The sequence below is a fragment of the Rhabdaerophilum sp. genome (assembly GCF_046092605.1).
Classification (GTDB): domain Bacteria; phylum Pseudomonadota; class Alphaproteobacteria; order Rhizobiales; family Beijerinckiaceae; genus Rhabdaerophilum.
On record NZ_JBJTDY010000114.1, the window covers coordinates 1 to 45539 of the forward strand.

Below are 45539 nucleotides of genomic sequence, written 5' to 3' on the forward strand. Positions count from 1 at the left end.
CCCTTGCAGGAGCCCTGATGCTCGCCGGATCGGGCGCGCTCCTTTCGAGCGGATGGCTCGTGCAAGCCTCCGATTCCGCGCAGCGCATCATGCCGGAACGGCCCGCGCCGATGGCCACGGGTGCCGTCGCGCCCCTGCAGCTGCCAGGTTTCCAGCGGCGCGGAAACCTGCTGACCGGCCTCCTGACAACCGAGGATGGCCGGCGGCTCCATCTGGTCATCGATGCGCGCTCCAACATGATCATCGGTGCGAAGCTTGTGGAGGCACAGGCCCCGGCCGCGCGCTGAGGCTTGCCGGCCCGCCGGCAATCGCGGCACAATCATGCTGCGGCTTCGAGCCGCGTTCCGCCGGACAGCCCGATGCATCAATTCCTGCCCGCTCCGGGCACGCTCGCCGAGCCGCCAGATGGCCAGCCCTTCCCGCCCCACGCGGTGATGCCCATCCTGACGCGGGATGGCTATGCGCTGCGCGCCGCCTTCTTCCCGCTGGCCGAGGGCATTGCGGCCAAGGGCACGATCCTGCTCCTGCAGGGTCGGGCGGAATTCATCGAGAAGTACCGTGAGGTGATCGGCGAACTGCTCGGGCGGGGTTTTGCGGTCGTGAGCTTTGATTGGCGCGGCCAGGGCGGCTCCGAACGTTTGCTGCGCAACAGCCTCGCCGGGCATGTCGAGGATTTCGAGGATTACCAGCTTGATCTCGAGGCGGTGATTGCGGCGATGAAGCTGCGTGACCTGCCGCAGCCCTGGTCGCTGCTGGCGCATTCCATGGGCGGCTGTCTGGCGCTGCACCACATCGCAAAGGGCAATTCCCCTTTCCGGCGCGCCGTGCTCACCTCCCCGCTGATCGCCGTTACAGGTCTCGGTGGCAGCATGGCGGGGCAGGTTGTTTCGCGCATGCTCTCCGCGCTGGGCTTCGCCATCTGGCGCATTCCGTTCGGGACGGATGTGCCACGCCTGCGAGGCCCCTTCGAAGGAAATCCCTTCACGCGCGATCCCTCGCGCTTTGGCACCGCGCGCGGCTGGCTGGAGGCGCATCCGCATCTCGGCATAGGGGACCCCACGATCGGCTGGGTTGCCGCCGCCTTCCACGCGCTCGACCGCTTCGGGGATGACGATTTCGGGTGCCTCAGCCGCACGCCGGTGCTGATGCTGCTCGCCGGGGCGGACACGGTCGTGCTGACCGCTTCGGCCGAGAAGCTGGCCCTGCGCCTGCGGCAAGCCAGCGCAATGGTGCTGCCCGGCTCGCGCCACGAGATCCTGATGGAGCAAGATGAGGTCCGCGCACTGTTCTGGACAGCTTTCGACGCCTTCGTGCCGGGCGAAGGACAACTAGAGCGCAAACCGATCTGATTGAATCAGATCCGGCGCTCACTCTTCTTGTTTTCGCATCCGCTTTTTCCGCCAACCGGTATCCACTTGGCGGGCGGATGCTCTAGAGCGCAAACCGATCTGATTGAATCAGATCTGGCGCTTACTCTTCTTGTTTTCGCATCCGCTTTTTCCGCCAAGCGGTATCCACTTGGCGGGCGGGTGCTCTAGAGCGCAAACCGATCTGATTGAATCAGATCTGGCGCTTACTCTTCTTGTTTTCGCATCCGCATTTTCCGCCAACCGGTATCCACTTGGCGGGCGGGTGCTCTAGGCTCAAACCTTGGAGAGATGCTCCATCGCCGCCGCATGCAACGCGGCCGAGCCGGCTGCCAGAATGCGACCCCCATCCTTCGCCGGGCTTCCATCCCAGGTGGTGACGACACCGCCCGCGCCCTCGATGATCGGGATCAGCGCAACGATGTCATAGGGCTTCAGGCCCGTCTCGATCACGAGATCGACCTGCCCGGCCGCGAGCATCGCATAGGCATAGCAATCGGTGCCGTAACGCGTGAGGCGCACGGCGCTTTCGATCGCGTCGTAGGCGCTGCGCTCCGGGCCCTTGAAGAGGCGCGGATCGGTCGTCATCAGCGTGGCATCGGCGAGGGCCTCGCAGTCGCGCACACGCAGTTCGCGGAGCCCGCGCGGGCCGTTGATGCGCGCGCTGCCGCCATCGCCAATGAACATCTCGCCTGTGTAAGGCTGGTGCATCACGCCCAGCACGGGCCGGTTGTTGCGCATGAGCCCGATCAGCGTGCCCCAAACCGGGAGGCCGCACAGGAAGGCCCGTGTGCCGTCTATGGGGTCGATCACCCAGACATGCTCGGCATCGAGTCGTTCGTCGTCGAATTCCTCGCCAAGGATCCCATGCATGGGGAAAGCCTCGATAATGCGACGGCGGATCACTGTTTCCGCCGCGCGATCGGCCTCGGTCACCGGGTCGAAGACCGCGCCCTTCGCGCGCCCCTTGTCCTGCACGGAAAGTGTGGTGCGGAAGAAGGGAAGGATGGCCTCGCCAGCTTGGCGAGCCAGACCCTCAATGAAGGCGTTGAGATCGACAGGACGCATGGGAAAGCTCTTCGGAAAGGGCGAATCGCGAAACGGTGACAGGAGCCATGGCAGAAACTGCGCATAAAACGAAGGCCGCGTTCACGAGGCTGTGAACACGGCCGAGCAAAAGGCCCCTGACTGAACCCTTGTATTTTTTTGCAGTGCAATATATGTTCAGATTGTCGCGGTTGACGTTGTCCCGCGACATGCCCTCCTTGGGCGTTTCCTCCCTAGACTTTCAGGCCGCTTCGTGCGGCCTTTTTTTTGCCTATCGCCCGTTTGCACCGCATTTTTTTCCTGCGACGGGTTTTTTCGCCCTTTGCGGGACTTTTTCTTTTCTGGCGCGGGCAACGAACCCGACGCCGATCGGCCCGATCTCTCCCCGCTTTTTGTTCCCGGACAGCATGAGCATTTGACGTCCTTTAAAGGACGGCGCTATTCAGCAGCCTTCTGATAAAAATGCAAGTCCGACGTGCGAAATTCGAATGCCTGCTCGGCGAAAAATTTCGCGAACATGTTCTCGAGCCGTCGCGCGAGCTCGGGGAAGCCGGAATGCGGCTCGAGACTGCGCTCATCCATGTAAAGGGCGCGATTGATTTCGATCTGGAAGGCGTCCCAGCCGAGATCGGGCCGCCCGTAGCATTCCGTGATGTAGCCCCCGGCATAGGGCTGGTTGCGCTCCACGCGGAAGCCCTCCTGCCGCGCCAGCGCCTCGAACAATGCCACCAGTTCCGGCCTGCAGGATGCACCGAAGCGATCGCCGATCACCAGATCGGGCATGAGGCCCGTGGTGCGCGAATTCGAAGGCATCGAATGGCAATCGATGAGGCAAGCCCGGCCAAACCGCGCATGCAGCTCTGCCAGGGCGCGATGCAGCCGGCCGTGATAAGGCAGGTAAAAGTTTTCGATGCGCGCCAAAGCCTCGTCGAGCGCGAGCTTGCCCGCATAGATCTCGACCTGATCGCCGATCACGCGCGGCACGGTGCCAAGCCCGCCGGCCACCCGCAGCGACCGCGTATTGGCCTCCACCGGCAGCGTGCCGGCAATGAGGCGTGGATCAAGCTCGAGGGGCTCGCGGTTGAGATCCACGAAGGATCGCGGCAGATGCGCGAACATGACCGTCGAGCCCATGGCGACGGCGCGCTCCACAAGGCGATTGACATAAAGATCGGATGCGCGCCGCATCTCCTGCCGCGAGAGCTGGCTGCGCGCAAGGAAGGCCTCGGGAAAAACCTCGCCGGAATGCGGCGAATTCAGCAGGACAGGCACAGCTTCCGATGCAGCCGGATGCAGCAGCGTGAAAGTCTCGCCTGTCTCGATCCGGGGCATGCTCATGCGGGAGGCGTGTTCCTTCTTGCGGCCGAAACGGAGTTCGCGTGCAACATTCGCGGAGCTATGATGGCGATTGCCATGTGAATCGTCCAGCGCCAGCACTGGCCTCGCAATTGCCATACACCACATGTTTACCACGCGGCCCTAACCATCCTGTCAGATTCCGAGACAGGTCAGACGAGATGAGCATGACCAAGATCCTCCTGGCCGAAGACGACAACGACATGCGGAAGTTCCTCGTCAGGGCGCTGCAGAATGCCGGCTTCGACGTCGCCTCCTTCGATAATGGCCGCTCGGCCTATCATCGCCTGCGCGAGGAGCCCTTCGAACTCCTCCTGACCGACATCGTGATGCCGGAGATGGATGGCATCGAGCTTGCCCGCCGCGCGACCGAACTCGATCCGGATATCAAGGTCATGTTCATCACCGGCTTTGCCGCCGTCGCGCTGAACCCGGAATCGAACGCGCCGAAGGATGCGCGCGTGCTCTCCAAGCCGTTCCACCTCAAGGACCTCGTGAACGAGGTGAAGCGGATGCTCGCGGCCTGACGGAATTCGTGGCTCGAAGCCCGGCTTTTTCCCTTGCCCTTTCAGGGAGAGCTGACTATAGAGCCGCTTCCCGTCCGACAGGGGTGTCCCTGGCGGGTCTTTGGGGCGCGTAGCTCAGCGGGAGAGCACTACATTGACACTGTAGGGGTCACAGGTTCAATCCCTGTCGCGCCCACCATTTTCGCCCGGCTCCGGTGGCGTTTCGCGGCCGAAGCAGGATGGTTCAAACGTTGGGCTCCGGCCCGGCTGGAGTTCAGACGATGAAGATCAGGAATTCGCTCAAGTCGCTGATGACGCGCCACCGCGACAACCAGATGGTTCGCCGCCGTGGTCGCGTCTACATCATCAACAAGACACAGAAGCGCTACAAGGCGCGCCAGGGCTAAGCCTCGGCGATCTGCCGCGCTTGTCGCGCGCGGGTCTTTATCTCCTCATCGGATTTCGCGAAAGGGCGCCTTCGAGCGCCCTTCTGGTGTTTGAAACCCGCGCTCTTGAGCAACGCTCCGATCAACTTCCCTTGACGGAAGCCGAGCACCGCTCCACGCTTGTCTTCATGATGATGCGCTTCGTCACCCTCGCGCTGATCGCCCTCCTCGGGATGGCCCCTCCTTCTGCCGCGCAGATGACGGGCGCGGAGTCGCCGGCCACGCGCAATGGCGACCGCGAGCGGCTCGACCGGCTCTTCGAACGCCTGCAGGCTGCTTCGACGGCCGACGCCGCCAGGGCGGTCGCCCAGCAGATCGAGCAGCGATTCGAAAAATCGGGCAGTGACACGGCCGATCTGCTGCTGCAACGCGCCAAGCAGGCGATCGAAACCCGGAACTACGACCTGGCGCTCGATCTTCTCGATTTCGTCACGACGCTGAAGCCGAACTGGTCGGAAGCCTATCATCGGCGCGCGATCGTGCATTTCCTCCTCAAGGACGAGGAAAGCGCGATGCGGGATATTCGCCAGAGCCTTGCCCATGAGCCTCGGCACTTCCATGCGCTCGCCGGGCTCGGGCAGCTCCTGCAGATGATGGGGAAGCGGAAGCAGGCCTATCAGATCTATCGCCGCGCGCAGGATGTCTATCCGCTTTTCCCCGATCTCGAGAAAATGCTGGAGAGGCTGAAGCTGGAAGCCGAAGGGCAGCCGATCTAGAGCATTTTCAAGCGAAGTGGGAACCGGTTCGCGTAAAGAAAATGCGATCAGACAAAGAGATAGAGCATCCGATCTCGTTCGATCAGACCGGAAAATGCTCCAGACCGCTCCTGCCTCATCTGCATCAGTCATCCGCACTCACGAAGGTAATGCGCAGCATGTTCGTCGCACCCGGCGTGCCGAAGGGAACGCCCGCAACAAGGATGATCCGCTGGCCGGGATTGGCGAATTCCTGCTCGCGCGCCGCGTGCGCGCCGGCATGGGCCATGTCGTCCACATCCTTCGGATCCTCGCCCACCACGGCATGCACGCCCCAGACCAGCGCGAGCCGGCGCGCGGTGTTGCGGGAGGTCGTGAGCGCGAGAATCGGCGGATAGGGACGCTCGCGGGCGATTCGCAGGGCGGTTGCGCCGGAGGCTGTCCAGGCCACAATGGCGCGCAGATCCAGCGTCTCGGCCACGGAGCGCGCGGCCGCCGCGATGGCATCCGCGCCCGTGGGCTCCGGGGGCGAGCGCTGCCCGGCGAGCAGCACCGGATAGTTCGGGTCCCTCTCCACCGCCTCGATGATCTTGTTCATCGTCTCGACGGCCTCGTAGACGAACTTGCCCGCCGCACTCTCGGCCGAGAGCATCACCGCATCCGCCCCTTCGAACACGGCGGTCGCGACATCCGACACCTCGGCACGCGTCGGCGTCGGGCTGACGATCATCGATTCGAGCATCTGGGTGGCGACGACCACCGGCTTGCCGAGCTTGCGCGCCATGCGGGTGATGCGCTTCTGCAGGCCGGGCACGACCTCCAGCGGCAGTTCCACGCCAAGATCGCCGCGCGCCACCATCAGCGCGTCGGAAAGCTCCATGATCTCCTCAAGCCGCTCGATGGCCTGCGGCTTCTCGAGCTTCGCCATCACCAGGGCACGTCCCCGGGCGATCTTCTTCACCTCGGCCACGTCTTCCGGGCGCTGCACGAAGGAGAGCGCGATCCAGTCCACTCCCGCTTCGAGCGCGGCGGCGAGATCGGATCGATCCTTCGGTGTGAGTGCGGAGGTCGGCAGGATGGTATCCGGCAGGCTCACGCCCTTCTTGTTGGAGATCGGCCCGGAGAATTCAACGCGGATCACCACTTTTTTCCGCGCGGCTTCGACCACGACGAAGATCAGCTTGCCGTCATCGATCAGCACGCGATGGCCGATGCGCAAGGATTCGAGGATTTCCGGATGCGGCAATTGCACGCGGGTGGCATCCCCCGGCGTCGGATCGCTGTCGAGCGTGAAAAGCTGGCCTTTTTCGAGCATGACCGGCGGGTTGGCAAAGGTGCCGACGCGCAGTTTCGGCCCCTGAAGATCGGCGAGAATGCCGATGGGGCGGCCGATTTCCGCCTCAAGCGCGCGAAGCTGCTTCACGCGTGATTCGAGCACCTCGTGGCTCGAATGGCTCATGTTGATCCGGAAGACATCCGCCCCGGCCTCGAAAAGGCGGCGAACGATGGCATCATCCTGGGAAGCGGGCCCCAGCGTGGCGAGAATTTTCGTGCGTCGGTTGCGTCTCATGGTTCCTTGAACCCGGCCCTCTTCATGTCCTGCCGAGGCAGATGAAGGGCCGACATGGAAGAACTGAGACCGGGAAAGGTCGCAGAGCCTCAGGGCCGGCCCGTGACGAGCCCGCCATCCCCCAGTTCCACCGTCCAGTCGCTTTGTTGCCCGGTATCGATCTCGATGAACCCGGCGCGCTCGAAACCTCGCGCATAGCAATCCAGCGGCCCACGGATCGAAAACTCGGTATCGCGGACACAGAGGATATTGGTCCCGCTCCAATCCCCCCCGCGATCATAATCCACGGCATGCAGATAGAAAAAGCGGGAATTGAGTTGTCCTCGAATAATTGTTTCGCAACGCCCCGGCTTGAGGTTGAACCAGCCCTCGGTGACCCAGACCGGGCCATCGAGGTAGCCGATCGCCACACCCACGCGGCCCGAAGTGGTGTTGCAAACGCGCAGATCGGCCTTTGCCGGCGCGGAAAGGCCCAGCATTCCCGCAAGACCGAGGCCCAACACCCCCATCATGCTTCGCAAGCGAACCGTCACGCGGGGCCCTCGCGCAGGATCACGCGCAAGTCATTCGCATTGGTGAAGGTCGGGCCCGGCACGTAGAGATCTCCCAGAGCGCGGAAGAAAGCGGATGAATCGTTATTCTCCAGCATCATGGCGGCATCAAGCCCGGCATCGTGCGCGCGCTGCAGCGTCGAGGCATCCAGAAAAGCCCCGGCGGGATCATCCGCGCGGCCGACGCCGCCATCCGTGCCATCGGTATCGGCCGCGAGCGCCGCGATTCCCGCCGCGCCCCGAAGACCGAGCGCGAGCGCCATCGCATATTCCTGGTTCGGCCCGCCCCGTCCCTTGCCCTTGATCGTGACGGTCAGCTCCCCGCCCGAGAGGAAGGCGAGATTCTCCCCCGGCGCGGCCTCGAGCGCGCGGCGGGCATGGGCGGCGGCGATCTCTCGCGCCTCGCCCTCGAGTGCATGGCCGAGATCAACGACGCGATAGCCAAGGGATTCGGCCTTTTTCCACGCGGCATGCCAGGCATCCGCGGGTTTGGCGGCGACGATCGCGCGGGAGCGAGCAAAGCAGGCATCGCCCGGCTTGGGCGATTCGCTTCCCGGATCATCCAGCACCGCAAGGATGCTCGCGGCGGGCCGGAGCCGGTGGCGCGCGACCACGGCCCGGGCCTGTTCCAGCGTGGAGGGATCGGGGATCGTCGGCCCCGAACCGATGAGGCTCAATTCATCACCCGGAACATCGGAGAGCGCGAGAGTCACGATCTCCGCGCCCTGCATCAGCGCCGCGAGCCGCCCGCCCTTCACGCGGCTGATATGCTTCCTCAGGGTGTTGATCTCACCGATGGGCACGCCGGCACGCAGCATCTGGCGGGTGAGATCCTGCTTCTCCGCCAGGGTGATCGCCCCCAGCGGTGCCACGAGATTGGCCGAGGCTCCCCCCGAAAGCAGGAAGATCACGAGATCATCGGGCGAGACAACCTGCGCCCGCCGCATCATCTCGGCGGAGGCGGAGAGGCCCGCCTCATCCGGCACCGGATGACCCGCTTCCATGGCATCGAGGATCGCGAGGGGGCGACCATAGCCATGCCGGGCAATCGCAAGGCCCGAAAGCCGATCCGGCCCGAGGCCCAGCGCGCGATAATGCGCCTCGGCCGTCTCCGCCATCGAGCCCGCCGCCTTGCCCGCCGCGAAAATCACCACGCGCTGCCCGGCTCGCGGCCGAGGCAGGTGCGGCGGCAGGAAGATCGAGGGCTTCACCGCGTCGATCGCGGCTTCGACAACCCTCCGGGCATCGGCTCGCAATCGGGCTGCCGTTTCGGAAGAAGGAGCAATCATCGGAGAGACCATCGGGGCAGGAATTTCGGTCGCAGCGAGCGATTTCGCCGTTGATCCCTTCTGCCCTTTGGTGGAGAAGGCCGCAACCACGAAGAGGATGCTTTCCCTTGCCGATCGCCCGCGAAGAGGCCGAAGCCTACGAGATCATTCCCGGCAGGGCAGATTGCGGCCTTCTCGTGCTCTGCGACCATGCCAGCGCGCATATCCCATCGGAATATGCCGATCTCGGCCTCTGTTCAAAACAGCTTTCGCGCCATATCGCCTATGAGATCGGCGCGGCCGATGCGAGCCGGCAGATCGCGGAGGAATTCGGCTGTCCGGCCGTGCTCAGCCGCTTTTCGCGCCTGTTGATCGATCCCAATCGCGGCGAGGATGATCCCACCCTCGTGATGCGCATCGCCGATGGCGCCGTGGTGCCCGGCAATGCCCGCATCGGTGATGAAGAGATCGGACGGCGCATCGCGCGGTTCTACCGGCCCTATGATGAAGCCATCGCCCGCGCGATCGCGGCGATGCGCGCCACGGGGAAGAACCCGGTCATCCTCTCCATGCATTCCTTCACGCCGGAGATGAAGGGCCGCAAGCGCCCCTGGCACGTCACGGTGATCTGGGATTTCGATCCGCGCCTGAACCGGGCGCTTCTCGATGCCCTTTCCCGCGAGCCTGATCTCGTGGTGGGCGATAACGAACCTTATCAGGGCGGCTATCGGGGCGATACGATGGATCGTCATGTCATCCGCGCCGGACTCGCCCATGCCCTGGTGGAGATTCGGCAGGATCTGATCGGAACCGGGGAGCAAGCCCGCGCCTGGGGCAAGCGCCTTTCGGGCGTGCTGCGACCCCTGCTCGCGAACCCCGATCTCCACGTTGCGCGCATCCATGGCAGCCACCCGGCGTGAAAAATCGAGACCGCGAGAAAGGCGGGGACAGCGACCATTGGGCGCTTGATCAGGCGCCGCGCATCCGGCACTTCCCTCACCAGACGTTCCGATCGAGAGAGAAGCACAATGGATGATATTTCAAGCGCCGGCGCCGGCCAGCTGAAGTCCATCATCGAGCGCATCGAGCGCCTCGAGGAGGAGAAGCGCAACATCGCCTCCGACATCAAGGACGTCTATGCCGAGGCCAAGGGCCAAGGTTATGATACCAAGATCCTTCGCAAGGTGATCTCGCTGCGGAAGAAGGAACCACATGAGCGGCAGGAGGAAGAGGCCCTGCTCGAGACCTACCTCAACGCGCTCGGGATGGCGTGAGGCCCAAGGCAATCTCCGATCCGGCCTTTGCCGGTTGATCAAGGAACATGCGCCAAACATCGAAACGAAAACGCGGGCCGATCCGCGAATAGCGGCTCAGCGCGGATTCTCGTCTCCCGCATGCGTGAAGCGGACCGAAATCGGCCGGATGAACCGTCCGGCGAAGTGCCCGTTGCCGATGGTTGCGGGCGTTGTCTTGCCAAGGCCCATCGCCACCACGCCGCGATTCACTTCGCGCTCCACGGGCGGTGGCGCGACATTCACGACATGCATGGGGCGCGCAAGGCGCGCAGATTGAGCCGCAATCAGCGCGGCAATATCGCCCCTGGCCGCGGCATCGACAGCATGCTTGACCGGAACGGGCGGTCTGACCGGCTCAGCCGGAGGCGCGGAGACAGGGCGCGCGCGAAGGGGAGGCAAAGCGAGGTCCGGCGCGGGCAAAAGCGAAGTCGCAGGCGGCGCGAGGCTTGCAACCTGCGCGGCAGGCGGGGAAGCGGGCGAAGCAACGGGCGGGATTTCCGCCAAGCCCAGCTTCGATGGCCGAATGGGCGGCAGCGGCAGATCGGCCGGAACAGGTCCATTGGCCGCGAGTGGCGCGATCTCGCCGAGACCAGGCGGGCGGATCGGGGGAAGCGGCAGGCCGGCGGCCTCGACGGGCCCGGCTTGAGCCGGAGCGGTGGCGGCCTGCGGCGGTGCGGCGGTGGCCGGCTCGCTGCCCGGCTGCGGCCGAAGCTCGGTCTGGCGCGGAATGGGCGGGGTGGCTGCGAAAGCCGTCACGGCACCGGGCTGAACGGAAGCCACCATGACATTGTCGCCGCTCTGAACAGGCGGCGGCGAGACGGCCGCGACGGCGACACGGGCGTTGCGGCCAGGCGCCGGCGCGCGTTCGAGCCCGCCATCATCCTCCTCGCCCGAACCGAAGAGCAGCGCCCAGAGCGATTGGCCGCGATTCGAAATCACGGTGGCGTAATCGAGCGCCGAACCGCCGCGCGCCTGCACTTCCGCGAGCGCGAGCTGGTAATTCGCAAGCGGAATGCCATCCGCCGGAATATGCACGGTCTTCCCATCCGGGAACAGCCGCTCGAGCTGATCGCGCGGCATGCGCGGCCATGAGCGCACCGTTCCGACATCGAGATGCACGAAGGCCGAGCCGGCCGCGGGATAATATCCCACACCACCCCGCTGCAGGCGCATGCCGATCTCGCGCACCTTCGCCATGGAGACGCCGGGGATATGGAAATCCATCGCGTTGCCGCGCATGTGATGGCTGTTCTTCGCCACGCCGCGCGACCGTCGCGCGAGCATCGCGTTGGTATTCGGCGAGCGATAGGCCGAGACGACCTTGACCGGCTCCGTCGCCCCGACCTCGCGATGGACATACCAGACGAGGTCGAACAACTGCGGTGCCATGGCGGTTTGTTCGTCGTTGCGCCAGTCGCGCAGGAAATGATTGAGCTGGGAAAGCGCGTTGCTGTCGAAGCTGCCATCGCGCCGGAAGGTCACGCGAAGGCGCTCCTCAGTATGCGTATGGACGAGTTCGATCGTGCGGGTATCGCCATTCGCGACCGCATCCTGCGTGCCGCGCGCGCCCAGCACCAGCGCACAGGCCGCGAGCGCCGCCGAAAGGCTGCGCCTGCCCGCTCCCATGGTCTGGCGCAGAGGTCCGGTCATTCCCCCAACCCTGTCCGTCTCATGCCGCACCACGCTGTCCTGCCGCCGAGGCAAGCTGAATGGCAGCAAGACATGAAGGGTAAACATGGCGGAAAAACGCCTGATGGTCCATGATATCACACAAGAATGACAAACCAGATCAGAGCGAGAATGCGCGACGGATGCGGGAATCATGCCCGTAAAGGTCCGGCTTGCGGACCAGGGCACCGTTCTCGTCGACCGACAATGTGAAATAGGCGAGATGCACCGGCACCGCTTCAGTGAGGCGGATCGTGCGCTCACCGCTGCCGATCATGGCTCGCAATTGCCGCTCGTTCAGACCCTGCCTTTTCATGAGCAGATGCTCCGCCAGCGCGAAAGGCTGATCGACGCGCACGCAGCCGGAGCTGAAGGCCCGGATTTCGCTGCGGAACAGGTGCCGGCCGGGCGTATCGTGCAGGTAGACCGCATGCGCGTTCGGGAACATGAACTTCACATGACCCAGCGCATTCCGCTCGCCCGGCGGCTGGCGTACGGAGATCGAGTTGCCATTCCGGATCACCTGGTAGCCCATGCGCGCGGCATAGGTCGGGTCGGCCGCGAGTTTCGGCAGCACATCCTTCCGAAGAATGGTGGGCGGAATGTGCCAGGACGGATTGACGACCAGAAACTCCAACTTGTCGGAGAAAACCGGTGTCTGCCGCTCGGGCTTGCCGACGATGATCCGCGTTTCGAAGACGCGCGCGCCCTCATCCATCATCTGGAGGCGGAATTCCGGGATGTTCACGAAGATATGGGTGCGCCCGAGTTCCGGCGGAAGCCAACGCCAGCGCTCCATATTGGCGATGAGCATGCCCACGAGATCATCCGGCGCATTCGCAGCCTTCTGTTCGCGGCTCACCGGCGCGTCGATATCCTGAAGCAGCGCACGGGTACGGGGCGTGATGCGGCCATCCGGCTTGAAGCCATTGGCACGCTGGAATTCCTTCACGGCTTCGGCAAGAGCGGCGTCATAGACGGGCTTTTCGCCCGCCGGCAGACCAAGGCGAAGGCGCAGATGTGGCACGCGCGCATCTTCCTGGCCGGGCACCAGCAACGTGCCATCCATGAAATTCGCCGGCAATTCGGCGCGAAGGACCTCGGGCTTCAACATGCTCGCCATGGCTTCAGGCTCGTGAGCGGGCTCGGCCCGCAACCGGGCGAGCGCCTGTTTCAGCGCGCGATAGCCCTCATGCTGCGGATTGTAGCCCGCGAGAGCATTCCGAACAGCCTCCGCCGTCTCGGCCCTGGCCGCGCGCTCCAGCACCTCCCCTGCCGGTGGCAGATAGAGTTCCGGCGTGAGCATCGCGGAAAGCTTCGCCGGTTCGAGGCGGCCACCGCGCGCATCCTGCGCATAGGCCACAGCCGCGAGGCTCAGCAGCAGGTCGATTTCCGCGCGCTTTTCTTCGGCGATCGGCGTGGCCCTGGTGAGGTCGGAGAGCGAAAGCGGCATGAGCGAGAGCAGACGGCTCGGATCAAGGCCATCTTCCGCGGCGGAGGAGAGTTGCGCGACCATGCCTGCAACCGGCTTGGCCAGGCCGCCATCGGGCTTGAGCCAAAGCGACTGCCAGTCGCGGGTCTCGTAGGCCGCGACGATCTGGTCAGTCACCGAAGGCTTGAGCTTGAGGCGCTGGCGATGCGGCTCGATCAGCGCCTTGGCGGCATCCGGCGCAATCGCCAGCCGGTAGGGCAGCGGCGCCAGCGGCTCGGCGCGCTGGGGCGGCTCGATCCTGAGCGAGGAAAGGTCGAATTCCGGCGGGGCCGGGCGCTCGATGATGATCGGACCGGCCTGCTGCTGAGGCACCGGGCTCGGCTCCTCCGGCAGGCGCTTCTCGCGTTCCAGGATCGAGAGGTCGAAAGCCGGCGGGGGTGGAGTCTCGATGATGATGCGATCAAGGCTCGCGATCGGAGCCGGCTCGGCAGGTGTCACGACCGCCGGCGGGAGGCTCGCGCGGCGCAGCATCTCGAGTTCGGCCGGCATGGCGGGCGGAGCAGGATCGGGCAGGCGCGGGAGAACCAGCACGTCCTCATTGGCGGGCCGATCGGTGCGAACCGCCACGGCGGGTGCGGCAGCTTGAACCAGGGTTTCGACTGTTGCGGCCGATCTGCCCTCGGCGCTCTGCTCCGGCGATGTCGCCAATGCGGTGGAGGCCAGCAGAAAGCCCGCGAGGAGGGTGCTGCATCCGCCGGCCCGGCTTGCCCAAATCATCCTGCCGCCAAGCTCCAGCATGCGCTTCGACTTCCGGGCCTCAAGCCCTCTGAAAAACGGGCCAATCATCGTTCGTCTCTACTCCCACGCGAGGCTGATTCCCGCAAGGGCGGCCAGTGGCGGATTCGGATGAGTGCAGTCCGGAAGGCGCGGCCGGTCCGTGCCATTCCGCATCTTCACGCGGCGCGGTTGTCGCCGTCGAGATCCTCGCCTTCCGGTTCTTCCGTCGTGATGCCCAGTTCCTTCAGCTTGCGATAGAGGGTCGAGCGGCCGATCCCGAGCTTGCGCGCGACCTTGGACATCTGCCCCCGGTAATGTTCGAGCGCGAAACGGATCGTCTCGCTTTCCACATCGCCCAACGGACGCACGTCGCCCATGGGATCGAGCAGCGTGAGCGCGGAGGGATCCTTGATCTCCACGCGCACGATCTCGCGCTCGGCCATCGGTGCCGGGGCGGGCGTGGCGGCAATTGTCGGAATACGCACCTCGTAACCGCTCACCACTTGCGCGACCTGTGGCATGTGATCGAGGGTGATCTCGTCACCCTCGCAGAGGATGACGGCGCGGAACATGGCATTTTCGAGCTGGCGCACGTTGCCGGGCCAGTGGAAGCTCTGCAGGAGCTGCATCGCCTCTGCCGAGATGCCGCGGATCGTCCGCCCTTCTTCGGCCGAGAAGCGCGCGATGAAGCGGCGCACCAAGGTGGGGATATCCTCACGGCGGTTGCGCAAGGGGGGAATGGCGATCGGAAAGACGTTGAGGCGATAGTAGAGATCCTCGCGAAACCTGCCCTGCCGCACGCAATCGAGCAGGTCCCGGTTCGATGCCGAGACGAGGCGGATATCGACCTTCATGGTCTTGCGCCCGCCGACCGGATCGACCTCGCCTTCCTGGATGGCGCGAAGCAGCTTCACCTGCGCATCGAGCGGAAGTTCGGAAACCTCATCGAGGAAAAGCGTGCCGCCCGAGGCTTCCACGAACTTGCCGAGATGCTTCTCGGTGGCACCCGTGAAGGCGCCCTTCTCGTGGCCGAAGAGGATGCTTTCCACGAGGTTCGCGGGGATTGCGCCGCAATTGACCGTGACGAAAGGCTTGCCGCGCCGGTCGCTGGCCCCTTGCAAGGCGCGAGCGAAGACTTCCTTGCCGACCCCGGATTCGCCTTCGAGGAGCACGGGAATGCCCGATTTCGCCGCGCGCTCTCCGAGCCGGATGGCCCGTGTCATATCCGGCGAGGAAGAGGCGAGATCAGAGAATTGAAGCGCCCCCGAACCACGCTTGGAGAGCCGGCGAACCTCGCCCTCCAGCGCATCCACGCGCAGGGCGTTCTTGATGGAGACCTGAAGGCGCTCGGCCCCCACCGGCTTCACCACGAAATCGGTCGCCCCGGCGCGCATCGCGCTGATCACGGCATCGATCGAGCCATGCGCGGTCTGCACGATCACCGGCGGGGCTTGTTCCATCGCCTTGAGCCGCGCGAGCACGGTCATGCCATCGAGTTCGGGCATCACGAGATCGAGCACCATCGCGTCGATCTTGGGCTTGGAGCGGTCGTTGAGGCGATCGAGTGCCTGCGCACCCCCCTCCACCGGCTCGGGCTGATAGCCGAAGCGGCGCACCATTTCGGTGAGCAGGCGACGCTGGACGGGATCGTCATCGACGATGAGGAGAGTGGCACTCATGAGCGGCGGAGTCACTTTCGCTTCAGCCCGCAACCGAAGGCGCAGCTGTTTCGTTCTGAGGCGAGTGTCGCGGAACGGCGTAAACAGGCTGTAAATCCCGCCGCGAAAGCAGGGCATGCATTGCAAAACGCACCCGCTTGCGCCATCTGGCTGGGAGCACGAAGAAACGCGGCCAGAAATTGGCGAAGCAAGCCGAAACTGCCTTTTTCCGGCAAAATGAAGGGGAAAGACATGCGGAACGGTGATGGTCGCCACAGGCCGGTCCATGCCAATGCTACCGGGGGCGGAGCTGAAAAAAAGCTTGGCGCCCTGCCCGAATGGCGTCTCTCGGACCTCTATCCCGGCATGGATTCGGCTCCCTACAAGGCCGATCTGGCGGAAGCGGAGCGCGAATCAGCAGCCTTCGCCGCGCGCTATCGCGGGCATCTGGCGAGCCTCGCCGGCGGGCCGGATGGCGGCAAGGCCCTGTTCGAGGCCGTGCGCGAATACGAGAAGATCGAGGACCGGCTGGGCCGCGTCATCTCCTATGCCGGCCTGATCTACGCGACCGACACAACCAATCCCGCGCATGGCAAATTCTACAGCGATGCGCAGGAGCGCGTGACCACAATCTCCTCCGACCTGCTGTTCTTCACGTTGGAGCTCAACCGCCTCGATGATGCGGTGGTGGACAAGCTCTGCCAGAGCGCTCCGCTCGACCATTACGCACCGTGGCTGAAGGACCTCAGGAAGGACAAGCCCTACCAGCTCGAGGATCGGATCGAGCAGGTCTTCCACGAGAAATCCGTCACCGGGCGCGGCGCCTGGAACCGCCTTTTTGACGAGACCATGGCCTCGCTGCGTTTCGAGGTGGATGGCGAGACGCTGACCCTCGAACCCACCCTGGGACGTTTGCAGGATGCGGATGGCAGGAAGCGGAAGAGCGCCGGCGAAGCGCTCGCGAAGACCCTGTCCGAGAACCTGCGGCTCTTCACGCTCATCACCAACACGCTGGCGAAGGACAAGGAGATTTCCGATCGCTGGCGTGGCTTCCAGGATGTCGCCGATAGCCGTCACCTCGCCAACCGCGTGGAGCGCGAGGTGGTGGATGCGATGGTTACGGCGATCGAGGCCGCGCATCCGCGGCTGTCCCACCGCTATTATGCGTTGAAGACCAAGTGGTTCGGGCAGAAGGCGCTGGAATTCTGGGATCGCAACGCGCCGCTCCCCAAGGTCGAGCAGCGCACGATTCCCTGGGAGGAGGCGCGCGACACGGTGCTGGATGCCTATGCCGGCTTCTCGCCGGAACTGGCGGGCATTGCGCGGCGCTTCTTCGACGAGGGCTGGATCGACGCGCCCGTGCGGCCAGGCAAGGCGCCGGGCGCCTTCGCGCACCCGACGGTGCCTTCCTCGCACCCTTACGTGATGGTCAATTACCTCGGCAAGCCGCGCGACGTGATGACCCTCGCCCATGAATTGGGCCACGGGGTGCATCAGGTGCTGGCCGGCCCGAATGGCGCGCTGATGGCGCCAACACCGCTGACGCTCGCGGAAACGGCCAGCGTCTTCGGCGAGATGCTGACCTTCCGGAAGATCCTTGCCGAGACGACCGGCACGGCCCAGTGCAAGGCGCTGCTCGCCTCGAAGGTCGAGGACATGATCAACACGGTCGTGCGGCAGGTGGCCTTCTATGCCTTCGAGCGCCGCGTGCACACCGAGCGCCGCACCGGCGAACTCACTACCGAGCAGTTGAACGGGATCTGGCTCGATGTGCAGGCGAAGAGCCTGGGTCCCTCCATCCATCTCGGGCCGGGCTATGAAGTGTTCTGGGCCTATATCCCCCACTTCATCCACTCGCCCTTCTACGTCTATGCCTATGCCTTCGGCGATTGCCTCGTGAACTCGCTCTATGGCGTCTACCAGAAGGCTGATCCTCGTTTCGTGGACCATTACTTCGCCCTTCTGAAGGCTGGTGGCACCAAGCATCACGGGGATTTGCTGGCCCCGTTCGGGCTCGATGCTCGCGACCCGGCCTTCTGGCAGATCGGCCTTGGCGTGATCGATTCCATGATCACCGAGCTCGAGGGCATGGAGGATTGATGGACGGACGGATGACAATTCCTGCATCCGTCCCCATCTCTGGACCGTAACGAGGGCACAGTCTCTCTGGAAACGGTCCCCGATGTCCGATACCGAACAGAACCGCTTTTCCGCGCGTGCCTCGCGCTATGCCCGGGTGGGCGCCAATGTCGGTGGGGTTGCCGCGCGGATCGCGGGTGGATTCCTCGTGGGCCGATCGTCGGATGGCGACCGTCGCAATGCCGCCGCGCTGACGGCGGCGCTGGGTGGCCTCAAGGGCCCGCTGATGAAGGTCGCGCAGCTGATCGCGACCATTCCCGAGGCGGTGCCGGCGGAATATGCCGAAGAGCTGCGCAAGCTGCAATCCGAGGCGCCGCCCATGGGCTGGGCCTTCGTGAAGCGGCGAATGACGACCGAACTCGGGGCCGATTGGGTGAACCGCTTAGGTTCGTTCGAGAAGGAACCGGCGGCCGCCGCGTCGCTCGGGCAGGTGCATCGCGCCACCACGCTCGATGGCCGGCGCATCGCCTGCAAGCTGCAATATCCGGATATGGAATCGGCCGTGGAGGCCGATCTCAGGCAGCTCGACCTGCTCTTCTCCATCCATCGCCGCATGTCGAATGTCATCGACACCCGCGAGATCAAGCAGGAAATCGCGGCCCGAATCCGTGAGGAACTGGATTACACGCGCGAGGCGAGGCATGCCCGGCTCTATCGCTCGATTTTTCCGAGTGATGATCTCGTGCGCGTGCCGAAGGTGGAGGACAGCCTCTCCACCCGGCGCCTGCTCTGCCTCGAATGGCTCGATGGCGAGAAGATGCTCGCCTTCAAGGGCGAGAGCGAAGAGGTGCGCAACCGCCTCGCGAAGGCGATGTTCCGCGCCTGGTGGCACCCCTTCGCGCAGGTCGGCATCATCCATGGCGATCCGCATCTGGGGAACTACACCGTGTTCCGGGATGCGGGCGGCGAGCCGGCGGGCATCAACCTGCTGGATTACGGCTGCATCCGCATCTTCCCGCCAGATTTTGTAGGCGGCGTGATCGATCTCTATCACGGGCTTCTCGCGGAGAATCGCGCCCAGATCGTCTCGGCCTACGAGACCTGGGGCTTCAAGAACCTCAAGAATGACCAGATCGACGTGCTCTCGCTCTGGGCGCGCTTCATCTTCGGCCCGCTGCTGGACGACCGTGTGCGAACCATCGCCGATGGCGTCTCGCCTGGCGAATATGGCCGCAGAGAAGCCTTTCAGGTGCATCAGGCGCTGAAGGAGAAGGGCCCGGTGACCATCCCGCGCGAATTCGTCTTCATGGATCGCGCGGCGATCGGCCTTGGCGGGGTGTTCCTGCATCTTGATGCACGGCTGAATTTCCACCGGCTTTTCAATGCCGAGATCGAGGCCTTCGCGGTCGCGCAGGTCGCGGCCCGGCAGCAGGCGAAATTGACGCAATTCGGCTTGCCCTGAAGGCACGCAGAAGATGTTGGCTGCATTGCGCGGAACCGGGCTTTGAGATAGAGGCGAGAAAAAGGTTCCTGCCGATCCGGAGAGACGATAACCATGGCCACCCATAACCACGACCACCAGCCCCCGGCGATGGATTACGCCGAGCACGAGAAGACCTACGCGCTTTTCGGCGAACTTATGAAGTGGGGAACGGCCGTCTCGGTCATTCTCGTCATGCTGGTCGGGTCGATCTGGGGCCCGCTGCCCTGGGCGTTCACGCTGCTCGTTTCGGCGCTCACCATCGGCGTCATCGCCAAGTTCTTCTGAGGTATCTCGCCTCGCGGAAAGTTCAGCCGCGCCACCCGAACGCGGCCCTTCCCGTCATCATCGCTCATCCCCGGGGAGACACGATGCGCATTGCCGTTCTCGATGAAACCAAGGCGGGGGAACCCCGCGTGGCGGTGACGCCCGACACGATCGGGAAACTCAAGGCCCTCGGCGCGGAAATCGCGATCGAGAAAGGCGCAGGCGCCGGTGCGGATATCCCCGATGCAGCGTTCGAGGCAGCCGGCGCAAGCATCGGCACCGCCGCCGCGACGCTCAAGGGTGCGCATATCCTGCTCTCGGTGCGCCGCCCCTCGGCGGATGTCGCCGGCAAGCTCGCCAAGGGCGCGCTCGTGATCGGCATGCTCGACCCTTACAGCGATGCAGAGGGCATGAAGGCCTTGGCCGAGAAGGGCGTGACCGCCTTCTCCATGGAGTTGATGCCACGCATCACCCGCGCGCAGGTGATGGACGTGCTTTCGTCGCAGGCGAACCTCGCCGGCTACCGCGCCGTGATCGATGCCTCATCGATTTTCGGACGCGCCTTTCCGATGATGATGACCGCCGCCGGCACGGTTCCGGCCGCGAAAGCCTTCATCATGGGCGCGGGCGTGGCGGGCCTTCAGGCCATCGCGACCGCCCGCCGTCTTGGCGCGGTGGTGACCGCGACGGATGTTCGCCCCGCCGCGAAGGAGCAGGTCGCCTCGCTCGGCGCGAAGTTCATCGCGGTCGAGGATGAGGAATTCAAGGCGGCCGAAACCGCCGCCGGCTACGCCAAGCCTATGTCCGCCGAATATCAGGCGAAGCAGGCGGCACTCGTGGCCGAGCATATCGCCAAGCAGGATATCGTGATCACCACGGCGCTCATTCCGGGCCGGCCCGCGCCGCGCCTCGTCAGTGCCGCGATGGTCGCCGCGATGAAGCCCGGCTCCGTCATCATTGACCTCGCGGTCGAGCGCGGCGGGAACGTGGAAGGTGCCGAGGCGGGCGAGATCGTCACGACGGCGAATGGCGTGAAGATCGTCGGCTACACCAACGTGCCGGGCCGGCTCGCGCCAACCGCTTCGTCGCTTTACGCGCGCAACCTTCTCGCCTTCCTCGAGACCCTCGTGGACAAGAAAGAGAAGAAGCTCGCCGTGAATTTCGAGGATGAGCTGGTGAAGGCCACGTGCCTGAGCCGCGACGGGGCGCTGGTGCACCCCATCTACGCGCCCAAGGCGTAAGAACGCGAACCGGCACAGGAAAGGGGCAAGCATGTCGAACCCAGCTCTGGAACAGGCAAAGGCCGCGCAAGTTGCCGCGGAAGCCGCGCTCGCCAAGGCGCAGGCCGCGCTCGCCGCCGCCGAGAAGATGGCCGATGCGGGCGGCGCTGCCGCCGCGGTCGCCACCGGCGGCCTGGTGGACCCCACGGTCTTCCGCTTCGCGATCTTCGTGCTCGCGATCTTCGTGGGCTATTACGTGGTCTGGTCGGTGACCCCGGCCTTGCACACCCCGCTGATGTCGGTGACCAACGCGATTTCCTCGGTGATCGTGGTGGGCGCGCTGCTCTCGGTCGGGGTGCCGCTTCTGGCGGATGGCGCGGGCTCGGCCCGGCTCTTCGGCTTCATTGCGCTCATCCTGGCGAGCGTGAACATCTTCGGCGGCTTCCTCGTCACGAGCCGCATGCTCGCCATGTACAAGAAGAAGGGCTGACGCCGATGAGCGCCAATATCGCCAACCTGCTCTATCTCGCCTCTGGCGTGCTCTTCATCCTCGCTCTGCGGGGCCTCTCGCATCCCTCCACCTCCCGCCAGGGCAACCTCTACGGCATGGCCGGCATGGGCATTGCCGCCGTGACGACGCTGATGCTCTCCCCGCCCTCCGGTTTCTCGGGCTGGGGCCTCGCGATCCTCGGTGTCGCGATCGGCGGCGGCATCGGCGCCTTCATGGCGAAGCGCGTGGAAATGACGAAGATGCCCCAGCTCGTGGCCTTCTTCCACGCGCTGGTGGGCCTTGCTGCCGTGTTCGTGGCGGCGGCCGCGCTCTATGCGCCGCAGGCCTTCGGCATCGGCGCGGTCGGCAAGATCAGCGGCGCGAGCCTCTTCGAGATGAGCCTCGGCGTCGCCATCGGCGCGCTCACTTTCACGGGCTCGGTCATCGCCTTCCTGAAGCTTGATGGTCGCATGAGCGGCAAGCCGATCATGCTGCCGCAGCGCCATGCCATCAATATCGCGCTCGCCACCATTCTCGTGGTGCTGATCGTGATCTTCATCGTCACCGAGAGCCACACCGTCTTCTGGCTCATCACCATCGTGGCCCTGGTGCTTGGCGTGCTGCTGATCATTCCGATTGGTGGCGCGGATATGCCGGTGGTCGTTTCGATGCTGAATTCCTATTCGGGCTGGGCGGCAGCGGGCATCGGCTTCACCCTTGGCAACCTCGCGCTCATCATCACCGGCGCGCTGGTGGGCTCGTCGGGTGCGATCCTCTCCTACATCATGTGCAAGGGCATGAACCGCAGCTTCATCTCGGTCATCCTCGGCGGCTTCGGCGGCGAGACGGCCGCGGCGAGCGGAGCCAAGGAAGAGCGTCCGGTGAAGCAGGGCTCGGCGGATGATGCCGGCTTCATCATGAAGAACGCCTCCAAGGTCATCATCGTGCCGGGCTACGGCATGGCGCAGGCGCAGGCGCAGCACGCTTTGCGCGAGATGGCCGATACGCTCAAGAAGGAAGGCGTTGAGGTGAAATACGCCATCCATCCGGTGGCGGGCCGCATGCCAGGCCACATGAACGTGCTGCTGGCGGAAGCGAATGTGCCCTATGACGAGGTCTTCGAACTCGAGGACATCAACAACGAATTCGCGCAGGCCGACGTGGCTTTCGTGATCGGCGCGAACGACGTGACGAACCCATCCGCGAAAACCGATCCGGCCTCGCCGATCTTCGGCATGCCGGTGCTCGATGTCGAGAAGGCGAAGACCGTGCTCTTCATCAAGCGCGGCATGGGCTCGGGTTATGCGGGGGTCGAGAACGAACTCTTCTTCCGCGACAACACGATGATGCTCTTCGGCGACGCCAAGAAGGTGACCGAGGAAGTGGTGAAGGCGCTGGCGCACTGACCCGCGACCGCATCACGAATCCATCAGCAGGCGCCGACGGGGCTTGATCGCCCCCGGCGCCTTCCCATTTCTGCGACCATGACCGAGCAACTCCTGAACGCCAGATCCGCAACTGCCCCGCTCTGGCGGCGCTCCCTGCGATTGCTCATCTGGGTATCTGTCGGCGCCTATCTCGGCGCGGCGGGCTACATGACGACTTTCCAGAGGAGCTTCCTCTACCATCCCGCCCCGGAATGGCAGGCGCCGGGCGATCACGGCCTTGCTGGCGCCGAGCGGATTGAAATCCCGGCGGCGGATGAAACCCGACTGGTGGGCTGGTGGCTGCCGCCGAGGCAGGATGACAAGCCGGTCTTCCTCTATTTCCAGGGCAATGCGAACGGGCTCGCCCGTCGCGCCGGCCGCTTCGGGCTGCTCGCGCAGGATGGCTCCGGCGTGCTTGCCCTGTCCTATCGCGGCTATGGCGGTTCGGGCGGCGCGCCCAGCGAGGCGGCTTTGCATGCCGATGCCCGGACGATCCTCGCGGAACTGTCGCGCCGCGTCGCGCCGACACGGATCGTGATCTTCGGCGAATCGCTCGGCACGGGCGTGGCCCTCCGGCTCGCGGCGGAAGCCCAGGTGCGTGGCGTGATCCTCGACAGTCCCTATCTCTCGGTGATGGAGCGGGCGCGCGCGAGCTATCCGTGGCTGCCGGTCTCGCTGCTGCTGGCGGACCAGTTCCGGTCAGACCAGCTCATCCGGCAGGTGGACGAACCGATCTTCATCTTCCACGGATCGGAGGACCGCGTGATCCCGGTCGAGGATTCAGCGAAACTCGCAGCACTCGGGAAGCCGGGTCAGATCACGCGCAAGGTCTATCCGGGCGAACCGCATGTCGTGCCGCTCGATCGCGGGCCGATGCCGGATATCCTGGGCTGGCTCGTGGCGAACCCCTGACGTTCAGAAACCTGTCATCCGCATGCCCTCGCGGGCGGTGCGGTTGTTGCCATCGATCGCCATGGCGCGCTGGAAGCTCTCGGCCGCGTCGGATTTCTTGCCCTGACGGCTGAGCGCCACGCCGCGCAAAGCCCAGCTCTCGGCATTGCGGTTGTCGATGTTCAGGGCCGCGTTGAAATCCTCCAGCGCATCATCGACCTTGCCGGTCGCAAGACGGCTCTGGCCGCGCGCCTGGAAGGGGGCCGCGACGTAAGGGTTGCGGTCGATCGCGCCATCGAAATCCGAGAGTGCGAAATTGTGCTGGCCCTGGCTCTGATAGGCGAGGCCGCGGCTGTGATAGGCCTCGGCGCCTTCTGGGTTCAGGCGGATGACCTCACCGAGATCGGCGATGGCCTGGCCGAGATTGCCCTGCGCACGCTTGAGGTTTCCGCGGGCGAGATAAGCCGGGTAGTAGCGCGCATCGGCCTCGATCGCGCGGTTGAAATCGGTCAGGGCCTCGGCATTGCGCCCGGCCTGGCGATGCGCGAGGCCACGATTGGTGTAGGCCGCCGCATATTCCGGATTGAGCTGGATGGCGCGGGAAAAATCAGCCACGGCCTCGCCGAACCGGCCGGAGCGGGCAAAGGCCACGCCACGGGTGTTATAGGCCTGCGGATCGTTGGGGTTGCGGCGGATCACATCGGTCAGAGAGCCGATATTCGCCTGCTGCGCCGGGGCATTGCTGGGATCGTCGATCTCCGCGACCGACGGCAGGTTGAGCGGGGTCACGGATTCGCACGCGCCAAGCCCGAGCGCCAGCACCAGGGGCACCGCAAAACGCCATGCCCGCTTTCCGCCTTGCGGCAGAGCCTCAGCCATCGTCCCGTTCATGCCGGTCTCCAACAACAAAAAAGCGTCCGTTCGATATCGGACGCCTTCCTTAACGCTCGATCACATTGTGACGCATTTCCCTCCCGATGGGAAGAAAACACCGTTCACCCGAGAAAGGACCGCCACCGGGAAGCGATCCTGCAGGATCACTTCGCCTTTTTCGGGGCGGCGGCGATCAGGCCTTCGCGCTGCATGCGCTTGCGGGCCAGCTTGCGGGCGCGGCGGACGGCCTCGGCTTTTTCGCGGGCGCGCTTTTCGGACGGTTTCTCGTAATGGCCGCGCAGCTTCATCTCGCGGAAGATGCCCTCGCGCTGCATCTTCTTCTTCAGCGCGCGAAGAGCCTGGTCGACATTGTTGTCACGAACGAGAACCTGCACGTTTGCTCCGTCCAATCTGGGAATTGCGGTTTCGCTCCGGCATAAACGGAGTTTGATCGAGAGGTCGGGCGGATACCACAGCTCCCACCGCTTGTCCACGCCGCAAATCGGGAAAATTCCGCCTTTATCGGCAGGTTCAGGCTGGGAACGTCAAGCGCGTGGCGTGGCCCATCTTCCGGCCCGGCCGCATTTCGGCTTTGCCATAGAGGTGGATCTTGGTGACCGGTTCCGCCGCCAGAGCCTCCCATCGGGCGGTATTTTCACCCACGAGATTGAGCATTTCGACCCGCGCGATCCGCCGGGGATCGCCCAGGGGCCAGCCGGCAATCGCGCGGATATGCTGCTCGAACTGGCAGGTGACCGCGCCATCGAGCGTCCAGTGGCCGGAATTATGCACGCGCGGCGCGATCTCATTCACGATCACGTCCTCGCCCACCACGAAGAATTCCACCGCGAAGGTGCCGACATATCCAAGCCCATCGCCGATCGCGCGCGCGGCGGCGATAGCCTTGGCACTCGTTTCGGGCGAGACCCGCGCCGGGGCGATGGAACGATCAAGAATATGATCGCGATGTTCGTTCTCGGTTACATCGAAGGGGGCGAAAGACCCGTCGGCCTTGCGCGCGGCGACCACCGAAACCTCGGCCGAGAAGCGCATGAAGCCTTCGAGGATCGCTGGCGCGCCTCTGAGATCGGCCAGCGCAGGCGCGGCATCCGCCGGTGCCATGATCCTGACCTGGCCCTTGCCGTCATAGCCGAAGCGGCGGGTCTTGAGGATTGCGGGGGTGCCGATGCGGGCGAGGCCCGCTTCCAGCGCGACAGCATCCGGCACATCCGCAAAGGGGGCCGTGCCAAGGCCGAGCTTCGTGGCGAAGATCTTCTCGGCGAGGCGATCCTGGGCGATTTCGAGCGCATCGGCCGAGGGCGCGACCGGCACATGTCGCGACAGGAAGCGCAGGGCGCCAACCGGCACATTCTCGAATTCGAGCGTGACCATATCCACCTTGCCCACGAAGGCGGCGAGCGCAGCTTCATCCTCATAGGCGGCAATTGTATGCGCCTGCGCCACCTCGAAGGCCGGCGAACCAGCCTCGGGGCAGTAGATGTGGCAATGAAAGCCGAGCCGCGCAGCGGCGATGGCGAGCATGCGGCCCAGCTGGCCGCCCCCGAGAATCCCGATGGTCGCGCCGGGCTTCAGCATCATTCGTCTTCGGGCGTTTCGGCGATCGAGGCGGTCTGCTTCTCGCGGAACTCCTCGAGGCGCATCGCGAGCCCGGGATCGTTGAGCGCAAGGATCTGCGCCGCAAGGAGCCCGGCATTGATCGCGCCCGCCTTGCCGATGGCGAGCGTGCCAACCGGCACGCCACCCGGCATCTGCACGATCGAGAGCAGGGAATCCTGGCCCGAGAGCGCCTTCGATTCGACCGGCACGCCCAAAACGGGCAGCGTGGTCATCGCGGCGGCCATTCCGGGAAGATGCGCCGCGCCGCCGGCGCCGGCGATGATGATCCTGTAGCCTCGGGCCCTGGCCGTGCGGGCGAAGATGAAAAGACGCTCGGGCGTGCGATGCGCGGAGATGATCTTCGCCTCATAGGGCACCAGCAGCTTCTCGAGATGCTCGGCCGCGTGCTTCATCGTCGGCCAATCGGATTGGCTGCCCATGATGATGGCGACGGGGGGAACGGCTTTGGCCACGCGGTCAGCCTCCTCCAGAAGGGGCGGCGGTCAAGCGAGAACGCCCGGAGAAAGCACAGCCGGTTAGGCGAAAGCCCGCAGTTTTGCAAGAGAATTGCCCAATCCTGCCAAGATCAGGCGATGATATCCGGCGTAAGCCGATCCTGCAGAACGATCAGGCGGTCCTTCAGATGCAGTTTCCGTTTCTTGAGGCGCTGCACCTGAAGCTGATCCATCGCGCCAAGCTGTTCCAGAGCGGCGATGGCGGCATCGAGATCGCGGTGTTCGATCTGCAGGCGGTGAAGCTCGCTGTGGAGGAGTGCGCGTTCCTCGTCGCTCAGCGTCTCACGCATGAAAGAACCCCAGTATGACCGACCGCGTCAGAATGACGGCATCCGGGCCAAAACTCGACTTGGTTAATCGCCCGCCCAGCGGTTGTCCACATGCGTTAAGCGCGTTGGAAAGGCCCCGCGAATTCCGCTTGCAGCAAATCGCCGATGTGCCACACTCCCTTTCGTCGGCATAACAAATGGAGGTGTCGACCATGTCGCAAAGTTCGCATCTTGCTCAATTGGAGCGGAAGCATCGTGCCCTCGATGACGAGCTCAGAAACGAGCTTGCCCATGCCGCCCGGAACGAAGCGCGCATCGCCTCGATCAAGCGGCAGAAACTGGTTCTGAAAGACCAGATCACGCGCCTGCGAACAGGCAAATCGCACGAGAATCGTCAGCTGCACTAAGCGTTTTCCTGGCAACAGGACCCTGGTTCTCGCCGCGAGCAATTGTGGCACCACGGGTTCTGCGCCACTAGCGAGGAGAACCGCTCCGGGTGTTCGCCCGGAGCGGATTTTTCGCTGTTTTTCTCAAGCGCAAAGGGGGGGGGGCGAATCGCGCTGCGCCCCTGCCTGCGGAATCATCCGGGCGATCATTGGCCTGATTAGGCACCGCGCGCTGCAACGGCCATGCTTTCCGCCCGGGAACTGCCCAATTTCGTTGACAGGCGGGGGCAGGCTGGTAACAACCGCGCCGCGGGACAAAGACATGACAGAAAGCAGGATGATCGATGATTTCTCGTCGTGAGCATGATGCGATGGCCAACGCCATTCGCGCTTTGGCCATGGATGCCGTCGAGGCGGCGAAATCCGGCCATCCCGGCCTCCCCATGGGAGCAGCCGACATCGCAACGGTGCTTTTCCGCGACCATCTGAATTTCGACCCGGCGCACCCGACCTGGCCTGATCGCGACCGCTTCGTCCTCTCGGCCGGCCATGGCTCGATGCTGATCTATGCGCTCCTCCACCTGATCGGTGTGAAAGAGTTGACGATCGACCAGCTGAAGAATTTCCGCCAGCTCGGTTCCATCACTGCGGGTCACCCGGAACATGGCCACGCGCCGGGGGTCGAGACCACCACCGGGCCGCTCGGCCAGGGCCTCGGCAATGCGGTGGGAATGGCGCTCGCCGAGCGCATTCTCGCGGCGCGCTACGGCGGTTATGTTATCGATCACTACACCTATGTGCTCGCCTCCGACGGCGATCTCATGGAAGGCATCAGCCAGGAATCGATCACGCTCGCGGGCCACATGAAGCTCAACAAGCTGATCGTGCTGTTCGACGATAACGGCATCTCGATCGACGGTGCGATTTCCGTCTCGGATTCAACCGACCAGCTGAAGCGCTTCGAAAGCGCAGGCTGGAATGCCGAGCGCATCGATGGGCATGACCCGGAGGCGATCAACGCCGCCATTCTTCGCGCGAAGGCGAGCGACAAGCCAAGCCTCATCGCCTGCGTCACCACCATCGGCTATGGCGCGCCGACCAAAGCGGGCAAATCCTCCTCGCATGGTTCGCCGCTTGGCGCGGAAGAACTGAAGGGCGCGAAGGAAAGGCTCGGCTGGGCGCATGGCCCCTTCGAAATCCCGGCCGATATCCGCAAGGCCTGGGGCGTGGTGGGCAGTCGTGGTGCGGCCGCCCGTGCAGCCTGGCAGGAGCGGCTCGGCAAGGCAAAGCCTAAAGCCCGTGCCGAGTTCGAGCGCGTGATGGCGGGCGAATTGCCGAAGAGCCTCGCGAAAGCCCTGAAGACCTTCAAGGCAGAAGTCGCCTCAACGAAGCCGGAAGTCGCGACCCGCAAGGCGAGCGAAATGGTGCTGGAGGCGATCCAGCCCGCCCTGCCGGAACTGATTTCGGGTTCAGCCGACCTCACCGGCTCGAACAACACCAAAACCAGGGGCATGGCGGTTGTGAAGGCGGGCGCTTATGACGGCGCCTTCGTGCATTACGGCATTCGCGAGCATGGCATGGCCGCGGCCATGAACGGCATCGCGCTCCACGGCGGGCTCATCCCGGCTTCGGGCACCTTCCTCGTCTTCTCGGATTACTGCCGTCCCTCCATCCGCCTCTCGGCGCTGATGGGCCAGCGCGTGATCTATGTGATGACGCATGATTCGATCGGTGTGGGCGAGGATGGCCCCACCCACCAGCCGGTGGAGCATCTCGCGGCCTTGCGCGCGATCCCCAATCTCGATGTCTATCGCCCCTGCGACGTTACCGAGACGGCGGAAGCCTGGGATCTCGCGGTGACCACCAGGGATCGCCCCTCGCTGATCGCGCTGACGCGGCAGAACCTGCCGCAGTTGCGTACGGATAACGGCGCTAAGAACCTCTCGGCGCTCGGCGCCTACGAGATCGCCAGGGCGGAGGGGCGCGCCGAGGTGACGCTCTTCGCCACCGGCTCCGAGGTCTCGCTCGCCATGAAGGCGCGCGCGCTGCTGCTCGCCGAGGGCATTCTCGCCCGCGTCGTTTCCGTGCCTTCCTTCGAGCGTTTCGCCGCGCAGCCCGAGACCTATCGCAAGAAGGTGATCGGCCGCACGAAGGTGAAGATCGCCATCGAGGCCGCCATCCGGCAGGGCTGGGATGCGATCATCGGATCGGACGGGCATTTCGTCGGCATGGAAGGCTTCGGCGCATCCGGCCCCATCAACAAGCTCTACGCGCATTTCGGCATCACGCCGGAAGCGGTGGCAGCCAAGGCCAAGGCGGCGCTGAAGCGCTGAATCCATATTCAGGCGACCTTCACCGGATGGTCGCCTTCCCCGATCGTGAAGGAGAAGATCATGACCACGAAGGTTTTCATCAATGGCTTTGGCCGCATCGGCCGCAATGTGCTGCGCGCGATCGTGGAAACAAAACGCAAGGACATCGAGGTCGTCGGCATCAACGATCTCGGCCCGGTGGCCACCAACGCCCACCTGCTGCGCTTTGATTCCGTGCATGGCCGCTTCCCGGCCACGGTGGAAGTGGATGGCGATTTCATCATCGTCGCCGGCAAGCGCATCCGCGTGACCGCGATCAAGGACCCCGCCCAGCTTCCCCACAGGGAACTCGGCGTGGATATCGCCATGGAATGCACCGGCATCTTCACCACCAAGGAGAAGGCCTCGGCGCATCTGGCGGCTGGTGCGAAGCGCGTGCTGGTTTCGGCCCCTTGCGACGGCGCCGACAAGACCATCGTTTTTGGTGTGAACCATGACACGCTGACGGCGAAGGACCTCGTGGTCTCGAATGCCTCCTGCACCACCAACTGCCTCGCGCCGGTCGCGGCCGTTCTGCACAACGCGGTCGGCATCACGCAGGGCTTCATGACCACCATCCATGCCTATACCGGCGACCAGCCGACGCTCGATACGATGCACAAGGATCTCTACCGCGCCCGCGCCGCGGCGCTCTCGATGATCCCGACCTCGACCGGTGCCGCGAAGGCCATCGGCCTCGTGATCCCGGAGCTGAAGGGCAAGCTCGACGGCACCTCCATTCGCGTGCCGACCCCGAATGTCTCGGTCGTGGATTTCAAGTTCATCGCCCGGCGCAAGACCACGGTCGAGAAGATCAACGAGGCGATCATCAAGGCCTCGAGGCGCGGTCCGCTGAAGGGCATCCTCGGCACGACCGATCAGCCGAATGTCTCCATGGACTTCAACCACGATCCGGCCTCCTCCACCTTTGCGCTCGACCAGACCAAGGTGATGGACGACAAGTTCGTGCGCGTCCTGTCGTGGTATGACAACGAGTGGGGCTTCTCGAATCGCATGTCGGATACCGCCGCCGCGATGGCGAAGCTGATCTGAGCGCGAGAAGGCAGGGGCCATCCGCATCGCTTCATTCCTCAGGAAGGGCGCATCATGAGCGACCGCATCGAACCGAACCTTGGAATCGACCCGACTGCGGAACCGGCCCCTGCCCCCGTTCCGAAGCCTGCCGCAACCGCAACGCCATCCCCGAATTCCCGCGCGGCGCTCGACCAGCTCGCCCGGATCGAGGACAAGATGGCGCGGATGGAAGAGAAGTTCGCGCGCACGGAAGCCCTCGTGGCCCGGGCGCAGGACGGCCTCGACCGCGCCGCGACACGCGTCGAGAGTGCTGCCCGCTCCGTGGATGCGGCGGAACTCGTGACCACCGTCAACCGGCTCCGCGTGCAGGTCGCCAAGGTGCCCCGCCTCGGCGGCCTGGTGCTGACGGGCGTGGTGACGGCGGTCGCCACCGCCATCCTCTTCGTTCTTTTGCTGAAATTTTTCCCTGGCCTGCTGAAATGAGCTTCAAGACCCTCGACCAGCTCCCCGCCACCGGCAAACGCGTGCTGGTGCGCGTGGACCTCAACGTGCCGATGGAAAACGGCCACGTGACCGATGGCACGCGCCTCGATCGCATCCTCCCCACCCTGCGCGACATCACGGGCAAGGGCGGCAAGGTGATCCTGCTCGCACATTTCGGCCGACCCAAGGGTGAGACCTTCGAGGAGCGGGCGAACCCGGCCGAAAGCCTGAAGCCTGTGGCGGATGAACTCGCGAGGCGCCTCGGCCAGCCGATCGCCTTTGCCGCGAACTGCATCGGCGAGGTGGCCGAAAAGGCCGTCGCGGCCATGCAGAATGGCGATGTGCTCTGCCTCGAGAATACGCGCTTCCACAAGGCGGAAGAGAAGAATGGCGAGGCCTTCATCACCGCGCTTGCGAAGCTGGGCGACGCCTATGTGAACGACGCCTTCTCGGCCGCGCATCGCGCGCATGCCTCCACGGAAGGCCTCGCGCGGGTGCTACCCGCCTATGCCGGCCGCACGATGGAAGCCGAACTCAACGCGCTCCATGCGGCGTTAGGACAGCCGAAGCGCCCGGTGATGGCCATCGTGGGGGGCGCGAAGGTCTCGACCAAGCTCGACCTCCTAGGCAACCTCGTGTCACGCGTCGATTGCCTCGTGATCGGCGGCGGCATGGCGAACACCTTTCTCGCCGCGCGTGGCGTGAATGTGGGCAAGAGCCTCTGCGAGCATGACCTCGCGGGAACGGCCCGCGAAATCGAGAAGAAGGCGAAGGCGGCGGGCTGCGAGATCGTGCTCCCCACCGATGGCCTCCTTTCGAAGGAATTCAGGGCGAACCCACCGCATCGCGCCGCTTCCGTGAACGATGTCGCAGCCGACGAGATGATCCTCGATGCGGGTCCCGCTTCCGCGAAAGCCATTGCGGCGAAGCTCGCGAGCATGAAGACGCTGGTGTGGAACGGCCCGCTCGGTGCCTTCGAACTCGCACCGTTCGATACCGCGACCGTCGCGGTGGCGAAGGAAGCGGCCGCGCTTACGACCAAGGGATCGCTTGTCTCGGTCGCCGGTGGCGGCGATACCGTGGCGGCGTTGAACCACGCGGGCGTGGCGGATGACATGACCTATATCTCGACCGCCGGCGGAGCCTTCCTCGAATGGATGGAAGGCAAGGAACTGCCCGGCGTGAAGGCGTTGGGACAAGTCGGCCGCGACACCAAGCAATGAGTTGTCCCTTGGGGCGGTTTTTTATTTAAACTACAGATCAATGTAGTAGTGCTACCAGTTGGGTCAGGAATTTTCAGCCTCTCCCATCGTCATACTGGCGGGTTCGGCAAGGTTGCGCTATGCGCGGGGCCATTCACGTCAACTCCCGGGAGTAAGGACAACCATGCCTCGCATCACGATGCGCCAGCTGCTCGACCACGCCGCCGAGAATGATTACGGCGTGCCGGCTTTCAACATCAACAACATGGAACAGGCGCTGGCCATCATGGCGGCCTGCGACGCGGTCGATGCGCCGGTGATCATCCAGGCCTCGCGCGGCGCCCGCTCCTACGCGAACGACATCATGCTGAAGCACATGATGGACGCGGTGACCGAGATCTACCCGCATATCCCGGTCTGCGTGCATCTCGACCACGGCAACGAGCCCGCGACCTGCATGACCGCGATCCAGGCCGGCTTCACCTCGGTGATGATGGACGGTTCGCTGAAGGCCGATGGCAAGACGCCCGGAGACTGGGATTACAATGTCGGCGTGACGAAGCGCGTGACCGAGATGGCCCATCTCGGCGGCATTTCGGTGGAAGGCGAACTGGGCGTGCTCGGCTCCCTCGAAACCGGCATGGGCGACAAGGAAGACGGCCATGGCGCGGAAGGCAGGCTTTCTCACGATCAGCTTCTCACCAACCCGGATGAGGCCGTGAAATTCGTTCAGGAAACCAAGGTCGATGCGCTCGCCATCGCCATGGGCACCAGCCACGGCGCCTACAAGTTCTCGCGCAAGCCCGATGGCGCGATCCTTGCCATGCATGTCATCGAGGAAATCCACAGGAAGCTGCCGAACACGCATCTCGTGATGCATGGCTCGTCTTCCGTGCCGCAGGAATTGCAGGACATCATCAACCGGTACGGCGGCAAGATGAAGCCGACCTGGGGCGTGCCGGTGGCAGAGATCCAGCGCGGCATCAAGAACGGCGTCCGCAAGATCAACATCGACACCGACAACCGCATGGCGATGACCGGCCAGATCCGCCGCATCTTCGCGGAGGAGCCAGGCGAGTTCGATCCGCGCAAGTATCTCAAGCCCGCCATGGAAGCGATGACGAAGCTCTGCCGCCAGCGGCTGGAGGAGTTCAATACCGCCGGACAGGCCCCGAAGATCAAGAAGGTGCTGCCACTCTCGGAGATGGCGAAGCTCTATGCCAGGGGTGCGCTCGATCCGAAGATCGCGTGACGGCACCGCACCACCATCCGGCGCGGGCCAGCGGAAAGCTGCGCCCGCGCTTTCGTTTTCAAGTGCCCGCTTTCGTGCGATAGGAATGCGCATGGTTCCGCAATTCATGCTCATCGCGCCCCAGATCGACGATCCAGCGCCCTTCCTTCCCCGCTTCCGGGCCCTCGCCTCCACCGGCGCGCTGGCCGTGGCGTGGCTGAACGTCACCGCCGAGAGCGATGCGGCGCTGAAGCGCAAGCTCGAAATCCTCGCCAAACCCCTGCAGGATGCGAATGTCGCCTGCCTGATGGCCGCGCCGAAGGACCCGCGGCTCGTGGCCCGGCTCGGGCTCGATGGCGTGCATGCGCAGGCCTCGGATGATCTCGGCGCACTGGTCGAGGCGCTGAAACCGCAGCGCATCCTCGGCGTGGGCGGGCTTCGCTCGCGCCACGAGGCCATGGAAGCCGGCGAGCGCGACATCGATTACGTGATGTTCGGAGAGCCGCGCGCGGATGGCTTCGTGCCGCCGCTCGCGCAGACCATCGAACGTGCGGAATGGTGGGCGACCATTTTCAACGTGCCTTGCGTGGCCTATGCGCCGGATCTGGATTCGGTCGCGCCGCTTACCGCGACGGGCACGGAGTTCATTGCCGTCGGCCCGTGGCTGTTCGAGGCAGAGGACCCGGCCGCCCTGCTCGCCGAGGCGCGCCGCATCGCAAAATCGAACGTGCTTGAACGCGTGGAACGGTCATCTGCGCCGGACCTCGCCTCGCGGGGTTGAAAATCAACGCAAGCCGGGGCAAGCCTGCGCTCCCTTCCGATATTCCCTGCGCGCAATCGCCGCGCGTCCCGATTGGACCCTTCTCCATGATCCGCTCGCCGCTGATGAACGTGATGACTGCCGCCGCCATCAAGGCCGGCAAGGCCCTGAAGCGCGATTTCGCGGAAATCCCGAGCCTGCAGGTCTCGAAGAAGGGGCCCGGCGATTTCGTCTCGGAAGCGGATAAGCGCGCCGAGAATATCCTCTATCAGGAGCTCTCCCGCGCGCGGCCGGGCTATGGCTTCCTGATGGAGGAGCGCGGCGTGGTGGAGGGGCCGGACAAGTCCCACCGCTTCATCATCGACCCGCTCGATGGCACGACGAACTTCCTGCGCGGGCTGCCGCAATTCGCGATCTCCATCGGCCTCGAACGCGAGAACGAGATCGTCGCGGGGCTCGTCTACAACCCCGTCACCGAAGAGATGTTCGTGGCCGAGAAGGGCGCGGGCGCCTTCGCGATGGGCCCGACGAGCCGCGACAATTACCGCCTGCGCGTGTCGCAGACGCGGGAACTCTCGGAGAGCGTGATCGGCTGCGGCATTCCCCATGCCCTGCGCGGCGACCATGGCCTGTTCCTGCGTGAACTCGCCGGCATCATGCCGCGCGTCGCCGGCGTGCGACGCATGGGCTCGGCGGCGCTCGATCTCGTCTTCGTCGCCTGCGGCCGCTTCGATGCGTTCTGGGAGCACAATCTCTCCCCGTGGGACATTGCCGCCGGCATCCTCCTCGTGCGCGAGGCGGGCGGCCTTGTCAGCGCGGTCGATGGTTCGCCGGATATCTTTGCGAAGCGCTCGGTCTTCGCGGCCAATGCCACGCTGGCCGAACCGGTGCGCGAGCTTCTCGCCGTCGCGCGCGGCTGATCGTCCCGAAGCCATCCGGGTTGCCAATCCGCGCCGAACACGGTTGACTGCGCCCCGTTGCGAGGCGACCGGAGGATTCATGGCGAGCGTGCGCGAGAGCCAAGCCCTTTCGACACCGGGGCTCTACCTGTTCCGGATGGTGGTGTTTCTGGCCCTGGCGGGCGTTCTGGGTTTCGTGCTGCAGCGGCGCATTCTCGAGGCTTTCTGGTTCAACCCGCTGCTCAACGGATTGATCGGCCTCGTGCTGCTTCTGGGCGTGGTCTTCGCCTTCGCGCAGGTCGTCCGGCTTTACCGTGAAATCCGCTGGGTGAATGCGCGCCGCGCGGGCGAGGAACTCCGGCCCGTGGCCGACCCCATCCTCCTCGCACCCATGGCCGCGCTCCTCGGCGAGAAGGCGGGCCGGGCCGGCATCTCCACCCTCACCCTGCGCTCGGTGCTCGATTCCATCGGCGGACGGCTGGATGAAAGCCGCGATATCGGACGATACCTCACCGGTCTGCTGATCTTCCTTGGCCTGCTCGGCACATTCTGGGGCCTCATCGAGACGGTCTCCTCGATTGGCGGCGTCATCGAGAAACTGCCGAGCGCCGGCGAGAACAATGCCCTTTTCGATGAACTCAAGCGCAACCTCGCCGCTCCGCTGGGTGGCATGGGCATTGCGTTCTCGTCTTCGCTTTTCGGGCTCGCCGGCTCGCTGATCCTCGGGTTCCTCGACCTGCAGGCCGGGCAGGCGCAGAGCCGCTTCTTCTACGATCTTGAGGAATGGCTCTCGTCCTCCGTGCAGGACAGCGCCGCGAGCGCCGGCACGCAGGATGACCTGCGCCATGCGCTTGACGGCATTTCGCGCGCGGTGAACGACGCCGGCGCGGGGCGCAATGCGACACAGGCGTTGGCAGCCCTCGCGGAAGGCCTGCACGGCCTCGTGCAGCATATGCGCAACGAGCAGCAGATGATCCGCTCCTGGGTGGAGGCGCAGGCCATTCAGCAGGCGGATGTGAAAAAGCTTCTGGAGAAGCTTTCGCGCGATCAGGATGCGCTGAACAACAAACGAGGCCCGTGATGGCCCTTTCCCGCCGCGCGCGCGACCGGCAGATCGATGACTGGCCAGGCTTCGTCGACGCCCTGTCGACGCTGCTGCTGGTCTTCACCTTCCTCATCGCGGTCTTCATGCTCGGCCAGTTTTTCATCGGGCGGGAGATGGCCGGCAAGGAAGACGTGCTGCAACGCCTCGCGCGCCAGCTTTCCGAGCTTTCCGACCTGCTGGCGCTCGAACGCTCGGCGAAGGTGGAGGGCGAGCAGCGCATTCTCAGCCTCTCGGCCACGCTGCAGCGTGCCGAGGCCGAGCGCGAGCGGCTCGCGGGCCTTGCCGCCAATGCCGGGCAGAGCGAGCAGCAATTGGGCACATTGAGCCAGCAACTGGCCGATGAGAAAACCGTTGCCCAGCGCGCGCTGGAACAGGTGAGCCTCCTCAACCAGCAGATTAGCGCGCTGCGCCAGCAATTGCAGGCGCTGGAGGGCGCGCTCGAACAGGCCGAGGGTCGTGAGAAGGATGCTCAGACGCGCATCGCCGAACTGGGCTCCCGCCTGAACGTGGCGCTGGCCCAGCGCGTTCAGGAGTTGACGCGCTACCGCTCGGACTTTTTCGGCCGCCTGCGCAATGTGCTGGGCACGCGACCGGATGTGCGGATTGTGGGGGATCGCTTCGTCTTCCAGTCGGAGATCTTCTTCGGCTCGGGCGAGGCGGTTCTCGCCGCGACCGGCCTTGGCGAACTGGACAAGCTCGCGGAGCTTCTGAAGAACCTCGAGCGCGAAATCCCGCCGGATCTCGCCTGGATCGCGCGGATCGACGGCCATACGGACAAGCGCCCGCTTTCCGGCGCGGGGCAGTTCAAGGACAACTGGGAGCTTTCCGCCGCCCGTGCCATCGCCGTGGTGCGCTATCTCGTGGAAAAGGGCGTCTCGCCTCATCGCGTGGTCGCGGCGGGCTTCGGCGAATTCGCCCCCATCGATTTCGGCGACACGCCGGAAGCACTGGCCCGCAACCGCCGCCTCGAACTGAAGATCACCGAGCGATGAGCATCCATCTCCGCAACGGATCACCTTCCGATCACGCCATGATGGCCGAAATCTGGGAGGCCGCGTGGTCCGAAATCTATCCGGGCGTGAACTTCAGCCAGCGCCGGGCGCTTGTGGAAGAGCAGTTGCGGGAGGCCGAGACCGGTCGCTATCGCCTGCGCGTCGCGGAGATGTCCGGCGCGCGCGTGGGGTTCACCCTCGTGGAAAAACACAGCGGCATACTGGAAATCATCGCGGTCTTGCCCGCGCGCTGGGGGGATGGCGTTTCGAAACTGCTGATCGAGGATGCCAAGTCGCAATCTCGCGGGCATCTCACGCTGTTCGTCGGGCAGGGCAATCCGCGCGCGGTGCGCTTCTACCACAAGGAGGGCTTCAAGATCGTGGGCGAGGGAACAAGCCCCTATTCCGGCCTGCCCACCTTTCGCATGGATTGGGACGGCTCGCCCCTTATGCCGTGAATTGCAGGTTGGCGAGCCGCGCATAGGCGCCATTGCGGGCGAGAAGCACCTCGTGGCTGCCCGCTTCGGCGATCATCCCCTCTTCCAGCACGAGAATGCGATCGGCATCACGGATGGTCGCGAGACGATGCGCGATCACCAGCGCGGTGCGGCCCTGCATGGCCCGGCCCAGAGCTTCCTGCACCATCCGCTCGTTCTCGGCATCGAGCGCGGAGGTGGCTTCATCCAGGAGCAGGATCGGCGCATCCCTGAGGATGGCGCGGGCGATGGCGATGCGCTGGCGCTCGCCGCCCGAGAGCGTGATGCCGCGCTCGCCGATCCGCGTTTCGAGACCCTGTTCCAGCTTCTGGGCGAAAGGCAGCACGGCCGCCTGCGCCGCTGCTTGCCGCACGGCCTCGTCGCCGGCTTCGGGCCGCGCGAGGCGGATGTTCTCGAAAATCGTGCCGGCGAAGATCACCGGGTCCTGCGGCACCACGGCGATCAGCGCGCGCAGATCGGCGAGGCGCATGGCGTGGATGGGCACTCCATCGATGAAGATCGCGCCGCCCGTGACATCGTAGAAGCGCATGAGGATCTGGAAGATCGAGGTCTTGCCGGCCCCGGAGGGCCCGACGATCGCGAGCCGATCGCCCGCCCGGATCGACACGGAAAGCGGGCCGAGAACACGCCTGTCCGGCGCTGTGGGGTAGGCGAAGGTGACGTTGTCGAAGCGAATCTCTCCGCGCGGCGGCCGCATGGGATCAACCGGCTTCTCGGGGTCGTTCACATCCGGCACGGTGGCGAGCAGTTCGCCGAGGCGCTGCGCGGCACCGGCGGCCTGCGCGAGTTCGCCATAGACCTCCGAAAGCTGGCTGAGGCCACTCGCCGCGAACACCGCATAGAGTACGAATTGCGAGAGACGACCGGCGGTCATCTCGTCAGCCATCACCGCCTTCGCGCCGGTCCAGAGGACGAAAGTGATGCTCGCGAAAACGAGGAAGATCACGATGGAGGTGAGGATCGCGCGGCTGAGCGTGGCGGCGCGGGCCGCATCATAGGCGCTGGTCACGGCAGCGCCGAAATGGCCCATGGCTGCGCGTTCACCGCCGAAACCCTGCACCACGCGCACCGCGCCGATGCGTTCGGTGGCGAAGGAGGCGGCCTCGGCCAAGGTATCCTGCGCGGCCTGCGAGCGCTTGCGCACACCCCGACCCGCCGCGACCAGCGGCAGCACGATCGCCGGGATGGCGAGCAGCACCATGGCCGCGAGCTTCGGCGAGGTGACAACCATCATCACCACCGCCCCGATGAGCAGGATGAGATTGCGCAGGGCAATGGAAGCAGAGGCCCCGAAGGTCGATTTCAGCTGCGTGGTATCCGCCGTGAGGCGCGAGACGATCTCGCCTGATCGCGCGGTATCGAAGAAGGCGCCGTCGAGCGTCATCACGCGGTCGAAAACCGCCCGGCGGATGCGCGCCACCACGCGCTCGCCGATCGTCATGACGAAATAGTAGCGCAGCGAGGAGGAGATCGCGAGCAGGGCGGTCAGCGCCACGATCATCCCGAAATAGGCATCCATCAGGCCGCTCGTCTCAGGCGTGAAGCCGAAATCGACGACGCGGCGAACGGCCTGCGGGATCGCCAGCGTCACGATCGCCGCCACCACGAGGGCCGCGAGGCCAAGCGCGATGTAGAGTTTTTCGGCCACGAGGAAGGGAAGCATGCGCCGCAGCGCCGAAAAATCGGCACGAGGCTTCTTCGGGCTTGCCGGGGCGGCAGGAAGGACGGTTTCGCTCATGGGCTGGAGGCGGCCTCGGCTGCGGAGGAAGGGTCAGTGTCGGTCTTCGGGGCAGGATGTCCCTCAACACGGCTTGTTCCGTCAAGCGCTCTCATGTATAGCCTCGCCGCGCTGAGCTTCACGGGCGCGGCAGCGAGCGGAAACGTTGGGCCGCGCCACTTTTTTCGAGGGGTCTCCCATGAAGGCCGAAATCCATCCGGACTACCATTTCATCAAGGTCGTGATGACCGACGGGAGCGAGTTCCTGACACGTTCGACCTATGGCAAGGCCGGCGACACGTTGAACCTCGATATCGACCCCAAGACCCATCCGGCCTGGACCGGCGGCACGCAGACCCTGCAGGATCGCGGCGGTCGCGTCTCGAAGTTCAACCAGAAATTCGCCGGCATCTCGTTCGGCAAGAAGTAAGCGGCGAGGCCTCGCGAGAGGCCCTGCCTGAGATCGGAAAGGCCCGCGTCAAACGCGGGCTTTTTTTGATTGGGGCACAGGCCGGGGAGGCGAGAGATTCCCAGCCCGGCTGAAGAACACGCCTTCAGCGGCGCTGGAAGGCCGCCGCGAGCATGCCCAGCTGGCTCGCCACGGGATTGTCGGAGAGGGCCGGTTCGGGCTCCGACTTCAGGTCCCGATCGAAGCGCTGAATGCGTGCATGCAGGCTGTTGGAACGCTGGATGAGGCTGCGCAGGGATTCCGGCAGCGCCACGAAGGTCGCATCATCCGTCCTGGATTCCAGCGGCGCGATGACCACGCGGCGATGCTCGCGCTCGGCCTCCTCGCGGGAGAGTTCACCTTCATTCACGGCACGCTGAAGCAGAAGCCAGGATGTCAATTGCATCAGGCGCGTCGTCAGCCGCATGCTCTCGCTGGCATAGGCGAGCGCGACCGGGCGCGCCAGGCAACGGCTGTCGGCGCGGCCCTCGCCATCGAGATAGGCAGCCGTCGCCTCCACCAGCGACATTCCCTCGCGAAAAAGCAGCATGAAGTTCTCGCTCGCCAGCAGGCGATGCGTGAACGAAACCGTATCGGAACCACCGCCATTGCCGGCGGACGAAATCTCGATTGTCGCCTGATCCCGTTCGTTGGCCATCTGTCTCACTCCATCACATCATCTGCGCCACTTCGGAACAGGGCGCCGGGGATGACGGATTAGGAGCAATTACAGCACCAAACCGGCCGGACCGGAAATTAACGGTTCATTCACGGTTAACAGATGGCATTCTCGGTGTTTGAAAATGGGCGGAGAAAGGCGGCGCAATGAGAGGAACCACGAATTTGGGCACCGGCACAAAAAAAAGGACCGCATCAAGGCGATCCTTGAGAAAGTCCAACAGGGAGGCGTCAAACAGAGCGGCGGGAGCCACTCGGGATCCGGCGAACCGGAACATGGCTCAAAATAGGCCGAAAATGTTGACGCCTCGTTAAGTTGACTGGATTTTCATCAATTCCGGCACAATCCCCGCAATCCGGACCGGTTCCGAAGACGGCCTCGCCTCAGTCTGGCTTGCGGAACAGCGCATCGGCCGCCGATTGGGAGGCGGATTTCTGCTTCCGCACCGCACCGAGCCGGGCGATCTCGGCCTCGAGCTGCTTCATGGTCTCGTCGAGATCGGAAAGCGAAAAGGCGCTGACATCCTGCCCCAGCACATAGGCGGTCTTCCTTCTGGTCGGCTCAAGATCATCGAACATGGCGCGTCCTGGCAGCGTGAAACGTGGTTGCATGCGAATCTTCCGCGCATTATAAGGTCGCAATTCCCAAAATGGCATCGCGTTGAAACGCGCTGCGCGCCTCCCCGGGAAGGGGGCGCGGGCGAAACCACGCGACCTCTTCAACCCGATGGAGGCCCGAGATGGCGACCCTGCTGATGTCCAAGGCGACGGCCGTGTGGCTGGTGGAAAACACCACGCTGACCTTCGACCAGATCGCCGAATTCTGCTCGCTGCATCCGCTCGAGGTGCAGGGGATCGCCGATGGTGACGTGGCCGCCGGCATGCGCGGCCTGGATCCGGTTCAGGCTGGCCAGCTCTCGCGCGAGGAACTGGAGACGGCCGAGAAGGACCCGAATTATCGCATGCGCGTGCAGGAATCGAAGGTGCGCCTGCCGGATCTCAAGCGTGCCAAGGGGCCGCGCTACACGCCGGTTTCCAAGCGCCAGGACCGCCCGAATGCGATCCAGTGGCTCATCAGGAACCACCCGGAACTGAAGGATGCGCAGATCATCCGTCTCGTGGGCACCACCAAGTCCACTATCCAGTCGGTGCGGGAGCGCTCGCACTGGAATTCGACGAACCTTCAGCCGCTCGATCCGGTGACGCTGGGGCTCTGCACGCAGATCGACCTCGATTTCGAGGTGAACCGCGCCTCCAAGGATCGCCCCGCACCGGCCCCGGACCAGGGCGCGACGCTGCTCCCGGCCGATGTCACAACCGGCATGGATGCACCGGAGCGCAAACCGAACCTCGATATCGAGACGGTGTTCGCCAAGCTGAAATCGCCGCGCCGCGAGGAGGACAGCGACAACTTCTGATAGAAAAACTATAAAATACATCTTTAGGTAGAATTTTGCGCCTAATCTCCCGTTCCGTTTGTGTAGCGGGAGATTTTCATGCCGGGCACCCTGATCGATACCTGCGTGCTGCGCGAGCTGCACCTGCCTCGCCCCTACTGGAAGGTGAGGCGGGCAGTGGACGACCTCTGGTTCGAGGATATCCGCCTTTCGATGGTGACCTTTGCCATCCTTGAAGGCGGGGTGACGGAGCTTCCGCAGGAATTCAAGCAGCGGCGCGTGCGGGGCTGGATGCGCGAGATCCGCCGGAAGCTGGGCGAAAACCTGCTGGGAATCGACTACGAAACCAGCGTCATCTGGGGCCATGTTCTCACCTCCGCCCGCCAGCGACGGCTGAAGCTGCCCTACCATGACAGCCTGATCGCCGCGACCGCCAAGCGGCACGAACTTGTGGTGATGACGCGCAATATCGGCTTCTTCGCGCCCTTCAACATCGAGGTGTTCAACCCTTGGGCCGAGAATCAGGACACAGCCTATGATTTCGGCGAGGAACCAGCCGAAAGTTTTTCGCAGCCCGGCGCCACGAGTGCCGAACTCAGCCTGCCACGTGACCAAGCCGCCAGCATCCCGGAGAGTCTGGACAGCCAAACCGAAGCCGCCTGATGCTCAGCCGACCGGGTGACGCCCCTCAAGCGCGCGAGCGATTTCCCCGAGGATCGCGGGATCGTCGATCGTCGCGGGCATGGTCCATGGGTCGCCATCGGCGATCTTCTTCATCGTGCCACGCAGAATCTTGCCGGAGCGCGTCTTGGGAAGGCGATTCACGGTGATCGCGGTCTTGAAGGCCGCAACCGGGCCGATGCGATCGCGCACGAGACCCACGCATTCCCGCTCGATGGTGCCGGGCAGGGCGTTCACGCCCGCCTTCAGCACCACGAAGCCCAGAGGCACCTCGCCCTTGAGCGAATCCTTCGCGCCGATGACGGCGCATTCCGCCACGGCCGGATGCGAGGCGAGCACCTCTTCCATGCCGCCGGTGGAGAGGCGATGGCCCGCGACGTTGATGATGTCATCGGTGCGGCCCATGATGTAGAGATAACCATCGGCATCACGATATCCCGCATCCGACGTGTTGTAGTAGCCGGGATATTCCGCAAGATAGCTCGACCGGAACCGGTCATCGGCGTTCCAGAGTGTCGGCAGGCAGCCCGGCGGCAGCGGCAGCTTCACGGCGATGGAGCCCATCTTTCCCGCTTCAACCGGCTTTCCGGCTTCATCCAGCACCTGAACATCGTAGCCTGGCATCGGGACGGTGGGCGAACCATGTTTCACCGGCAGGATTCCGAGGCCGAGGGGATTGCCGCAGATGGGCCAGCCGGTTTCGGTCTGCCACCAATGGTCGATAACCGGGACTTGCAGGATATCCTCGGCCCATTTCACCGTATCCGGATCCGCGCGCTCGCCTGCGAGGAACAGGGCGCGGAAGCCGCCGAGATCGTACCTGCCGAGATGTTCCGCCTTCGGGTCTTCCTTGCGGATGGCGCGGAAGGCGGTGGGCGCGGTGAAGAGCACCTTCACCTTGTGCTCGGAAATGACGCGCCAGAAGGCGCCGGGATCGGGCGTGCCCACGGGCTTGCCTTCATAGAGCAGCGTGGTGCAGCCCTTCAGCAGCGGCGCATAGACGATGTAGCTGTGACCCACGACCCAGCCGACATCGGAGGCCGCCCAGAAGACCTCGCCCGGCTCCATGCCGTAGATCGCGCCCATCGACCAATGGAGCGACACCATGTGCCCGCCATGGTCACGCACCACGCCCTTGGGCTTGCCTGTCGTGCCGGAGGTGTAGAGCACATAGAGCGGATCGGTCGCCTTGAGAGCCACGGCTTCCACCGGCCCCGCGCCCGCCACGATGAGCCGCTCGCGCCCCTCGGCCCAATCATGGTCGCGGCCCGCGATCATCTCGGCCCTGGCCTGCGGGCGCTGGAACAGCAGAACGTGGCCAACCTTGTGGGCGGCCTCGTCGATCGCACGATCGAGCAGCGGCTTGTAGGTCACCACGCGGCCCGGCTCGACACCGCAGGACGCGGTGAGGATCAGCCTCGGCTTCGCATCGTCGATGCGGGTCGCGAGCTCATGCGCGGCAAAGCCACCGAACACCACGGAATGGATGATGCCGAGCCGGGCGCAGGCCAGCATGGCAACCACCGCTTCGGGGATCATCGGCATGTAGATGATCGCGCGATCACCCTTCTCGAGGCCAAAGCCCCGGATCATGTGGGACAGGAGATCCACCTCGCGTTTCAGCTCCGAATAGGTGAGCGAGGAAGCGCTGCCGGTGATCGGGCTGTCATGGATCAGCGCGAGCTGGTCGCCGCGCCCCTGTGCGATGTGCCGATCGAGGCAGTTCGCGGCCGTGTTGCAGGTGGCATCGGGGAACCAGCGGCCATAGGCGCCAGCTTTCGCATCGAAGATCGCGCGGGGCGGCTCGATCCAGTCGAGCGCTGCGGCGGCCTCCCGCCAGAAGGCTTCCGGGTCCTTGCGCCAGCCCTCGTAGATCGCGTGATAGCGCGAAGCCTGAGCCATCATGTCATCCTCCCCTGTTCCATTCCGGCGGGGGCGGCTGCTTGCGAAACCGCCTCCACCTGCCCTTCCGGCTTGTTCTGAAAGAGGATTGTCATTCCCGCCCCGCTTTGTGCAAGGGGTGCCGGCTCATCATTTCGAGGGGGACCAGGCGCCAAAACCGTTGCTCCGCCCGCATTCCACGCCTAGTTTCAACTGAATTCAGACGAAAGCATGAAGCGTTTCGCGATTCGCTTCGCGGAAACTTCCCGGTGCGGAGACCCAAGCATGTCGGACCCCGTCGCCGACGCGCTGAGCCGGCTCAGCACGGCGCTCGACCGGCTCGACGCGGCGGCCATCCGCCATGTCGAGGCCGATCGTGTCCGCGCGACCCTCAAAACCGAACTGGCGGTGATGCGGGAAGACCGCCATCACCTCGCGGAGATGCTCGACCTGGAAACGGTTGCGCGCCTTGAAGCGGATCAGGCGCTGCGCGATTGTCTGCCCCGCCTCGATCGCGCCATCGCGCAGGTCAAGGCCGGGCTGGCGGGGGGCTAGGGCGTGGCGCAGGTCAGCGTGACGATCGACGGCAAGCAGTTCCGCATGGCGTGCGAGGACGGACAGGAGGCGCATCTTGAGGCTTTGGCCGCCGATCTTGATGGCCGCATCAAGGGCATGCGCCAGAGTTTCGGCGATATCGGCGACCTGCGCCTCGCGGTCATGGCCGGGCTGATGCTGGCCGACGAGGTGAGCGAGGAGCGCCGCAAGACTGCCGCCGCAGCGGAAGAGGTCGCGGCGAGCCGCGCCGCCGTTCAGAATGCGAGCCAGCTCGGCAACCAGCGCGAGGCGGATATCGCGCAGGCGATCATGAGCCTCAGCGAGCGGGTGGAGCGCATCGCGCGTTCGCTGTCGGGCGAGGATCGGGACGCGTAAAGCACATAATTCAAGCAGACCGTGTGGAAAGTCGCGCGGGATTCCGGTCGTCTCTGTGATCTGCTAGAATCGCGGGATGGGACACATATCTGGCGATAACCG

At 64.7% G+C, this 45539-nt stretch carries 47 protein-coding genes and 1 tRNA gene; 31 read left to right on the forward strand and 17 right to left on the reverse strand.

Features of this window, described 5'->3' with window-relative positions:
* A partial coding sequence (locus ACKODO_RS08870) for a hypothetical protein (RefSeq protein ID WP_408983078.1) occupies positions 1-287 on the forward strand: 287 nt, incomplete at its 5' end.
* Positions 288-359: 72 nt separating this feature from the next.
* The gene (locus ACKODO_RS08875) at positions 360-1349 is read left to right on the forward strand and encodes an alpha/beta fold hydrolase (protein WP_408983079.1); all 990 of its coding nucleotides are present in this window, start codon (positions 360-362) and stop codon (positions 1347-1349) included.
* Positions 1350-1643: 294 nt separating this feature from the next.
* Here ACKODO_RS08875 and hisN read toward each other — a convergent pair whose 3' ends face one another.
* Both hisN and ACKODO_RS08885 read right to left on the reverse strand, forming a co-directional pair.
* Positions 1644-2435, reverse strand: a complete 792-nt coding sequence (gene hisN / locus ACKODO_RS08880; RefSeq protein ID WP_408983080.1) for a histidinol-phosphatase — start codon at positions 2433-2435, stop codon at positions 1644-1646.
* A 417-nt stretch (positions 2436-2852) separates the two neighbouring features.
* The gene (locus ACKODO_RS08885) at positions 2853-3752 is read right to left on the reverse strand and encodes an N-formylglutamate amidohydrolase (RefSeq protein ID WP_408983081.1); all 900 of its coding nucleotides are present in this window, start codon (positions 3750-3752) and stop codon (positions 2853-2855) included.
* Between the two features lie 185 nt (positions 3753-3937).
* Between ACKODO_RS08885 and cpdR the strand changes: the two genes are divergently transcribed.
* The 4 genes from cpdR (at position 3938) to ACKODO_RS08905 (ending at position 5438) form a co-directional block, all read left to right on the forward strand.
* On the forward strand, positions 3938-4297 hold the full coding sequence (cpdR, locus tag ACKODO_RS08890; protein WP_408983082.1) for a cell cycle two-component system response regulator CpdR: 360 nt from the start codon (positions 3938-3940) through the stop codon (positions 4295-4297).
* Positions 4298-4400: 103 nt separating this feature from the next.
* Positions 4401-4475, forward strand: a tRNA-Val gene (locus ACKODO_RS08895).
* Positions 4476-4557: 82 nt separating this feature from the next.
* On the forward strand, positions 4558-4683 hold the full coding sequence (ykgO, locus tag ACKODO_RS08900) for a type B 50S ribosomal protein L36 (RefSeq protein WP_408983083.1): 126 nt from the start codon (positions 4558-4560) through the stop codon (positions 4681-4683).
* A gap of 131 nt (positions 4684-4814) precedes the next feature.
* Positions 4815-5438 carry a tetratricopeptide repeat protein gene (locus ACKODO_RS08905; RefSeq protein WP_408983084.1) on the forward strand — a complete coding sequence of 208 codons (624 nt, stop codon included), beginning with the start codon at positions 4815-4817 and terminating at the stop codon, positions 5436-5438.
* A gap of 124 nt (positions 5439-5562) precedes the next feature.
* Here ACKODO_RS08905 and pyk read toward each other — a convergent pair whose 3' ends face one another.
* The 3 genes from pyk to ACKODO_RS08920 all read right to left on the reverse strand — a co-directional run bounded on the left by pyk (position 5563) and on the right by ACKODO_RS08920 (position 8827).
* Positions 5563-6987 carry a pyruvate kinase gene (gene pyk / locus ACKODO_RS08910; protein ID WP_408983085.1) on the reverse strand — a complete coding sequence of 475 codons (1425 nt, stop codon included), beginning with the start codon at positions 6985-6987 and terminating at the stop codon, positions 5563-5565.
* Positions 6988-7076: 89 nt separating this feature from the next.
* The gene (locus ACKODO_RS08915; RefSeq protein ID WP_408983086.1) at positions 7077-7499 is read right to left on the reverse strand and encodes a DUF1036 domain-containing protein; all 423 of its coding nucleotides are present in this window, start codon (positions 7497-7499) and stop codon (positions 7077-7079) included.
* A gap of 17 nt (positions 7500-7516) precedes the next feature.
* The gene (locus tag ACKODO_RS08920; RefSeq protein ID WP_408983087.1) at positions 7517-8827 is read right to left on the reverse strand and encodes a glycerate kinase; all 1311 of its coding nucleotides are present in this window, start codon (positions 8825-8827) and stop codon (positions 7517-7519) included.
* A 107-nt stretch (positions 8828-8934) separates the two neighbouring features.
* Here ACKODO_RS08920 and ACKODO_RS08925 point away from each other — a divergent pair, with 107 nt between their 5' ends.
* The gene (locus tag ACKODO_RS08925) at positions 8935-9726 is read left to right on the forward strand and encodes an N-formylglutamate amidohydrolase (RefSeq protein WP_408983088.1); all 792 of its coding nucleotides are present in this window, start codon (positions 8935-8937) and stop codon (positions 9724-9726) included.
* A 108-nt stretch (positions 9727-9834) separates the two neighbouring features.
* Positions 9835-10080: a DUF2312 domain-containing protein gene (locus ACKODO_RS08930; protein WP_408983089.1), complete on the forward strand. Its 246-nt coding sequence runs from the start codon at positions 9835-9837 to the stop codon at positions 10078-10080.
* Between the two features lie 96 nt (positions 10081-10176).
* Here the strand turns inward: ACKODO_RS08930 and ACKODO_RS08935 are convergent, their stop codons facing one another.
* The 3 genes from ACKODO_RS08935 to ACKODO_RS08945 form a co-directional block, all read right to left on the reverse strand.
* A complete protein-coding gene (locus ACKODO_RS08935) occupies positions 10177-11751 on the reverse strand; it encodes a DUF882 domain-containing protein (protein ID WP_408983090.1) in 1575 nt (524 codons plus the stop codon).
* Positions 11752-11890: 139 nt separating this feature from the next.
* Positions 11891-13828, reverse strand: a complete 1938-nt coding sequence (locus ACKODO_RS08940; RefSeq protein ID WP_408983091.1) for a murein L,D-transpeptidase — start codon at positions 13826-13828, stop codon at positions 11891-11893.
* Between the two features lie 326 nt (positions 13829-14154).
* Positions 14155-15657: a sigma-54-dependent transcriptional regulator gene (locus ACKODO_RS08945; protein ID WP_408983092.1), complete on the reverse strand. Its 1503-nt coding sequence runs from the start codon at positions 15655-15657 to the stop codon at positions 14155-14157.
* A gap of 231 nt (positions 15658-15888) precedes the next feature.
* Here ACKODO_RS08945 and ACKODO_RS08950 point away from each other — a divergent pair, with 231 nt between their 5' ends.
* From ACKODO_RS08950 to ACKODO_RS08980, 7 genes are all read left to right on the forward strand, one after another.
* Positions 15889-17736, forward strand: a complete 1848-nt coding sequence (locus tag ACKODO_RS08950) for a M3 family oligoendopeptidase (RefSeq protein WP_408983093.1) — start codon at positions 15889-15891, stop codon at positions 17734-17736.
* A gap of 82 nt (positions 17737-17818) precedes the next feature.
* Positions 17819-19177, forward strand: coding sequence for an ABC1 kinase family protein (locus ACKODO_RS08955; protein ID WP_408983094.1), 1359 nt, complete (start codon positions 17819-17821; stop codon positions 19175-19177).
* 93 nt (positions 19178-19270) lie between these two features.
* On the forward strand, positions 19271-19483 hold the full coding sequence (locus ACKODO_RS08960) for an aa3-type cytochrome c oxidase subunit IV (protein WP_408983095.1): 213 nt from the start codon (positions 19271-19273) through the stop codon (positions 19481-19483).
* Between the two features lie 83 nt (positions 19484-19566).
* A complete protein-coding gene (locus tag ACKODO_RS08965) occupies positions 19567-20703 on the forward strand; it encodes a Re/Si-specific NAD(P)(+) transhydrogenase subunit alpha (protein ID WP_408983096.1) in 1137 nt (378 codons plus the stop codon).
* Between the two features lie 31 nt (positions 20704-20734).
* Positions 20735-21172 carry a proton-translocating transhydrogenase family protein gene (locus tag ACKODO_RS08970; RefSeq protein ID WP_408983097.1) on the forward strand — a complete coding sequence of 146 codons (438 nt, stop codon included), beginning with the start codon at positions 20735-20737 and terminating at the stop codon, positions 21170-21172.
* Positions 21173-21177: 5 nt separating this feature from the next.
* Positions 21178-22578: an NAD(P)(+) transhydrogenase (Re/Si-specific) subunit beta gene (locus ACKODO_RS08975; RefSeq protein WP_408983098.1), complete on the forward strand. Its 1401-nt coding sequence runs from the start codon at positions 21178-21180 to the stop codon at positions 22576-22578.
* A 78-nt stretch (positions 22579-22656) separates the two neighbouring features.
* Complete coding sequence (locus ACKODO_RS08980) at positions 22657-23511, forward strand: alpha/beta hydrolase (RefSeq protein ID WP_408983099.1); 855 nt, start codon at positions 22657-22659, stop codon at positions 23509-23511.
* Positions 23512-23514: 3 nt separating this feature from the next.
* Here ACKODO_RS08980 and ACKODO_RS08985 read toward each other — a convergent pair whose 3' ends face one another.
* The 5 genes from ACKODO_RS08985 to ACKODO_RS09005 form a co-directional block, all read right to left on the reverse strand.
* Positions 23515-24381, reverse strand: coding sequence for a tetratricopeptide repeat protein (locus ACKODO_RS08985; protein ID WP_408983100.1), 867 nt, complete (start codon positions 24379-24381; stop codon positions 23515-23517).
* Between the two features lie 146 nt (positions 24382-24527).
* Positions 24528-24758, reverse strand: coding sequence for a 30S ribosomal protein S21 (gene rpsU / locus ACKODO_RS08990; protein ID WP_408983101.1), 231 nt, complete (start codon positions 24756-24758; stop codon positions 24528-24530).
* Between the two features lie 136 nt (positions 24759-24894).
* On the reverse strand, positions 24895-25959 hold the full coding sequence (locus ACKODO_RS08995) for a 5-(carboxyamino)imidazole ribonucleotide synthase (RefSeq protein WP_408983122.1): 1065 nt from the start codon (positions 25957-25959) through the stop codon (positions 24895-24897).
* Positions 25959-26420, reverse strand: coding sequence for a 5-(carboxyamino)imidazole ribonucleotide mutase (purE, locus tag ACKODO_RS09000; RefSeq protein ID WP_408983123.1), 462 nt, complete (start codon positions 26418-26420; stop codon positions 25959-25961). Before purE ends, ACKODO_RS08995 begins: the two co-directional genes overlap by 1 nt.
* Positions 26421-26566: 146 nt before the next feature.
* Positions 26567-26785, reverse strand: coding sequence for a YdcH family protein (locus ACKODO_RS09005; protein WP_408983102.1), 219 nt, complete (start codon positions 26783-26785; stop codon positions 26567-26569).
* Positions 26786-26976: 191 nt separating this feature from the next.
* Here ACKODO_RS09005 and ACKODO_RS09010 point away from each other — a divergent pair, with 191 nt between their 5' ends.
* The 11 genes from ACKODO_RS09010 to ACKODO_RS09060 all read left to right on the forward strand — a co-directional run bounded on the left by ACKODO_RS09010 (position 26977) and on the right by ACKODO_RS09060 (position 37666).
* Positions 26977-27171, forward strand: a complete 195-nt coding sequence (locus ACKODO_RS09010; protein WP_408983103.1) for a YdcH family protein — start codon at positions 26977-26979, stop codon at positions 27169-27171.
* 323 nt (positions 27172-27494) lie between these two features.
* Complete coding sequence (gene tkt / locus ACKODO_RS09015; protein WP_408983104.1) at positions 27495-29483, forward strand: transketolase; 1989 nt, start codon at positions 27495-27497, stop codon at positions 29481-29483.
* Between the two features lie 60 nt (positions 29484-29543).
* Positions 29544-30554, forward strand: a complete 1011-nt coding sequence (gene gap / locus ACKODO_RS09020; RefSeq protein ID WP_408983105.1) for a type I glyceraldehyde-3-phosphate dehydrogenase — start codon at positions 29544-29546, stop codon at positions 30552-30554.
* 54 nt (positions 30555-30608) lie between these two features.
* Entirely contained in the window at positions 30609-31019 is a 411-nt protein-coding gene (locus ACKODO_RS09025) for a hypothetical protein (protein WP_408983106.1), read from the forward strand.
* Positions 31016-32242: a phosphoglycerate kinase gene (locus ACKODO_RS09030; RefSeq protein WP_408983107.1), complete on the forward strand. Its 1227-nt coding sequence runs from the start codon at positions 31016-31018 to the stop codon at positions 32240-32242. The genes ACKODO_RS09025 and ACKODO_RS09030 overlap by 4 nt, the downstream gene beginning before the upstream one ends.
* 163 nt (positions 32243-32405) lie before the next feature.
* A complete protein-coding gene (fba, locus tag ACKODO_RS09035; RefSeq protein ID WP_408983108.1) occupies positions 32406-33473 on the forward strand; it encodes a class II fructose-bisphosphate aldolase in 1068 nt (355 codons plus the stop codon).
* 91 nt (positions 33474-33564) lie between these two features.
* Complete coding sequence (locus ACKODO_RS09040) at positions 33565-34233, forward strand: thiamine phosphate synthase (protein ID WP_408983109.1); 669 nt, start codon at positions 33565-33567, stop codon at positions 34231-34233.
* 86 nt (positions 34234-34319) lie between these two features.
* Positions 34320-35132 (forward strand): inositol monophosphatase family protein, encoded by an 813-nt coding sequence (locus ACKODO_RS09045; protein WP_408983110.1) that lies wholly within the window; start codon positions 34320-34322, stop codon positions 35130-35132.
* A gap of 79 nt (positions 35133-35211) precedes the next feature.
* A complete protein-coding gene (locus ACKODO_RS09050) occupies positions 35212-36192 on the forward strand; it encodes a flagellar motor protein MotA (protein WP_408983111.1) in 981 nt (326 codons plus the stop codon).
* Positions 36192-37208: a peptidoglycan -binding protein gene (locus tag ACKODO_RS09055; RefSeq protein ID WP_408983112.1), complete on the forward strand. Its 1017-nt coding sequence runs from the start codon at positions 36192-36194 to the stop codon at positions 37206-37208. The genes ACKODO_RS09050 and ACKODO_RS09055 overlap by 1 nt, the downstream gene beginning before the upstream one ends.
* Positions 37205-37666 (forward strand): GNAT family N-acetyltransferase, encoded by a 462-nt coding sequence (locus ACKODO_RS09060; RefSeq protein WP_408983113.1) that lies wholly within the window; start codon positions 37205-37207, stop codon positions 37664-37666. Before ACKODO_RS09055 ends, ACKODO_RS09060 begins: the two co-directional genes overlap by 4 nt.
* Here the strand turns inward: ACKODO_RS09060 and ACKODO_RS09065 are convergent.
* The gene (locus ACKODO_RS09065) at positions 37656-39443 is read right to left on the reverse strand and encodes an ABC transporter transmembrane domain-containing protein (protein WP_408983114.1); all 1788 of its coding nucleotides are present in this window, start codon (positions 39441-39443) and stop codon (positions 37656-37658) included. The two genes, ACKODO_RS09060 and ACKODO_RS09065, sit on opposite strands and share 11 nt — an antisense overlap.
* 178 nt (positions 39444-39621) lie before the next feature.
* Here ACKODO_RS09065 and rpmE point away from each other — a divergent pair, with 178 nt between their 5' ends.
* Positions 39622-39852, forward strand: a complete 231-nt coding sequence (gene rpmE, locus ACKODO_RS09070; RefSeq protein WP_408983115.1) for a 50S ribosomal protein L31 — start codon at positions 39622-39624, stop codon at positions 39850-39852.
* Positions 39853-39976: 124 nt separating this feature from the next.
* On the opposite strand, the gene ACKODO_RS09075 is transcribed toward rpmE, so the two are convergent.
* Both ACKODO_RS09075 and ACKODO_RS09080 read right to left on the reverse strand, forming a co-directional pair.
* Positions 39977-40528: a DUF1465 family protein gene (locus ACKODO_RS09075; protein WP_408983116.1), complete on the reverse strand. Its 552-nt coding sequence runs from the start codon at positions 40526-40528 to the stop codon at positions 39977-39979.
* 404 nt (positions 40529-40932) lie between these two features.
* Positions 40933-41160 (reverse strand): DUF1192 domain-containing protein, encoded by a 228-nt coding sequence (locus ACKODO_RS09080; RefSeq protein WP_408983117.1) that lies wholly within the window; start codon positions 41158-41160, stop codon positions 40933-40935.
* Between the two features lie 128 nt (positions 41161-41288).
* Here ACKODO_RS09080 and ACKODO_RS09085 point away from each other — a divergent pair, with 128 nt between their 5' ends.
* Positions 41289-41966, forward strand: a complete 678-nt coding sequence (locus tag ACKODO_RS09085; RefSeq protein ID WP_408983118.1) for a DUF1013 domain-containing protein — start codon at positions 41289-41291, stop codon at positions 41964-41966.
* A gap of 78 nt (positions 41967-42044) precedes the next feature.
* The gene (locus ACKODO_RS09090) at positions 42045-42608 is read left to right on the forward strand and encodes a PIN domain-containing protein (RefSeq protein ID WP_408983119.1); all 564 of its coding nucleotides are present in this window, start codon (positions 42045-42047) and stop codon (positions 42606-42608) included.
* Between the two features lie 3 nt (positions 42609-42611).
* Here ACKODO_RS09090 and ACKODO_RS09095 read toward each other — a convergent pair whose 3' ends face one another.
* Positions 42612-44528 (reverse strand): propionyl-CoA synthetase, encoded by a 1917-nt coding sequence (locus ACKODO_RS09095; RefSeq protein ID WP_408983124.1) that lies wholly within the window; start codon positions 44526-44528, stop codon positions 42612-42614.
* 264 nt (positions 44529-44792) lie between these two features.
* Here ACKODO_RS09095 and ACKODO_RS09100 point away from each other — a divergent pair, with 264 nt between their 5' ends.
* On the forward strand, positions 44793-45062 hold the full coding sequence (locus ACKODO_RS09100) for a DUF4164 family protein (protein ID WP_408983120.1): 270 nt from the start codon (positions 44793-44795) through the stop codon (positions 45060-45062).
* Between the two features lie 3 nt (positions 45063-45065).
* Entirely contained in the window at positions 45066-45437 is a 372-nt protein-coding gene (locus ACKODO_RS09105) for a cell division protein ZapA (protein ID WP_408983121.1), read from the forward strand.
* Positions 45438-45539 lie beyond the last annotated feature (102 nt).

What these genes read in the sequence shown, in the direction of transcription:
- purE (WP_408983123.1), bottom strand. Translation starts at nt 26,420, where the DNA reads ATGGGCAGCCAATCCGATTGGCCGACGATGAAGCACGCGGCCGAGCAT.
- fba (WP_408983108.1), top strand. Translation starts at nt 32,406, where the DNA reads ATGCCTCGCATCACGATGCGCCAGCTGCTCGACCACGCCGCCGAGAAT.
- ACKODO_RS09045 (WP_408983110.1), top strand. Translation starts at nt 34,320, where the DNA reads ATGATCCGCTCGCCGCTGATGAACGTGATGACTGCCGCCGCCATCAAG.
- ACKODO_RS08995 (WP_408983122.1), bottom strand. Translation starts at nt 25,959, where the DNA reads ATGCTGAAGCCCGGCGCGACCATCGGGATTCTCGGGGGCGGCCAGCTG.
- ACKODO_RS08980 (WP_408983099.1), top strand. Translation starts at nt 22,657, where the DNA reads ATGACCGAGCAACTCCTGAACGCCAGATCCGCAACTGCCCCGCTCTGG.
- ACKODO_RS08970 (WP_408983097.1), top strand. Translation starts at nt 20,735, where the DNA reads ATGTCGAACCCAGCTCTGGAACAGGCAAAGGCCGCGCAAGTTGCCGCG.
- ACKODO_RS08955 (WP_408983094.1), top strand. Translation starts at nt 17,819, where the DNA reads ATGTCCGATACCGAACAGAACCGCTTTTCCGCGCGTGCCTCGCGCTAT.
- pyk (WP_408983085.1), bottom strand. Translation starts at nt 6,987, where the DNA reads ATGAGACGCAACCGACGCACGAAAATTCTCGCCACGCTGGGGCCCGCT.
- ACKODO_RS09100 (WP_408983120.1), top strand. Translation starts at nt 44,793, where the DNA reads ATGTCGGACCCCGTCGCCGACGCGCTGAGCCGGCTCAGCACGGCGCTC.
- ACKODO_RS08915 (WP_408983086.1), bottom strand. Translation starts at nt 7,499, where the DNA reads ATGATGGGGGTGTTGGGCCTCGGTCTTGCGGGAATGCTGGGCCTTTCC.
- ACKODO_RS08885 (WP_408983081.1), bottom strand. Translation starts at nt 3,752, where the DNA reads ATGAGCATGCCCCGGATCGAGACAGGCGAGACTTTCACGCTGCTGCAT.
- ACKODO_RS09060 (WP_408983113.1), top strand. Translation starts at nt 37,205, where the DNA reads ATGAGCATCCATCTCCGCAACGGATCACCTTCCGATCACGCCATGATG.
- ACKODO_RS08945 (WP_408983092.1), bottom strand. Translation starts at nt 15,657, where the DNA reads ATGAGTGCCACTCTCCTCATCGTCGATGACGATCCCGTCCAGCGTCGC.
- ACKODO_RS08935 (WP_408983090.1), bottom strand. Translation starts at nt 11,751, where the DNA reads ATGACCGGACCTCTGCGCCAGACCATGGGAGCGGGCAGGCGCAGCCTT.
- rpmE (WP_408983115.1), top strand. Translation starts at nt 39,622, where the DNA reads ATGAAGGCCGAAATCCATCCGGACTACCATTTCATCAAGGTCGTGATG.
- ACKODO_RS09040 (WP_408983109.1), top strand. Translation starts at nt 33,565, where the DNA reads ATGGTTCCGCAATTCATGCTCATCGCGCCCCAGATCGACGATCCAGCG.
- ykgO (WP_408983083.1), top strand. Translation starts at nt 4,558, where the DNA reads ATGAAGATCAGGAATTCGCTCAAGTCGCTGATGACGCGCCACCGCGAC.
- ACKODO_RS08985 (WP_408983100.1), bottom strand. Translation starts at nt 24,381, where the DNA reads ATGAACGGGACGATGGCTGAGGCTCTGCCGCAAGGCGGAAAGCGGGCA.
- ACKODO_RS08950 (WP_408983093.1), top strand. Translation starts at nt 15,889, where the DNA reads ATGCGGAACGGTGATGGTCGCCACAGGCCGGTCCATGCCAATGCTACC.
- ACKODO_RS09010 (WP_408983103.1), top strand. Translation starts at nt 26,977, where the DNA reads ATGTCGCAAAGTTCGCATCTTGCTCAATTGGAGCGGAAGCATCGTGCC.
- ACKODO_RS09090 (WP_408983119.1), top strand. Translation starts at nt 42,045, where the DNA reads ATGCCGGGCACCCTGATCGATACCTGCGTGCTGCGCGAGCTGCACCTG.
- ACKODO_RS08960 (WP_408983095.1), top strand. Translation starts at nt 19,271, where the DNA reads ATGGCCACCCATAACCACGACCACCAGCCCCCGGCGATGGATTACGCC.
- ACKODO_RS08965 (WP_408983096.1), top strand. Translation starts at nt 19,567, where the DNA reads ATGCGCATTGCCGTTCTCGATGAAACCAAGGCGGGGGAACCCCGCGTG.
- ACKODO_RS09080 (WP_408983117.1), bottom strand. Translation starts at nt 41,160, where the DNA reads ATGCAACCACGTTTCACGCTGCCAGGACGCGCCATGTTCGATGATCTT.
- hisN (WP_408983080.1), bottom strand. Translation starts at nt 2,435, where the DNA reads ATGCGTCCTGTCGATCTCAACGCCTTCATTGAGGGTCTGGCTCGCCAA.
- ACKODO_RS09065 (WP_408983114.1), bottom strand. Translation starts at nt 39,443, where the DNA reads ATGAGCGAAACCGTCCTTCCTGCCGCCCCGGCAAGCCCGAAGAAGCCT.
- ACKODO_RS08875 (WP_408983079.1), top strand. Translation starts at nt 360, where the DNA reads ATGCATCAATTCCTGCCCGCTCCGGGCACGCTCGCCGAGCCGCCAGAT.
- ACKODO_RS09005 (WP_408983102.1), bottom strand. Translation starts at nt 26,785, where the DNA reads ATGCGTGAGACGCTGAGCGACGAGGAACGCGCACTCCTCCACAGCGAG.
- ACKODO_RS09025 (WP_408983106.1), top strand. Translation starts at nt 30,609, where the DNA reads ATGAGCGACCGCATCGAACCGAACCTTGGAATCGACCCGACTGCGGAA.
- ACKODO_RS09085 (WP_408983118.1), top strand. Translation starts at nt 41,289, where the DNA reads ATGGCGACCCTGCTGATGTCCAAGGCGACGGCCGTGTGGCTGGTGGAA.
- ACKODO_RS08920 (WP_408983087.1), bottom strand. Translation starts at nt 8,827, where the DNA reads ATGATTGCTCCTTCTTCCGAAACGGCAGCCCGATTGCGAGCCGATGCC.
- ACKODO_RS09050 (WP_408983111.1), top strand. Translation starts at nt 35,212, where the DNA reads ATGGCGAGCGTGCGCGAGAGCCAAGCCCTTTCGACACCGGGGCTCTAC.
- gap (WP_408983105.1), top strand. Translation starts at nt 29,544, where the DNA reads ATGACCACGAAGGTTTTCATCAATGGCTTTGGCCGCATCGGCCGCAAT.
- cpdR (WP_408983082.1), top strand. Translation starts at nt 3,938, where the DNA reads ATGACCAAGATCCTCCTGGCCGAAGACGACAACGACATGCGGAAGTTC.
- ACKODO_RS09075 (WP_408983116.1), bottom strand. Translation starts at nt 40,528, where the DNA reads ATGGCCAACGAACGGGATCAGGCGACAATCGAGATTTCGTCCGCCGGC.
- ACKODO_RS08930 (WP_408983089.1), top strand. Translation starts at nt 9,835, where the DNA reads ATGGATGATATTTCAAGCGCCGGCGCCGGCCAGCTGAAGTCCATCATC.
- tkt (WP_408983104.1), top strand. Translation starts at nt 27,495, where the DNA reads ATGATTTCTCGTCGTGAGCATGATGCGATGGCCAACGCCATTCGCGCT.
- ACKODO_RS08975 (WP_408983098.1), top strand. Translation starts at nt 21,178, where the DNA reads ATGAGCGCCAATATCGCCAACCTGCTCTATCTCGCCTCTGGCGTGCTC.
- ACKODO_RS09055 (WP_408983112.1), top strand. Translation starts at nt 36,192, where the DNA reads ATGGCCCTTTCCCGCCGCGCGCGCGACCGGCAGATCGATGACTGGCCA.
- ACKODO_RS09030 (WP_408983107.1), top strand. Translation starts at nt 31,016, where the DNA reads ATGAGCTTCAAGACCCTCGACCAGCTCCCCGCCACCGGCAAACGCGTG.
- ACKODO_RS09095 (WP_408983124.1), bottom strand. Translation starts at nt 44,528, where the DNA reads ATGGCTCAGGCTTCGCGCTATCACGCGATCTACGAGGGCTGGCGCAAG.